This is a genomic window from Nonomuraea zeae, assembly GCF_005889725.1.
Taxonomy (GTDB): Bacteria; Actinomycetota; Actinomycetes; order Streptosporangiales; family Streptosporangiaceae; genus Nonomuraea; species Nonomuraea zeae.
Window position 1 is genome coordinate 114737 of the sequence record NZ_VCKX01000001.1, and the last position, 44266, is coordinate 159002.

General features: G+C 70.0%; 40 protein-coding genes and 1 pseudogene (1 of these 41 only partly in view). 18 read left to right on the forward strand and 23 right to left on the reverse strand.

Annotated elements, in window-relative coordinates:
* Together ETD85_RS00420 and ETD85_RS00425 are read left to right on the forward strand one after the other, a co-directional pair.
* Positions 1-61: the end of a serine/threonine dehydratase gene (locus ETD85_RS00420; protein WP_138687534.1), read on the forward strand. It extends 887 nt beyond the left edge of the window; 61 of the gene's 948 nt are visible here — the last part of the coding sequence; its start codon lies beyond the left edge, outside the window; it ends in the stop codon at positions 59-61.
* 42 nt (positions 62-103) lie between these two features.
* A complete protein-coding gene (locus ETD85_RS00425; protein ID WP_240778700.1) occupies positions 104-1372 on the forward strand; it encodes an MFS transporter in 1269 nt (422 codons plus the stop codon).
* Positions 1373-1558: 186 nt separating this feature from the next.
* On the opposite strand, the gene ETD85_RS00430 is transcribed toward ETD85_RS00425, so the two are convergent.
* A complete protein-coding gene (locus ETD85_RS00430; RefSeq protein WP_138687536.1) occupies positions 1559-2500 on the reverse strand; it encodes a quinone oxidoreductase family protein in 942 nt (313 codons plus the stop codon).
* Between the two features lie 141 nt (positions 2501-2641).
* Between ETD85_RS00430 and ETD85_RS00435 the strand changes: the two genes are divergently transcribed.
* Complete coding sequence (locus ETD85_RS00435) at positions 2642-3094, forward strand: MarR family winged helix-turn-helix transcriptional regulator (protein ID WP_138687537.1); 453 nt, start codon at positions 2642-2644, stop codon at positions 3092-3094.
* A gap of 111 nt (positions 3095-3205) precedes the next feature.
* On the opposite strand, the gene ETD85_RS00440 is transcribed toward ETD85_RS00435, so the two are convergent.
* The gene (locus ETD85_RS00440; protein ID WP_138687538.1) at positions 3206-4177 is read right to left on the reverse strand and encodes an acyltransferase domain-containing protein; all 972 of its coding nucleotides are present in this window, start codon (positions 4175-4177) and stop codon (positions 3206-3208) included.
* A gap of 59 nt (positions 4178-4236) precedes the next feature.
* On the opposite strand from ETD85_RS00440, the gene ETD85_RS65395 reads away from it, so the two are divergent.
* Both ETD85_RS65395 and ETD85_RS00450 read left to right on the forward strand, forming a co-directional pair.
* Entirely contained in the window at positions 4237-4617 is a 381-nt protein-coding gene (locus tag ETD85_RS65395) for a hypothetical protein (protein ID WP_240778702.1), read from the forward strand.
* A gap of 61 nt (positions 4618-4678) precedes the next feature.
* A complete protein-coding gene (locus ETD85_RS00450; protein WP_138687539.1) occupies positions 4679-5077 on the forward strand; it encodes a VOC family protein in 399 nt (132 codons plus the stop codon).
* Positions 5078-5101: 24 nt separating this feature from the next.
* On the opposite strand, the gene ETD85_RS00455 is transcribed toward ETD85_RS00450, so the two are convergent.
* The 7 genes from ETD85_RS00455 to ETD85_RS00485 form a co-directional block, all read right to left on the reverse strand.
* A complete protein-coding gene (locus ETD85_RS00455; protein ID WP_138687540.1) occupies positions 5102-5701 on the reverse strand; it encodes a DUF6461 domain-containing protein in 600 nt (199 codons plus the stop codon).
* Between the two features lie 153 nt (positions 5702-5854).
* On the reverse strand, positions 5855-6478 hold the full coding sequence (locus ETD85_RS00460; RefSeq protein ID WP_138687541.1) for a DAK2 domain-containing protein: 624 nt from the start codon (positions 6476-6478) through the stop codon (positions 5855-5857).
* Positions 6479-6481: 3 nt separating this feature from the next.
* Positions 6482-7483 carry a dihydroxyacetone kinase subunit DhaK gene (locus ETD85_RS00465; RefSeq protein ID WP_138687542.1) on the reverse strand — a complete coding sequence of 334 codons (1002 nt, stop codon included), beginning with the start codon at positions 7481-7483 and terminating at the stop codon, positions 6482-6484.
* A gap of 37 nt (positions 7484-7520) precedes the next feature.
* A complete protein-coding gene (locus ETD85_RS00470; protein WP_206057996.1) occupies positions 7521-8600 on the reverse strand; it encodes an ABC transporter permease in 1080 nt (359 codons plus the stop codon).
* On the reverse strand, positions 8597-9646 hold the full coding sequence (locus tag ETD85_RS00475; protein WP_138687543.1) for an ABC transporter permease: 1050 nt from the start codon (positions 9644-9646) through the stop codon (positions 8597-8599). Before ETD85_RS00475 ends, ETD85_RS00470 begins: the two co-directional genes overlap by 4 nt.
* The gene (locus ETD85_RS00480) at positions 9643-11145 is read right to left on the reverse strand and encodes a sugar ABC transporter ATP-binding protein (protein ID WP_138687544.1); all 1503 of its coding nucleotides are present in this window, start codon (positions 11143-11145) and stop codon (positions 9643-9645) included. The genes ETD85_RS00475 and ETD85_RS00480 overlap by 4 nt, the downstream gene beginning before the upstream one ends.
* Positions 11146-11200: 55 nt before the next feature.
* A complete protein-coding gene (locus ETD85_RS00485; protein ID WP_240778704.1) occupies positions 11201-12241 on the reverse strand; it encodes a substrate-binding domain-containing protein in 1041 nt (346 codons plus the stop codon).
* A gap of 188 nt (positions 12242-12429) precedes the next feature.
* On the opposite strand from ETD85_RS00485, the gene ETD85_RS00490 reads away from it, so the two are divergent.
* The 4 genes from ETD85_RS00490 (at position 12430) to ETD85_RS00505 (ending at position 16690) form a co-directional block, all read left to right on the forward strand.
* Entirely contained in the window at positions 12430-13176 is a 747-nt protein-coding gene (locus tag ETD85_RS00490) for a DeoR/GlpR family DNA-binding transcription regulator (RefSeq protein WP_138687545.1), read from the forward strand.
* Positions 13177-13301: 125 nt separating this feature from the next.
* Entirely contained in the window at positions 13302-13493 is a 192-nt protein-coding gene (locus ETD85_RS00495; protein WP_138687546.1) for a hypothetical protein, read from the forward strand.
* 99 nt (positions 13494-13592) lie between these two features.
* The gene (locus ETD85_RS66640; protein ID WP_276617146.1) at positions 13593-15608 is read left to right on the forward strand and encodes a class I SAM-dependent methyltransferase; all 2016 of its coding nucleotides are present in this window, start codon (positions 13593-13595) and stop codon (positions 15606-15608) included.
* A gap of 101 nt (positions 15609-15709) precedes the next feature.
* Positions 15710-16690, forward strand: a complete 981-nt coding sequence (locus ETD85_RS00505; RefSeq protein ID WP_138687547.1) for an SPFH domain-containing protein — start codon at positions 15710-15712, stop codon at positions 16688-16690.
* 61 nt (positions 16691-16751) lie between these two features.
* Here the strand turns inward: ETD85_RS00505 and ETD85_RS00510 are convergent, their stop codons facing one another.
* Complete coding sequence (locus tag ETD85_RS00510; RefSeq protein ID WP_138687548.1) at positions 16752-17723, reverse strand: helix-turn-helix transcriptional regulator; 972 nt, start codon at positions 17721-17723, stop codon at positions 16752-16754.
* Positions 17724-17815: 92 nt separating this feature from the next.
* Here ETD85_RS00510 and ETD85_RS00515 point away from each other — a divergent pair, with 92 nt between their 5' ends.
* Both ETD85_RS00515 and ETD85_RS00520 read left to right on the forward strand, forming a co-directional pair.
* Positions 17816-18799 (forward strand): MDR family NADP-dependent oxidoreductase, encoded by a 984-nt coding sequence (locus ETD85_RS00515; RefSeq protein ID WP_138687549.1) that lies wholly within the window; start codon positions 17816-17818, stop codon positions 18797-18799.
* A complete protein-coding gene (locus ETD85_RS00520; protein WP_138687550.1) occupies positions 18796-19908 on the forward strand; it encodes a winged helix DNA-binding domain-containing protein in 1113 nt (370 codons plus the stop codon). The genes ETD85_RS00515 and ETD85_RS00520 overlap by 4 nt, the downstream gene beginning before the upstream one ends.
* Before the next feature lie 62 nt (positions 19909-19970).
* On the opposite strand, the gene ETD85_RS00525 is transcribed toward ETD85_RS00520, so the two are convergent.
* The 5 genes from ETD85_RS00525 to ETD85_RS00545 form a co-directional block, all read right to left on the reverse strand.
* A complete protein-coding gene (locus ETD85_RS00525) occupies positions 19971-21962 on the reverse strand; it encodes a protein kinase domain-containing protein (RefSeq protein WP_138687551.1) in 1992 nt (663 codons plus the stop codon).
* A 351-nt stretch (positions 21963-22313) separates the two neighbouring features.
* On the reverse strand, positions 22314-23054 hold the full coding sequence (locus ETD85_RS00530) for an amino acid ABC transporter ATP-binding protein (RefSeq protein WP_138687574.1): 741 nt from the start codon (positions 23052-23054) through the stop codon (positions 22314-22316).
* A 29-nt stretch (positions 23055-23083) separates the two neighbouring features.
* Positions 23084-23992, reverse strand: coding sequence for an amino acid ABC transporter permease (locus ETD85_RS00535; RefSeq protein ID WP_138687552.1), 909 nt, complete (start codon positions 23990-23992; stop codon positions 23084-23086).
* Position 23993: 1 nt separating this feature from the next.
* Positions 23994-24947 carry an ABC transporter substrate-binding protein gene (locus ETD85_RS00540; RefSeq protein ID WP_138687553.1) on the reverse strand — a complete coding sequence of 318 codons (954 nt, stop codon included), beginning with the start codon at positions 24945-24947 and terminating at the stop codon, positions 23994-23996.
* 12 nt (positions 24948-24959) lie between these two features.
* Positions 24960-26528, reverse strand: coding sequence for an amidohydrolase (locus ETD85_RS00545; RefSeq protein WP_240778706.1), 1569 nt, complete (start codon positions 26526-26528; stop codon positions 24960-24962).
* 112 nt (positions 26529-26640) lie between these two features.
* On the opposite strand from ETD85_RS00545, the gene ETD85_RS00550 reads away from it, so the two are divergent.
* Both ETD85_RS00550 and ETD85_RS00555 read left to right on the forward strand, forming a co-directional pair.
* On the forward strand, positions 26641-27516 hold the full coding sequence (locus ETD85_RS00550) for a LysR family transcriptional regulator (RefSeq protein ID WP_138687555.1): 876 nt from the start codon (positions 26641-26643) through the stop codon (positions 27514-27516).
* Between the two features lie 40 nt (positions 27517-27556).
* On the forward strand, positions 27557-28726 hold the full coding sequence (locus ETD85_RS00555; protein ID WP_138687556.1) for an amidase: 1170 nt from the start codon (positions 27557-27559) through the stop codon (positions 28724-28726).
* A 2-nt stretch (positions 28727-28728) separates the two neighbouring features.
* Here ETD85_RS00555 and ETD85_RS00560 read toward each other — a convergent pair whose 3' ends face one another.
* Complete coding sequence (locus ETD85_RS00560; protein ID WP_138687557.1) at positions 28729-29754, reverse strand: Lrp/AsnC family transcriptional regulator; 1026 nt, start codon at positions 29752-29754, stop codon at positions 28729-28731.
* A 108-nt stretch (positions 29755-29862) separates the two neighbouring features.
* Here ETD85_RS00560 and cuyB point away from each other — a divergent pair, with 108 nt between their 5' ends.
* A complete protein-coding gene (cuyB, locus tag ETD85_RS00565; protein WP_206057997.1) occupies positions 29863-30615 on the forward strand; it encodes a cysteate racemase in 753 nt (250 codons plus the stop codon).
* Positions 30616-30677: 62 nt separating this feature from the next.
* On the opposite strand, the gene ETD85_RS00570 is transcribed toward cuyB, so the two are convergent.
* The 5 genes and pseudogenes from ETD85_RS00570 to ETD85_RS00585 all read right to left on the reverse strand — a co-directional run bounded on the left by ETD85_RS00570 (position 30678) and on the right by ETD85_RS00585 (position 36080).
* Positions 30678-31838 carry an NAD(P)/FAD-dependent oxidoreductase gene (locus ETD85_RS00570; RefSeq protein ID WP_138687558.1) on the reverse strand — a complete coding sequence of 387 codons (1161 nt, stop codon included), beginning with the start codon at positions 31836-31838 and terminating at the stop codon, positions 30678-30680.
* Between the two features lie 67 nt (positions 31839-31905).
* The gene (locus tag ETD85_RS64370) at positions 31906-32661 is read right to left on the reverse strand and encodes an amino acid ABC transporter ATP-binding protein (RefSeq protein WP_206058002.1); all 756 of its coding nucleotides are present in this window, start codon (positions 32659-32661) and stop codon (positions 31906-31908) included.
* Between the two features lie 153 nt (positions 32662-32814).
* Positions 32815-33657 (reverse strand): annotated as a pseudogene (locus ETD85_RS65405) (amino acid ABC transporter permease); the annotation flags it as partial.
* A gap of 30 nt (positions 33658-33687) precedes the next feature.
* The gene (locus ETD85_RS00580; RefSeq protein ID WP_170246434.1) at positions 33688-34644 is read right to left on the reverse strand and encodes an ABC transporter substrate-binding protein; all 957 of its coding nucleotides are present in this window, start codon (positions 34642-34644) and stop codon (positions 33688-33690) included.
* Positions 34644-36080, reverse strand: a complete 1437-nt coding sequence (locus tag ETD85_RS00585; protein WP_138687561.1) for an MmgE/PrpD family protein — start codon at positions 36078-36080, stop codon at positions 34644-34646. Before ETD85_RS00585 ends, ETD85_RS00580 begins: the two co-directional genes overlap by 1 nt.
* 110 nt (positions 36081-36190) lie before the next feature.
* Between ETD85_RS00585 and ETD85_RS00590 the strand changes: the two genes are divergently transcribed.
* On the forward strand, positions 36191-37267 hold the full coding sequence (locus ETD85_RS00590; RefSeq protein ID WP_138687562.1) for a TetR/AcrR family transcriptional regulator: 1077 nt from the start codon (positions 36191-36193) through the stop codon (positions 37265-37267).
* A 137-nt stretch (positions 37268-37404) separates the two neighbouring features.
* Positions 37405-39027, forward strand: coding sequence for an N-acyl-D-amino-acid deacylase family protein (locus tag ETD85_RS66645; protein ID WP_138687563.1), 1623 nt, complete (start codon positions 37405-37407; stop codon positions 39025-39027).
* Between the two features lie 91 nt (positions 39028-39118).
* Here ETD85_RS66645 and ETD85_RS00600 read toward each other — a convergent pair whose 3' ends face one another.
* Positions 39119-39481: an ArsR/SmtB family transcription factor gene (locus ETD85_RS00600; RefSeq protein ID WP_240778708.1), complete on the reverse strand. Its 363-nt coding sequence runs from the start codon at positions 39479-39481 to the stop codon at positions 39119-39121.
* Between the two features lie 71 nt (positions 39482-39552).
* Between ETD85_RS00600 and ETD85_RS00605 the strand changes: the two genes are divergently transcribed.
* Positions 39553-40806, forward strand: coding sequence for an MFS transporter (locus tag ETD85_RS00605; RefSeq protein WP_138687564.1), 1254 nt, complete (start codon positions 39553-39555; stop codon positions 40804-40806).
* Between the two features lie 364 nt (positions 40807-41170).
* Here ETD85_RS00605 and ETD85_RS00610 read toward each other — a convergent pair whose 3' ends face one another.
* Complete coding sequence (locus ETD85_RS00610; protein ID WP_138687565.1) at positions 41171-42814, reverse strand: protein kinase domain-containing protein; 1644 nt, start codon at positions 42812-42814, stop codon at positions 41171-41173.
* 454 nt (positions 42815-43268) lie between these two features.
* Here ETD85_RS00610 and ETD85_RS00615 point away from each other — a divergent pair.
* A partial coding sequence (locus ETD85_RS00615; protein WP_240778710.1) for an outer membrane protein assembly factor BamB family protein occupies positions 43269-44266 on the forward strand: 998 nt, incomplete at its 3' end.

The following is a 44266-nucleotide window of genomic DNA, read 5'->3' on the forward strand; positions in this document are numbered from 1 at the left end:
TGAGCGTGTCGGCGTGCTGGTGTGCGGCGGGAACGTCGATCCTCGTCTGCTGAACCCTTGAGAGGCCCCCATGCCCCCTGCCTCGGTTTCTCCGTCTCCCCTGGTGACCGGCGCGCTCTTCCGCAAGGTGTCGTTGCGGATCGTCCCGCTGATCTTCCTCGGCTATCTGCTCGCCTTCCTGGACCGCATCAACCTCGGCTTCGCCAAGTTGAAGATGCTCGACGCGCTGGGATTCAGCGAACTCGTCTACGGCCTCGGGGCCGGCCTCTTCTTCGTGGCCTACATCGTGTTCGAGGTGCCCAGCAACGTCATCATGCAGAAGACCAGCGCGCGCTGGTGGCTGGCCAGAATCATGATCACCTGGGGGGTTCTGTCCGGCCTGACGGCGTTCGTCACCGATGTCTGGCAGTTCTACGCCCTCAGGTTCCTGCTCGGCGCGGCGGAGGCGGGCTTCGTTCCCGGCGTGCTGCTCTATCTCACCCAGTGGTATCCCTCTCAGCGACGCGCTCGCGTCATCGGATTCTTCCTCATCGGTCTGCCCGCCGCTTCGCTGGTGGGAGGACCCTTGTCCGGGTGGATCATGTCGCGGTTCGAGGGAGTCAACGGCTGGATGGGATGGCAGTGGCTGTTCCTCCTGGAGGCCGCTCCGGCCGTTGTGCTGGGCCTGCTGTTCCCGTTCGTGCTCGCGTCGAGCGTGCAGACGGCCCGGTGGCTCACCGATGACGAGAAGGGACAGCTGGCGGCGGTCCTGCGGGCCGATCGGGACGCGCTTCCAGCGCAGGGGCACGACCTCGGAGCCGCGTTCAGGTCGGGGCGCGTGTGGCGGCTGGGGCTGGTCGCCTTCAGTTTCCTGACCGCCACGTACACCATCAGCTTCTGGCTGCCGTCCATCCTGCAGGAGGCGGGGGCGGGCGGGGCCACGGCCATCGGCTGGCTCACCACGATTCCGAGCGCCTGCGGCATCGTGGCGCTTCTGCTCAACGGGTTCCTGTCGGACCGGGCGCGAGAGCGCCGCCGCCACATCATCGTGCCCTTCGCCCTGGCGATCGCCGGGCTGGCGGGCGCCATCGCGACGGATGGCTCTGTCCTCCTTGTCACGTTGACGATCACGCTGGCCAATATCGGGATCGTCGCCAGTTACCCCGTCTTCTGGTGCCTGCCCGGGATCTTCCTTCAGGGAGCCGCCGCCGCGGCGGGGATGGCGCTCATCTCGTCGATCGGCAACCTCGGCGGATTCGTCGCCACGTACGCGCTCGCCTGGATGAAGGACCTGACCGGAAGCGCGACGAGCGGGTTCGTCACCGCGATCGTCCTTCTGGCCATCAGCATCGTCATCATCCACCGGCTCCCGGCCGCGGAAGTGAACCGGTGAACGGCACGTGCCGCCCGCATGGCTGAACTTGTGCTCGATCTTGGTTGCGGGTCATGCGGCGGCCCGGCGCTCTCTCCACGATCACCGGGTCCCAGCCGATGCGCCGCGGGCCGATCGCCGTCGCGATGCCGCTGACGCCGAGGCCGACGGCCAGGGCCCGGGGTCATGGCTTCCTTCTCCATCCGGCTACGGGACGAAGACGATGCGCTCCTCGGTCTCGGCGGCCCACGCCTGCGTGACCTGGGCGAGGGGTACGGCACGGGCCCGTACGTCGATCGCGCCCGCGGTCACCGATGAGGCCAGCTCCGGCAGCTCGGCGATGAAGTCGCGGGCGGGGACCGAGCCGATGCCGCTGCCGACGATCTGCAGGCGGGCGGAGCGCAGTGCCGCTGAGGGGATCGGCGCGCTCTGACCGGCGACGGATCCGATCTGGATCCAGGTCAGCGGGGTGGTGCGGTCGGCGCGGGCGGTGAGCATCGGGATCATGGCGCCGGCGGCGGGTTCACCCCACACGTAGTCGATGACCACGTCGACGTCGGCCGCGTGGCCGATCTCCCCGTGGCCGATCTGGTCGAAGGTGATCGTCTCGTCGGCGCCGAGCGCGGCCAGCGCCTTCAGGCGGGTGGCGTCGCGGCCGGCCGCGATGACCTGGGCGGCGCCGAACAGCTTGGCGATCTGGACCGCCATCCGTCCGGCGTTGCCGGTGGCGCCGAGGACGAGGACGCGCTGACCGGCGTGGAAGTCGACGCGGCGGCGCAGCGCGACCCAGGACGACATGGCCGGGTTCATCGCGGCGGCGATCTGCACGGGGTCGATGCCGCCGGGCAGGATCACGCTGCGGCGAGGGTCGATGAGGGTGCGGTCGGCGAACGTCCCCAGCGCCGTGTCGTCCAGGACCACGTAGCGGAGGTTGCCCTCCTGGTCGCGTACGACGCCGTCGACGCCGGGGACGAGCGGGTACCTCCCGCTGCTGGTGTAGTGCGAGCCGTTCGCCTTGGACCTGGTCAGGTGATGCAGGCCCGCCGCGAGCACCTCGACGACCAGCTCGTCGCCGTTGTGTGGCGCGGGGTCGGGGTGGTCGCGATAGACCGGAGGGGCGTCGGCGGCCCGGATGACGGCAGCGTGCATGGTGACCTCCAGAAGACAGATGGTTTGCATTTCCAACCATCGCCATAATGGTTGGAAATGCAAACCATGTCAACCGCGCCGGCCTTTCCACGCGTTTCGGCATGGTTGGTCATTCCAACCATGTCGAACTAGCATGGCGGCATGACCAGCGCCGACGATGTCATGGACGCCCTCGTCCGGACCACCTTCGAGGTGGCAGGCGTGCTGACCCGCATCGGTGGCGAGCACGACCTGTCGCTCACCCAGCTACGCGTGCTCGGCATCCTCCGTGACCGCCGCGCCCGCGTCACCGAACTGGCCGCCTATCTCGGCCTGGACAAATCCACGATGTCCACCCTCATCGCCCGCGCCGAGCGCCGGGGGCTGCTGACCCGCGGCAAGAATCCCCATGACGGCCGGGTCGTCGAGGTGTACATGACTCCAGCCGGGCTCGAGCTCGCCAAGCGCGTGGAGGACGACATCCGGCGCGCCCTGGGGCCCGCGACCGGACGTCTGGACTCTGAGCAGGTCGATCGGCTGGTCAACCTGCTCGACGTCGTCTCGGCCCGCTCGTCGGGTACGCCCGCCGTACCGGGGCCGACGGCCGCGCTCTGACCGAACAGGGCCACGGACGGTTCCTGAGGTCTGCGGCGTTCACCCCGTCGAGGCGGTGCGCCTCAGGCCACCAGGCCCCTGCGGTGGGCGTAGACCGCTGCCCGCACGCGGTCAGGCAGGTCGAGCTCGGTGAGGAGGCTGAATCGGGAAGCGGCCGCGGCGCCAGCGCCAGTGGCGGCCGGCCTTCAGGTGGTCGACGATCGCGCGCTGGAGCGTGGTGCGGCGCGGCAGCTGGTCGAGCGGCGTGGTCAGGGTGCGGAACACGAACCGCGCCGCCTCGACGTCGGCGTCCAGCCCTTCCGGCTCCTCGTAGGGCTCCAGCTCGAACCTCCGCTGGAACTGGACGATGTTGGAGTCGCCGGGCAGGTACTCCAGTAACTGCGGGTCGAGCAGCCACGAGCCGCAGGCGAACTCCGTGTAGCGCTCGTCGGGAAAGTGGCGCGGGAAGAACGCGCGGGCCTCGTCGAGCGACGCCGCGACCGCCTCCGGGGTCATCGGTCCCGACTCGGGGATGTGCAGGTCGATGGTGGTGCCGCCGCGATGGTGCTGCAGCCGGCCCAGCTCGTAGATGCCGCCGCGCGCGTGCAGCGTCAGCCAGCTCTGCATGACCGGCCAGCCCTCGCGGTTCATCCGCCGGTCGATCGCGAGGTTCCGGCCCAGGTCGGCGAGGGTCACCCAGGACACGGCATCGGCGATGCCGTGGTCGCGGTGGTATCCCCTGACGACGTCGACCAGGGCCAGGTACGCGTACACGTAGAGGTGCCGCCAGGCGGGGCCCCGGTCGCGCGGCAGCTCCGGACCGGGCGACAGCCAGCCGTGGCCTCCGAGATCGGCGCGGACCAGGGCGATCGAGCGGTCGAGCAGCCAGCGCAGCTCCGGAGTCCACAGTGGCGAGCCCGGGTCGGGCCAGCCCGCCATGATCTCGGCGGCGTCGTCCGGCCGCACCGCGAGCCGGTCGAGGATCGCGGGCGCGTCGGCCTTTGCGGGCAGCGGAGCCGACGGCCGGTCGCCGGCGAGCCGGTGCACACGGTCGACGTCCTCGACGGGTACCCCGAGCCGGGCGGCGGTGTCGTCCAGATCCATGCGGACGATCCTATGATCACCGGCAACGCCACGGAGAAGGGTCAAGGAACCTCTCCTCGGTGCGAGAGGACCGGGAGCAGGTCACCAACTGCCTCACCCCCTGGCGAGACTGCCTCTGGGGTTCCCCGCGCAGCGCGCTGCCTGCGCGCCCGGCGACCAGCTCACCCCGGCCGCGCAGGCGGCCCTCAAGCCGGGTGACCGCATGGTCTCCTCGAACGGCCAGAAGATCGGCCGTCTGGCACGCGGCCTTCTCCGGCGAGGAGCGCGACCCCGAGGGCCCGGTGGGCATGGTCGGCGCGGGCCGCTTGGACGGCGAGATCCTGAGCTCCGGCTGCCGCTCGACGGCGGGCACATCGCGGGCGGCGGCGCTGGCGATGATGATCATGGCAGGCCTGCTCGTCCACGCCGACCTGGTCAACCCGCTCACACTGACGAGCTGACTTCGACCGTATTTTGGGGGGACGGCTGTTCTCCTGGCGGGCCGGCAGAGAGAATGTCGCCATGATCGGTCACATCGGGATCAACGTTCCTGATCTGCAGACCGCCAAGAGCTACTACGACGTTTTTATGCCGTTGCTGGGCTTCGAGGAGTTCTTCAGCACCGAGGACGAGTTCTCCTACCGTCCGGCCGGCGGGAAGCCAGGCGCCTACCTGTTCATCTACCCCGCGAGCGAGCCGGGTGACTACTCCCGGCACCGTGCCGGGCTACAGCACGTCGCCTTCATGGTGAGCAGCCGGTCGGTGGTCGAGAAGGTGCATGAACGGGTCACTGAGCTTGGGGCCACCGTGCTGCACGAGCCCCGCGTGTTTCCGGAGTACCCGCAGCCCTACTACGCGACCTTCTGGCTCGACCCGTTCGGCATCATGCTGGAGGCCGTCTGCCACCACGATCGGGATTGATGTCGACGGAGGACGAATCCGCGCTCAACGGCGGTTCACCTTCGCCTGCAGTTGAGGACGGGCAAACCAGCCGGCATCGAGTCGCTGGCCGGTCAGCGACTCCAGGGTGGCCATCGCGGTCTCCCAGTCAGGGCCCGGGCCGGAGCGATCGTGGAGGTCGCGCAACGCATCGAGATGGCCGGTCAACGCCTCCGGGTCGGTCCCCCGCCGCTCCAGCGGGCGCAGCGTCTCCACCTCGGTGACCACCACGCCGTCCACGAGGTAGTAGAGCCTGCTGAAGTTGTTGATCAGCCAGAACACCGAATGAACTGTGGCGCCCTGGCTGAGCCGCCGCAACACGTCCTCCTCGGCGGTGGCGGTGCCGTACCCCACGACGATGACCGTGTCACCGCGCTGTTCGAGGAAGACCGTGTCATCGTCGTCATCGGCTTCAGCCGGCTGGTGCGGCGTCACGGTGTCCGGGTCACCGTGCAACCGGCGTACCGCCTCTTGCACCGTCAACCCCGCGTGGTGAGGCCGCACCACCGTCCAGCTCAGGTTTTCCCCGGGGCATGGCTGGAGATCGCTCAACTGCTCGAGCGTCCGCACGTAGTGCTCGATCTGCTCCGGTGTCGGGCCTGCCATGATCGTCTCCTTCGGAATCGCAGTCGCACGACCGTACTGCGCGAAGGGACCGGCGGCACAGGGCTCGCGACGCGCACTCCCGGGGTGGGCAAGCTCGAACGCACCACCGGCGAAGCACCCGAAGGCCCGCACCCGTCTGGTTTGCCCGCCCCCTTACCGCGTCGGCGAGGTGGCCTGCTGCCAGGATTGCAGGAATCGCCACATGGCGGTCGCGCCGGGATCCTGCAAACCGATGCTGCGTTCCTGCAGCCACGCCGCGCGCCCGCGCCGGGACTGGAGCGCGCGGGTGTCGACGACGGCCTTCTCCGCGACCGCGGTGGCCGCGTCCAGGCCGGCGGCGCCGTTCGTGGCGGCGCTCAGAGCGTCGGCGGCGGGCAGGATTACATCGACGATCGTCTTGTCCCCGAGCTGGGTCTTGCCGCGCTGGGCGATGTTGTCCCCGGCTGCGCGGACGAACCGGGCGGCGGCCGATACGTCGACGTCCTCGACGTCCACCCACGTCTTCGATCCGGCGAGCAGGCCCCCCGCGACGAGGGCGGCGAGCGTCGAGGGGTTGGCGTTGGCGAACGCCTTCGCGCACGCGCGGGCGATCTCCGGCGGCGTGACGTCCTCGGGCAGCGTGTCGAGCACCTCGATGACCGCGGCGGCTCCCAGCGAGACGGTGATGCCGAGGTCACCGTCACCCAGTGCCTGGTCGAGATCACGCAGCTCGTCGGCCACCTCGATGAGCTGCGAAAGGCTGCGCTTGATCGTTTCGATCAGCTCTGGCGAGCGCATGGTTCAGACCTCCAGGAAGAACGGCGAGGACGCCGGCGCGTTGAGCAGCTCGAGGCGGGCGTCGTCGAGCTTGAGCAGGGAAATCGAGGCTCCGGCCATCTCCAGGCTGGTCGCGTATTCGCCCACGTACTTCTTCTCGATCGACAGACCGTGCTCCGACAGCACCTGGTGCGCCCGGCGGTACATGACGTAGAGCTCTTCCAGGGGCGTGGCGCCGAGGCCGTTGACCAGTACGGCCACGCGATCGCCCGGGACCAGCTCCAGGTCCTTGACGAGCGCGTCGATGATCCGGTCGGTGATCGCGTCCGCCGTTTCGAGCGGACCCCGGTGGATGCCGGGCTCGCCGTGGATGCCGATGCCGACCTCCATCTCGCCTTCCGCCAGGGAGAAGCTCGGCTCTCCGGTGGTGGGCAGGACGGTCGGTGACAGGCCGATGCCCATGGTGGCAGTGTGCTCGACGACGTCCTCCGCGACCGCCGCGACCTGCTCAAGGCTGTCGCCCCGCTCGGCCGCGGCGCCGGCGGCCTTGTAGGCGAACATGATGCCGGCCACGCCGCGGCGCTCGTGCTTACGCTCCTTCGGCTGGCTGGCGACGTCGTCGCGGCCCAGCACCGTACGGGTCTCGATGTCGTCGAGCTCGGCCAGATCGGCGGCGAGGTCGAAGTTGAAGACGTCGCCACCGTAGTTGCCGTACAGATACAGCACGCCGGCTCCGCCGTTGACCGCCTTCGTGGCTTCGAAGCACTGCTGGGAGCTGGGCGAGCTGAAGACGTTCCCGATCGCCACACCCGAGCAGAGCCCCTTCCCGACATAGCCCTTGAACAGGGGCAGGTGACCCGAGCCGCCGCCCGTGACGATGCCCACCTTGCCGGTGACCGGCGCGTCGGCCCGGACCAGGATCCGCCGGTCGTCGCCGGGGATCTTCACCTGGTCGGGATGAGCCAGGACGATGCCCTCGATCATCTCGTCGACGAAATCACCGGGCTTGTTTATGATCTTCTTCACCGTTTTTCCTTTCCAGGTGAATAGGAGAATGCCGACGTCACGAGCTTGCGCGCCGGGCCGGTCGCCAGCGCACGGGCTTGGTCCACCGTCTGCGCACCTCGTCGTAGGTCATGACGGCGAGGAGGATGAGACCCTGCGCGATCGCGTACTCGTAGGCGGACAGCCGCATCGCCGTGAATCCGCTCGAAACGATCTGCAGCGTCAGAGTGGCCAGCACCACGCCGAAGACGGAGGCGAAGCCGCCCTTGGGATTGGTCCCGCCGAGCACGGCGATCACGATGACGAGCAGCACGTACGACGAGCCGTAGTCGGCGGATGCCGTCGGATTGCGGGCGATGAACAAGATGCCGGCGATGCCACCGAGCAAGCCGGTGAGCACGTAGGTGCTGAGCAGGATCCGGCGGTTGGCGATGCCCGAGTAGCGGGCGGCGGTCGGGTTGGCGCCCAGCAGCTGAATCCGCAGGCCGAGAGGCGTGCGAGAGATGAGCACGCCGAACGCGATCGCGACGACCGCGAAGAGGCCGAACAGGATCGGGATGCCGCCGACGGTCGACAGCCCGAGATTGGTCAGGGCCGACGGTGATCCGGACAGCGTCTTGCCTCCGGTCCAGGCGACCGCGATGCCGTTGTAGATCTGCATCGTGCCGAGCGTGGCCAGGATCGGGGTGATGCCGAGACCCGAGACGAGCAGGCCGTTGACCAGGCCGCCGGCCAGCCCGACGGCGAGGCCGGCGAGCACGATGAGCGGCGCCATCTGCTCGGCCTGGCCCGGATCTCCCGCGGCCAGCGTCGTGAACAGCGTCGACATGGTGATCGCCGACAGGTTCGCGATCGACACGAGCGACAGGTCGATGCCGCCGGTGAGCATCGCCAGCATCATCGCCAGCGAGATCACGCCGATCTCCGGTGCGGCGAGCGCGATGTTCTGCAGGTTCGTCGTGCTCAGGAACACGGCCGGGTTGAGCACCGAGAACAGCGCGAAGGCGATGATCAGCAGGATGAGCATGCGCCGCGCCCCGCCCTGCGGCGAGATCCGGTCGAGCAGGCGGACCCAGCCGGTGTCCAAGGTGGAGTTGAGTTTGCCCAGCGGGCCTTGCTCCAGCCGGGTGGTCTTCATGCCGTCACCTCTTGCCCGCTGTTGATCCTGATCCGGCCCCGGGCTCTCCAGGTGCCTCTGGCGGCGGCGAGCGCCTGCACCCCGACGCCGACGACCAGCAGGACGCCGACCGCGGTCCGCTGCCAGGCGCTGGGCACGCCGGCGAGGGTCAGGCTGTTGTTGATCACCTGGATCAGCAGCACGCCGAGGACCGTCCCGAGCACCGAGCCGCGGCCTCCGAAGATCGACGCGCCGCCGAGGACCACGGCCGCGATGATGTCGAGCTCGGTGCCGACGAGCTCATGGGGGTTCGCGCTGCGGCCCATGATCATGTAGATCATGCCGCCGGCCGCGGCCATCATGCCGACGATCACGTAGACCACGAGCTGGGTGCGGTTCACCCGGATGCCGGAGCGGCGTGCCGCGTCGAGGTCTCCGCCGATCGCGTAGATGCTCCGGCCGAACATGGTGCGCCGGAGCACCAAGCTGAGCGCGAGCGCCAGCGCCACGGCGGGGATCACCAGGAGGTGCAGGTACGCGCGTCCACCCGAGGTGGTGACTTCGATGAGGTTCGTCGTCGAGATCGCCGCCATCGGATCGGGCAGGTTGGCGATGTAACGCGAGCCGATGTAGGCGAGCAGGATGCCGTTGAAGATGCCCTGGGTGCCCAGGGTGACGATCAGCGTGGGCAGCCGGAACCTGGCGATCAGGAAGCCGTTGACCGACCCCAGCACCGCCCCGATGATCAGCGCGGTCACGAACGCCCCGGCGAGCCCGAGACCGAACGTGTCGCCGTCGAACACGGTCACCGTTGTATAGGCCGCGAAGACCGCGATCGCCGCGAACGACACGTCGATGCCACCCGAGATGATCACCATGAGCACGCCGAGTGCCAGGATCAGCGGCACGATCGAGCTGCGCAGGATGCCGAAGGCGGTCGGGAGCGAGAGGAACGCGGGATTCGCGATCGACATGCCCACGACCAGCACCACCAGGACGATCGCGAGGATGCCCTCGTTGTTGGATCCCCGCAGCCGGCGCAGGCTCAGGCCCCGGGAGCCGCTCATGCGGCCACCTTCTCCCGGATCGCCTCTACGGTGACCTCTCCTTCCTGGAGGACCTCGACGATGCGCCCGTGGCGCACGACGAGGACGCGGTGGCAGCACGCCACGAGCTCCGGAGCGTCGTCGGAGATGATCAAGATGCCCCTTCCTTCGGCGGCCTCGGACCGGAGGATGCCGAGGATCTCCGCCTTGGACCCGACGTCCACCCCGACGGTGGGGCCGTTGAGTATGAGGACACGGGGACGGCGCGCCAGCCATTTGGCGAGCACCACACGCTGCGCGTTGCCGCCGGACAGCGACCGCACCGGAGCGCGGGTGTCCGGCGCCTTGACGCGTAGCCGCTCGAAGAGGCCGTCGATCGTCTTGCGCACGGCGCGCCGATCGAGCAGCCGGCCCCGGTTCCTGTGCTGGTCCGGCGAGCCGGCGATGATGTTGTCGGAGATCGACTTGTCCAGGAACAGCCCTTCGGTGAGCCGGTCCTCGGGCACGTAGCCGATCCCCGCGCCGATCGCATCGCGAATCGATCGCAACCGGACCGGCCTGCCCTCGACCTTGACGGTGCCGGTGTCGTGCGGCAGGGCGCCGAAGAGCGACTCGGCGATCTCCGTACGCCCGGACCCGAGCAGCCCGGTGACGCCGAGGATCTCCCCGCGCCGCAGGGAGAAGGAGACGTCCTGGTACGCGCCGCGCAGCCCGAGCCGCTCGACTTCGAGCACGACGCCGGCATCCGGCCCCAGAGCCGTCACCTGCCGGGACTCGTCGAGTTCCCGGCCTGTCATGTGCCGGGCGATGGCCCTCGGGTCGAGGTCGTGCGCAGCGCCGGTGATGACGTGCTCGCCGGAGCGGAGCACGGTGACCCGCTGCGAGATCCGCAGGACTTCGTCCAGCTTGTGCGAGACGAAGATGAGGGCGACACCGCGGGAGCGCAGCCGCTCGACGACGGCGAAGAGCCGGTTCACCTCGGTGTGGGTGAGCGCCGTCGTAGGCTCGTCCATGATCAGCACGCGGGCGTCGTTGACGAGCGCGCGGCAGATCGCGGTCAGCTGCTTGTCGGCGACGGACAGCTGCTCGACGTCGGCGTCCAGATCGATGTCGAAACCGAGGTCGTCGACGATCGCCCGCGCGGCGGCCTGGGCGGCGCGCCCGCTGTAGAGGTGCCGCCGATCGGCGACGGCCGAGGTGAGCACGATGTTCTCGGCGACAGTGAGGTTCGGGAACAGCGAGAAGTCCTGATAGATCACCTGGATTCCGCGTTTGATAGCGTCCGTCGGATCCATCGACCGATAGCCGGTCCCGTCGATGACGATCTCGCCGGAGTCAGGCCGCTCCACTCCGGATATGATCTTGATGAGGGTTGACTTGCCGCTGCCGTTCTCGCCGGCCAGGCAGAGCACTTCGCCGGGCAGCACGTCGAGCGAGACACCGTTGAGTGCGGTGACACCGCCGTAGGTCTTGACGATGTCGCGCACCGCGAGGACGGGCGGGGGACTTGCAGGAGGCATGGTGAGCGCCTTTCCACTGAGGTCCGGCGGGCACCCCCCGGACCCCCTTCTGTGATCAGAAGTCGTACTTCTTGGCGGCTTCGGCGTCCGCCTCGATCGAGGCGTCACCGAGGAAGACGTTGTCGTAACCGTCGAGCTTCTTGAGGCTGTGGTAGCCCTCGATGCCGAGGTCCGTGCCGGGCTCGATCTTCCCGCCGGTCGAGAGGATGCGCGCGATCTCGAGCTGGGCCTTGCCTGCCAGCGCGGGGTCCCAGAAGAAGATCTTGTCGATCGAGCCGGTGGCGAGATACTTCGACGCGGCCGAGGGGATCGACGTGCCCATGACGCACACGTCCTTCTCCTTGCCCGCCTCTTCGATGGCCCGGGCGATGCCGGGAACGTCGTTGCCGGCCGAGCCCTGGAAGCCCTTGATGTTCGGGTACTTCGCGAGGATCTCCTTGGCCTTCTGGTAAGCGGCGGTCTCGTTGTCGGTGCTCTCGATCGGGTCCTCGACGCGCTTCATACCGGGGAAGTTCGCCTGCTGGAACTCGTGCGCGGCGCCGACCCATTCCATGTGGGTCTTGGCGGTCAGGCCACCGACGAACTGCACGTACTCGCCCTGGCCACTCATGCAGTCGCCCAGGCTCTTCATGATCTTCTGTCCGTAGACGGCGTTGTCGAAGGCCTCGATGTCCACGTCCACGTTCTTGATGCCGGTCGCCTCGTGCGAGACCGTGATGATGCCCTTGGCCTTGGCCTGCGTCAGCACGCTGCTGAGAGCTTCGGGGGAGTTGGGGACGACGGTTATCGCCGCGGGCTGCTGAGCGATGAGGTTCTGGATGATCTGGATCTGCTTCTCGGGGCTGACGTCGTCGCCGCCCTCGGTGCGGGTGTCAATGCCCTTCTCCTGCCCGTAGGCCTTGACGCCCTCATCCATCCGGTCGAACCACGCGATGCCCTTCACCTTGACAACGGTGACCATCGTGGTTCCCGACGTGGCGGTACGACTCGCGGCGCTCGGGGCGCCGGCGGCTCCGTCGTTCACGCTGCCGCAGCCTGTCAGCAGCAGGGCCAAGAGCCCGCCCGCCATGACCTGTTGTTTGCGCTTCCGCATCATTGCCGTCTCCTGTGCACGCGGGATCCTGAATGTGTGCATCGATGCCTCGATGTGGGCACACACTAGGCGTTAAGGAAGTGTATGTCGAGAGTTTCCAATGAATTTCCACCCGATTACGTGTAGAGTCTGCACGAAATCGCGCATCACGTGGACTGGCGTATGCTCGCGAACCGAGGAAGGGGGGGCGGATGGGACGTCGGGAGCGCATTGTCGAGCTCCTTGAGGAGCACGGGTTCCAGAGTGTTGCCTCGCTGGCCCGGCAGTTCGGTGTCGATCCCTCCACGATCCGGCGAGATCTCGAACATCTGGCCACCACCGGTACGATCACCCGCACCCATGGTGGCGCCGTTCCCGCAAGCGTTCCCCCACCGAGCCAGGGCGCGGTGCCGCAACAGCAGCACGAGAAACGGGCGATCGGCCAGGCCATGGCCGAGCGGGTGCTGGAGAACCAGACGATTCTCATCGATGGCGGCACGACGTGCCTGGAGGTGGCACGTCACCTGACTCGTTCGCGCCTCACGGTGGTGACCCACGACCTGCTCATCGCTCTCGAGATCGCCCGGAAGCCTCAGTACAACCTGGTGTTCATCGGCGGCGAGCTCCTGCCGACGACCACGTCCATGTGGGGCCCCACGTCTTTACAGCAGCTCGAGAACATGCGGGTCAACGTCGCCGTGTTCGGCGGCGAGGCGGTGCTCGAAGACGGGATCTACGCCAGCTCCAGCTACGCCACCGAGGTCAAGCGCAAAATGTGCTCGATCGCGACCGAAGCGTTCTTCGTCGCCGACAGCACGAAGTTCGGGCGCGAGGCGCTGTTCAAAGTCTTCGGGTTCGAACGCTTCACCGCCGGCATCACAGACACCATGCTGGACCCCATCCGGGCCGCTCACTGGGAGATCCCGCTGATCAGGGTCACCCCCTCCGCCCCTGAGTAGGTCCCGTTGAGCTCGGTCACGGCGCGGGCGGCCGACGCCTGCCTTTCGAGCAAGCTTTCGGCGTCGAAGAGGACGCCGGGCGGGGAGAGGTTGCCGCCCCGGTGTGGCCCGCGGGCAGCGCTCCGGTGATCGAGCGGGGCAGGCATGGCGTCGGCTCGATCCTCGAAGGCGACAAGGTGTACGGCGACGCGTACGCCCCCCGGGCCACAGGATCCTTCGCCCACCTGGATCTGCCGGTCGGCTGCGCGCCGTCGAATAGTGCGTTCGTCTTCGTCAGCCTGGATCAGGCGCCCGATGGTGGAAGCCCTGCCAAATGACGGCGAACGACCGATGCGCCGCGCGGCTGCGCCAGGATGGCCGAGGACCCCTTCCGCGCGTGACACCTGCGTGATCTGCCTGCCCTAATGTGGGCGGGCGTGCTGACCAGGCGGATGGTGTTACGCATCCTGCTGACGAAAAACTTGTCGTGCCTCATGCCCGAGTGGCTGAAGACGGTCATCGGGACAGCGGCGATCTGCGGCGTGGGGGCCGCTCTGCTGTGGGTCACCTCGGGCCTGGACACCCTGCCCACGCTGTTCCTGCTGGCCCTGCTCGGGGTCGCTCTGTGCGCGTTCCTGGCGAGCCACTGGTTCCGGCGATTCGGCTGGCGATGTCCGCCGCTTCCGCTGGACGACCATCCACGGCTCAGAGCCGTGATCGAGGAGGCCGCGCGGCTGGCCGGGACCGAGCCCCTGCCCTTCGCGCGCCTGACGGCGCAGACGTCGGTGTCGGCGGTACGCGGGCGAGGCGGCCGGGTCGAGCTGCTGCTCGGCCCGCACATCCTCATGGGGCTCGGGGAGCATGACCTCCGGGTGCTCATCACCCGTGAGCTGCTGAAGGTCAGGCTGTGGGCCTGGCACGAGCAGTGGGGCGTGCACCTGCTCCGGCACCATCCCGACTGGGACTGGCTCCGCTCCGCCGTCGTGCCGGTGCGCCACAAGCTCATGACCGAGCTGCGGTCCCTGGTGGGACGGGTCGCCGTGGTCGACGCCCACCGCGTCGAATTGCTCCTGGCGGGCGCCTTCGACTGGCATGTGGCCAGATACATGGCAGCGTTCGCCCACAAGGGAGGCGCCGGCGACCTCTTCGAGAGCTTCTCCTGGAAGATCTGCCACGACGGCCTGCCGATCCGCGTCCGGCCACGGGTCATCGCTCTCGCCGCAAAGAGCGCTGACGTCGATCTCGCGATGATCGACGACCGGAACTGGGACCCTGGAGAGCCCGTCACCGACGAGGTGCGGCTCGTTGCCGTGCCCGGAGGTGTCGTGAGCAGCGTGGGGCGACGACTCGAGCACAGGCTCAGCCGCGTGGTCGCCAACGAGCTGTTCCGGCGGGTCGGAGTCCCGCTGTTCGGCAGGTCCTACCGGTTGCGTGATCTGTCGGCCGCGGACTGGCGCAGGCCGCTCGAGATCCAGCGCGAGGCCGTGATCGACGCCGCGACCAGGCTGCTCGGCAGGCCCGCCACCGGCCTGGACGTCGTCGAGCTGGTGACCGCGGGCCGGGCGGGCGAGCTGGAGTGGTGGCACCGGGAAATGGCCTGCCCCCACCCGACGCCCGGCGTGTGCGCGCTGCTCCCGCTGTTCGACGTCGCCCTGCGTCGCAGGGGCTACACGCACGAGCGCGTGTTCGCTCAGCGTGTGCTCACCGGCCCGCTCGGTGACCGGGTCGACCTGGTGGAACTGGCCGGGAAAGCGGAACGGGGCGAGCCTCACGGGCTGCTGCTGGAAGGGCCGGTGGACGGGAAGGATCCGGACGAGGACGCCATCCGGCTGGCCGGGGAGTCGCTGGCGGCGGGCGACCCGACCGGCTGGTTCGAGCGGCTCTACGCCGAGTCGGCGACCGGTGGGGCCATCGTGCCCTGGGATTCCCGATCCCCGCACTCGCTGCTGGTCGAGTGGACCTCGCAGCAGGTGTCCCCCGGGCGCGGGCGGGCGCTGGTGGTGGGGGCCGGGCTGGGCGACGACGCCGAATTCGTGGCCGGGCTCGGCTACGAGACGGTCGCGTTCGACGTGAGCGAGTCGGCCGTGCGGCTGGCCCGGGAGCGGTTCCGCTTCAGCGGCGTGCACTACCGGGTCGCCGACCTGCTTGGCCCGCCCGCCGAGTGGCGGCACGCGTTCGACCTGGTCGTCGAGATCATGACCGTGCAGGCGCTGCCCGAGGGGCTGCACGAGCGGGCCACCGCCGCGATCGCGAAGTTCGTCAGGCCGGGCGGCACCCTGCTGGTGATCGCGGCGGGGCGCGCGGAGGGCGGGCCGGTGTTCGCGCCGGCGTGGCCGCTGACCCCCTCGGAGATCGCGGCCTTCGCGGTGGGCGGGCTGAAGGTGGGGAGGGTCGAGGACCTGCGCGATGGCGGGCGCCACCGCTGGCGGGCCACTTTCCACCGCCCGATCTGACCTTCCGCAGCCCATCGGCACGCGCGCTGACCAGGACTTGACGATTTCCTTGCCGACGCTGGCCGGTCCTCGGATCTAGCCTTGAAGGGAGGGGAAGAGCCATGGTTATCGCTGTCGTGCTTGGATTGATCATCCTGATCGCGGTCTGCCTGGCGGTCGGTGGCATCAGGATCGTGGGTCAGATCGAGCGTGGTGTGGTCTTCCGCTTCGGCCGGGCCCAGCGGGAGGTACGCCAGCCAGGACTCACCTTGCTCATCCCGGTCGTGGACCGGATGAAGAAGGTGAACGTACAGATCGTCACGATGCCGGTGCCCACGCAGGAGTGCATCACCCGCGACAATGTCTCCGTCGAGGTCGACGCCGTCGCCTACTTCCGGGTCGAAGATCCACTGCGGGCGGCCATCGCGGTACAGAACTACCTGTTCGCGATCGAGCAGGTGGCGCAGACTTCACTGCGCTCGATCATCGGCAAGAGCGATCTGGACGACCTGCTCTCCAATCGCGAGGAGCTGAACAGGGGCCTGGCACTGATGATCGACAGCCCTGCGCTCGGCTGGGGCGTGCACATCGATCGCGTGGAGATCAAGGACGTCCATCTTCCCGAGGGCATGAAGCGATCCATTGCCCGCCAGGCCGAGGCCGAGCGGGAGCGCAGGGCCCGGGTGATCACCGCGGACGGGGAGTTCCAGGCCGCGCGGAAGCTCTCCGATGCCTCGGCCATCATGACCGAGACCCCCGGCGCGCTTCAGTTGCGCCTGCTGCAGACCGTGGTGGAGGTGGCGGCCGAGAAGACCTCCACGCTCGTCATGCCGCTGCCCGTGGAGCTGCTGCGCTTCTTCGAGCGCTCCGCGAGGAGTGCCCCGGCCGCGGAGGCCGCCGCCCAGAATACCGACGGGCCCTCGGAGCGGCGTGGCGCGGAGCAGCCGGCCGTGACGGACTCCCCCACGCCCGAGCTGGCCCCGCCAGGGCCGTCCCTCGAACATTTCGCCGCGGGACTGGCGCGACTTGCCCGGCAGCAGGCTGACGCCCCCGAGACCCAGGCCGCCGACCCGCTCCAGCCCCTGAGAGACCGGCGAACCTGACGACGCGACGCGGGACGAGCGTCCGCCTCGACCGGAGACCGCGTCGTCGTCGCGATCCGGGCTACGGCAGGGGCGGTCTCTCGGGCGCGCTGGTGGCCCGGAGGAAGCGGGCGCCCCACTCCTGGACATGCGCGGCGAACTCCGGAGGCCCCAGCACCTCGAACTCGGCGCCTACGTTGCCCAGTGCCTGGGTCGGCCAGTCGAGTGAGGTCGAGGTCATGGTGAGGCGGCAGGTGTCGTGGTCGAGCGGTTCGATGGTGCCCCACTGACCGACCGCCTGCCGTACCCGGGTCGCGGGGGCGTGCACGAGCGCCTCGACCTTGTACGGGGCCGGGGTGTCGCTCGCTGCCTGGACGAACGCCGCGGCGTCCTCGGCCGGGAGCGGACGCGGCCGGAAGCGCGTGCCGGTCGCGGCCGGCTCCGTCAGCCTGTCGAGGCGGAAGCTGCGCCAGTCGTGCCGGGTCAGGTCGTAGGCAACCAGATACCAGTGCCCGCCGAGTGCGACCACGCGGTGCGGCTCGACCTCGCGCTCCGTGCGCGCGGAGCCTCTGGCGGTGTAGCCGAAGCGCAGCCGCTCCTGATCCCGGCAGGCCTGGGCGACCGTGGTGAGCACGCCCGCCGCGACGACCGGCCCGGACGCGGCGACGGAGAGGGTCATCTCCCGTAGGGCGTCCACCCTGGCCCGCAGCCGGGGCGGCAGCACCCGCACCACCTTGGTCAGGGCGCGCAACGACGCCTCCTGCATCCCCGCGATCCCGCTCTGTGCCGCGTCGCCGATGCCCACCGCGAGGGCCACGGCCTCCTCCTCGTCCAGCAGCAGCGGTGGCAGGACGGCACCGGGCGCGAGCTGGTAGCCGCCGTCGGTGCCCCGGGCCGCGCTGACCGGGTAGCCGAGCTCGCGCAGCCGGTCCACGTCGCGGCGCAGGGTCCGCTCGGAGACCCCGAGCCGGTCGGCCAACTCCATGCCGGGCCAGTGACGGTGGGTCTGCAGCAGCGAGAGCAGTTTGAGGGTCCGTGAGCTGGTGTTGGCCATACCGCCATCCTCGCGCGGCTTCCGGTCAAGAAGTGACCGGAAGCCTCTCTAGTGTCGATCGGGACGGCACCACCGACGTAAGGACCAAGAAAATGATCACGCGTGAGATCCGGCTGGCGGCGCAGATCGCGGGCGTACCGGCACTCGACCACTTCGCCGTCGCCACGACCGAGGTGGACGGCCAGGTACTGGTGCGGACCGACCAGATTGGGCTGGCCGCGACCTACCTGGAGTTGATGCGCGCGGACTGCACCATCCCGGTACCGGCCTGGCAGCCGGGCCAGCGGGTGGGCGTGGCCGCCATCGGCACCGTCGTCCGGTCCGACAGCCCCGAGCTCGCGGTCGGCGACCTGGTCCAGTCGATGACCGGCTGGAGCGAGTACTCGGCGGGCCCGGCCGCCCAGTACATCAAGCTTGACCCCATCACCGATCCCGGTCACTACCTCGGGCAGGGGCCGACCGCCTTCTACGGGATGGCCGACGTGGCGGGCGTCGGCGAGGGCGACGTGGTGTTCGTCTCCGGCGCGGCAGGCGGGGTCGGCTCGCTGGCCGGGCAGATCGCCAAGTGCCTGGGCGCGGCGCGGGTGATCGGCAGCGCCGGCAGCCCGGCCAAGGTCGACTATCTGGTGAACGAGCTCGGCTACGATGCCGCGTTCGACTATCACGACGGCTCGGCGGTGGACCGGCTCCGAGAGCTCGCGCCCGAGGGCATTTCGGTGTTCTTCGACGTCGTGGGCGGCGAGCAGTATCAGGCCGCGCTGCGGACGGCCAGGCCCGGCGCCCGCTTCGCGCTGTGCGGCTCCCTGTCCAGCCAGCTCGGCGACGCGGCGGAGCGCTTCCCCAAGCCCGATCACGCCGCGGCCCAGGCCAGGGGCATCCGGCTGCTGCCGTTCTCCTGCCACCACACCCCCGACCAGATCGCCGCCTGGCGGGAACACTTCGGCACCTGGCTGGACGAGGGCCGCTTCGTCTACCCGCAGACGGTCATCAAGGGCGGGATCGAAGACGTGCCGCAGGCGTTCCTGTCCCTGCTCCAGGGGTCCTACCGGGGCAATGTCTCGGTGCGGCTGTCGTGACGCCCCTCTCGGCCAGGGCACTGAACCGGGCCCTGCTGGGCCGCCAGTTCCTGCTGGCCCGCACCGATCACACCCCGCTGGAGGTGATCGAGCGCCTCGTCGCGCTGCAGGCGCAAGAGCCCAACTGGCCCTACGTCGGGCTGTGGAGCAGGATCTGCGGCTTCACCCACGCCCAGCTCACCACACTGCTGCAGGATCGGAAGGTGGTCCGCTCCGGCCTGCTCCGCAGCACCCAGCACCTCACCGCGGCCGACGACTTCCGCCGGCTGCGGCCGCTGCTGCAGCCCGTGCTCGACCGCACCGCCCGCTCGGCCTACTTCGCTCGCAACAGCGCGGGCCTGGACACCGCCTCGCTGGTCGCCACCGGGCTTGAGCTGCTGGCGGGCGGAACGACCCCGCGAAAGGAGCTGGCCCGACGGCTGGCCGAACGCCACCCAGGCCGCGACGGGCGGATCCTTGCCGGGGAGGTCGAGCTCAGAACCCCCCTCATCCACAGCCCGGCCACCGGCACATGGGGCTCCTGGGGCACCCGGTCGGCCGTCTCCGTCACGCCCGCCGGGACCTGGCTCGGCCTGCCCATGGTCCCGGCGACCGCCAAGGACCTGATCCGCCGCTATCTGGCAGCGTTCGGCCCAGCCGGGACCATGGACGTACAGGCCTGGTCCGGGCTGACCCGGCTCGGCGAGATCGTCTCCGGCATGCGCGCCGAGCTGCGCCACTACCGGGGCCCCGATGGGCGGGAGCTGATCGACCTGGCCGACGCGGAGCTGCCCGATCCCGACATGCCCGCCCCCGTACGGCTGCTGCCCGCCTTCGACAACGCCCTGCTCGGCCACGCCGACCGGACCCGCATCATCAGCGACGAGGACCGAAAGCGCGTGATGCCCGGCCAGGCACAGGTACGGCCCACCTTCCTCGTGGACGGCCACGTACGCGGAAGCTGGTCCCTCGAAGGCGACACCGTGCGCCTCACTCCGTTCCGCCCGCTGTCCGCGACCGATCGGGCGGCGTTGGAGCAGGAGACTGAGCGCCTGCTGCCGTTCGTTGGAGGCAAGGATGTGTTCTACAGCCCCTGGCATCGACCGCTGGATCCAAGCCTGGCCAGGTAAGCACGGGTCAACAGAGCACAGGCGGGAGGATCGGCACAGGTTGCGACGCGATCGGCATCACTTCACAGTTGCCACAACCGCACTGTGTCGTCCCTGCCGCCGGTGGCCAGGAGCTTGCCGTCGGGGCTGAACGCCACCGACAAGACCCAGTCGGTGTGTCCGGTGAGGGGCGGGCCGACGGGGGTGCGAGTGACCACGTCCCACAACCGCACGGTCTCGTCACTGCTGCCGGTGGCCAGGAGCTTGCCGTCCGGGCTGAACACCACAGAATCGACGCCCTCGGTGTGGCCGGTGAGGGGGCGGCCTATGGGGGTGCGGGTGGCCACGTCCCACAACCGCACAGTGTGGTCACTGCTGCCGGTGGCCAGGATCTTCCCGTTCGGGCTGAACGCCACTGCGGCGATCCAGCTGTTGTGGCCGGCGAGGGGGCGGCCGACAGGGGCGCGGGTGACCACGTCCCACAACCGCACGGCGTCGTCATCGTCGGCGGCCAGGAGCTTGCCGTCCGGGCTGAACGCCACGGCGGAGACGGAGCCCGTCAGGTTGTTGCGGCCGGCGAGAGGACGGCCGTGGGGGGTGCGAGTGGCCACGTCCCACAACCGCACGGCGTCGTCATCGTCGGCGGCCAGGAGCTTGCCGTCCGGGCTGAACGCCACCACGGAGACGGAGGCCACCGAGTCGCGGTCGTCGGCGAGGACGATGAGGGGGCGGCCGATCGAGGTGTTGGTGGCCACGTCCCACAGCCGCACGGTGTCGTCATAGCTGCCGGTGGCCAGGGTCTTGCCGTCCGGGCTGAACGCCACCGCGTGGACGCCGTCCGTGTGGCCGGTGAGGGGCGGGCCGAGGAGTGCGCGGGTGGCCACGTCCCACAACCGCACGGTCTTGTCTCCGCTGCCGATGGCCAGGAGCTTGCCGTCCGGGCTGAACGCCACCGCGTGGGCGATGCCCTCGTGGCCGGTGAGCCGCCGGCCGAGGAGGGTGGCGGGGTCTTCCCGGGTGAAGGTGTAGTAGGCGGCCGGCAGGGCGGCGGCCAGGCCTGCGATGCCCAGCCCGGTGAGCAGGCGGCGGCGGGACAGGACCCGGTACGGCGCGCCCGCGACGTGATCTCGCGTTGCGGATGCGGCCGCGGGCCGATCCCCGAGACCGGGAGAGCCGGGCGCGTGGAGGGCCGACACGGAGGGGGCCAGTTCGGTGGGCGCCGGTCCGGTGGGTGCCCGTTCGGTGGGGGCGGACAAGCCGGTTTCGATGGCCTGTCGCATCGCCGCGGCATCCCGGTAACGCTGCTGGGGGTCTTTGGCCAGCGCGGTCGCCAGCACCTGATCCCAGAAGGGGGCCAGGGCCGGGATCAGTTGTGAGGGCGGCCGCGGGGTCTTGCGCAGGTGCCCGAAGAGCACGACGGCGGGCGAGTCCCCGGTGAAGGGCGGCCGACCGGTGAGCATCTCGTACAGCACGCATCCGGTGGAGTACAGATCCGAGCGGGCGTCGGCGGGCTTGCCGTCGGCCTGTTCGGGCGACATGTAGGACGGGGTACCGATCCGCGTTCCGGTGGCGGTCAACCGGGTGGCCGTCTCCGACATGAGCTTGGCGATCCCGAAGTCCATCACCTTCACCCGCACCCGGCCGCCTACGCGGTGGACCATGATGTTGGCGGGCTTGATGTCACGGTGCACCACCTCCCGCCCGTGGCTGTGCTCCAACGCCTCCAGGACCGCCGCCACGATCCGCCCGGCCTCGTCCGGGGTCGGCGGCGCCTGGCGCAGCAGATCGGCCAGCGTCCCGCCCTCCACCAGCTCCATCACCAGATACGGAACCGGCTCCCCCTCACCGGGGTCCTCACCGAGGTCGTAGACGACCGCGATGTCGGGATGCGACAGGCCCGCCGCCGCCCGCGCCTCCCGCCGGAACCGGGCCCGGAAGTCCTCATCGCGCAGCATCTGCGCGGGCAGCACCTTGATCGCCACGATCCGCTCCAGCTCCCGGTCACGCGCCCGGTACACCACCCCCATGCCGCCCCGCCCCAGCAGCTCGAGCAGCTCATACCGCCCAGACAGCACCCTCACCACCGCGCCCCGTTCCCTCCGGCCTCCACGTGATCAACACCAAACTACGGACAAGACCACCTTCTTGCCGGACGAACCGAACGAGCCGGTCTGCGCGTGGGACCCGGCATACGGCAGCGGACACCGTGCCCGTGCTCCAGCCGTAACTGTGGGTGAGCTTCTCGGCCGGCAGACCAGCTCCGACCACCAGACTCGATCACATCTTGGCTGTGGGCCGGTGCAACAACCCCACGCCCGTTGCCTGCCCTGTCGAGCCCAGGTGCCCGTGAGACGTCAGGATGACCACCCGCGTCGGCGTGCCGAGCCCCGGCGGGCGGCCCGGCCGGCCGGGCCGCCCGTGGCCGGTCAGGCGCCGGGGCCGCGCACGCTGGACAGGAACGCCTTGGTCCGCTCGTGGGCGGGGTTGGCCAGGAGTTCGGCGGGGCGGCCCTGCTCGACGACCACGCCGTCGGCGAAGAAGGTCAGCCGATCGCCGACCTCGCGCGCGAAGGCGATCTCGTGGGTCACCACGACCATGGTCATCCCGTCGGCGGCCAGGCCCCGCATGACCTCCAGCACCTCGTCGACCAGCTCGGGGTCGAGCGCCGAGGTGGGCTCGTCGAAGAGCATCAGGGCCGGGTTCATCGCCAGCGCCCTGGCGATGGCCACCCGCTGCTGCTGTCCGCCGGAGAGCTGGTGCGGCCGCTTGTGCGCGTGGTCGGCCAGGCCGACCCGGTCCAGCAGCTCCATCGCCAGCGCGTTCGCCTTTTCCGCCCGGGTGCCCAGGACGTGGACGGGGCCGCAGGCGACGTTGTCCATCGCGCTGTGGTGAGCGAAGAGGTTGAAGCGCTGGAACACCATGCCGATGTTCTTGCGGAAGGCCGCGTACTCCTTGGGCGACCAGGGGTGATACCGGCCGTCCCGCAGCGAGTGGCCCACCTCCTCGCCCAGCACCCGCAGGCTGCCGCCGAGCACCGGCTCCAGCCCGTTGACGCAGCGCAGGAACGTCGACTTGCCCGACCCCGAGGGGCCGATGACGCAGCTCACCTCACCGGCCGCGACCTCGAAGTCCACGCCGTTGAGCACCTGGACGTCCCCGAAGCCCATCCGCACGCCCGTGGCGTGCACGACCGGGCTCACGCGGGAACCTTGGGCAGGATCTTGGCGGCCGCCCCACCGCGGCGGACCAGCCGGACGGCGTCGGACCCGAAACGGCGCTCCAGTCTGCCCTGCAGGAACGTGGCCACCGTGGTCAGGAGCAGGTACCAGAGGCTCGCCACGATGAGCAGCTCCATGATCATGTTGTTGGACTTGTAGATCTGGCTCGCGTTGGTCATCAGGTCGTGCCCGGCGACGACGTAGACGAGCGAGGTGGTCTTGAGCATGGAGATGAACTCGTTGCCCGTCGGCGGGATGATGATGCGCAGCGCCTGAGGCAGCACGATCACCCGCATGCGCTTGGCCGGGGTCATGCCCAGCGCGTAGGCCGCCTCGGTCTGCCCCTGATCGACGGCCTGGATGCCGGCGCGTACGGTCTCGGCGAAATAGGCGGCCAGGTTCAGCCCGAGGCCCAGCATGGCGGCGGTGAAGCCGGTCATCAACGCGTTGGTGTCCCACATCAGGCCGATCGAGGTGAACGGGATCTTGATCACCAGAGCCGGGAACAGGAACGCCAGGTTGTACCAGAAGATGAGCTGGACCAGCACCGGAGTGCCGCGGAAGAACCAGATGTAGAGCGTCGCCAGCCACGTCAGCACCGGGTTGTGCGCCAGCCGCATCACCGCGATCAGCACGCCGAGCACCAGTCCGAGGACCGTGGCCAGCACCGACAGCTCGATGGTGACCCAGACGCCGGCCAGGATCCGCTCATTGAACACGTAGGTCGTGACCGCGCCCCAGTCCAGGCGCGGGTTGACGACGATGAGGAACAGCAGCCAGCCGAAGATCGCCAGCGCGGCCACGGCGGAGAGCGTACGGCCCCAATGATGGGTGCGGGCGACGGGGACCAGTGCCCCCGACGGGCCGGCGATCGGTTCGGTGCGCACGCTACTTCCCGCCGTTGACCACGGCCGACTGGACCGCGAGCTTGTCCAGGTTCCAGGCCGCGAGGAGCTTGCCGTACTCACCGCTCTTGATCAGGGAGTCGAGCGCGCCCTTGACCGAGTCGATGAGCGCGGTGTTGTCAGGCTTCATGCCGATCCCCCACGGGCTCTCGGTGCCTTCGAGCGCGATGGCCTCGACCTCGACCTTGGGGTCGGCGGCCTTGTAGGCGGCCACGACGTAGTCGGTGACGGTGGCCTGGGCGCGGCCGTTGATGACCTGGAGCATCGCCTCGGTGTCGCCGGGGAACTTCAGGATGTTCAGCGCCTGCTTTCCACCGGACGCGCACTCGGCGTCGTACTTCTCGGCGAGCTCCAGCGACGAGCCGTTGTCCACGACGGAGACGGTCTTGCCGCACAGGTCGGCGGGGCCCGCGATGCCGGCCGCGTTGCCCTTCTTGACCAGCATGCCGGAGCCCGCCTTCACGTAGTCGACGAAAGTGATCTTCGCCTGGCGCTCGGCGTTGTCGGTCATGGAAGAGATCACGAAGTCGTAGCGGCCGGTGAGCACGCCGGGGATCTGGGAGTTGAACTCCTCGTCGGTGAGCGTGTACTTCACGCCGAGCTTCCTGGCGATGGCCCTGGCCAGCGCGGGATCGAACCCGATCGCCGTCTTGCCGTCACTGGCCCACAGCTCCATGGGCGGGTAGCCGATCGAGGAGACGACCTTCAGGCCGCCGGACTTCACGCTCGCGGGCACCTTGGCCGCGAGCTCCTTGTCCGGGGTGATGGCGTTGATGACGCCGGCCGCCTTCTCCTCGGCGGGGGCCTCGTCGAGGACGACCTCGGCGGCAGGCTGCTCGGCATCGTTCCCGGCGGCGTCGAGTGACTGGGCGCCGCAGGCGGTGGTGGCGGCCAGCAGGGCGCCGGTGATGAGGAGGGCAGGGGTACGGGTGTTCAAGGGGGTGCTCCTTCAGGATCGCTGCCAGCGGACTTCGCCGCCGACAACGGTGGTGATGACCTTGGTGCGCAGCACCGCGTCGGGCGACTCCAGGTAGGGGTCGGTGTCCACCGCGATGAAGTCGGCGAGCATGCCAGGGGCGAGGACGCCCTTGCGGTCCTGCTCCCCTGCCGCGTACGCCGCGCCGAGAGTGTGCGCGGTGATCGCTTCGGCCATGCTCAGCCGCTGCTCCGGCTGCCAGCCGCCGGCTGGAGTGCCGTCCTGGCGGGTACGGGTCACCGCGGCGTACAGCGCGGCGAACGGATCAGGGTGCTCGACGGGCGCGTCCGAGCCGAAGGCCAGCGCGACGCCGGCGTTCAGCATCCCGCGCCAGGCGTACGAGGCCAGGTCCTGCCCGGCGAGCAGCGAGTCGACCAGGTCGATGTCGCTGGTGCAGTGGACGGGCTGCATGGAGGCGACGACGCCGAGCCTGGCCATCCTGGTCAGGTCGGCCCGGCGCAGGTGCTGGGCGTGCTCGATGCGGTGGCGCAGCCCGGGGGTGCGGCCGATGGCCTCGAAGGCGTCCAGCACCAGGTGGTTGGCCTGGTCGCCGATGGCGTGCGTGGCGATCGCGACACCACCGTCCACCGCGGTCCTGAACAGCCTGACCAGATCGTCGTACGGGGTGACCGCGATGCCGAGGTTGCCGGCGTCGCCCTGGAACGCCTCGCTCATGTGACAGGTGTGCGAGCCGAGCGCGCCGTCGCTGAAGATCTTCACCGGCCCGGTGCGGATCCAGTCGTCGCCCTGCCCGGTACGGCGCCCCTCGGCGATGGCGGCCTCCAAGTGGACGGCCGGGATCGCCTTGTGCACGCGGATCTTCAGCTCCCCCGCGTCGCGCAGCCGCAGGTAGGCGTCCCGGCAGTCCTCGCCGTCGATGTCGTGCACGCTGGTGAGCCCGAGGGCGAGCAGCTCGTCCTGGGCCAGGCGGAGTTTGTCGCTCAGGTCGCCCGAGACCATGAGGGCGCGCAGCGGGTAGGAGGCCGACTCGCGCAGGATGCCGGTGGGCTCACCGTCGGCGTCCCTGACGATCTCGCCGCCGACCGGGTCGGGGGTCGAGGCGTCGATGCCGGCCAGGCGCAGGGCCGCCGAGTTGGCCCACACCGTGTGGCCGTCGATGTTCGGCAGGGCGATCGGCAAGCCGGCGCTGACCGAGTCGAGCGCGTACCTGTCCGGCTGGGCCGGGGGGTCCCAGGTGTTGCTGTTCCATCGGCCGCCGAACAGCCAGCCGCCGGGGCGCAGCCTGGCGACGTGCTCGCCGATCATGGTCAGCGCCTCTGCCAGCGAGCGCACCTCGCGCAGGTCGATCGCGCCGAGGCTGTGGGCGTACTGCGCGGTGTGGATGTGCGCGTCGTAGAGACCGGGCAGGACGGCGGCGCCCTCCAGGTCGACGAGTGCGGCACCGTGGCCCGCGACCTCGCGGACCTCGGCCTCGGAGCCGACGGCCACGAGGTGCTCGCCGTCCACGGCCATGGCCTGGGCCGGCGTACGGCCTTCCGCTCCGGTGCGGATGGTGGCGTTGCGGTACACACGGATGCTCAAAGTAACTCTCAAGGATGCTGGAGTGACGGTGGGCATCACTGTAGGAGTAGCTAAAAGAACACGGAAGCGCTATAAACACGACATTTAGCAACTCTGAGGATAAGGAACGCTAATGCTGAAGCCGGAACACCTGCGTACTCTGCGTGAGGTCGTCCAGCTGGGTTCCTTCGCCGCCGCGGCCAATCGGCTCGGATACACCTCCTCCGCCGTCTCCCAGCAGATCGCCGCGTTGGAGAAGCAGATCGGCGTGCGGCTGTTCGAGCGCTCGGCGCGCAGCGTGCTGCCGACCAGCGCGGCGGAGGTGCTGGCCAGGCATGCCGGGATCGTCCTGGTCGACATCGAGCGCATGATCGCTTCGGTGCAGGCCGTGCACCGGGGCAGCGAGCGCCAGATCAGGCTGGGGGTGTTCCCCAGCTTCGCCGACCGGCTGGCCGAAGTGCTGCGGCGGATGGAGCCGGCCGACCTCGCCGGGGTGCGCATCTCGGTCGCCGAACCCTCCCAGCTCATCCCGCACCTGGGCACGGGCGGTGAGATGGACGCCGCGATCGTCTACCAGGTGGGCAACTCGGGGCTGTCCTGGCCGTCGGCGCTGAGCAGGCGGTGGATCGCCGAGGACCGCTACCGGCTGGTGCTGCCCGCGAGCTGGCCGGATCTGTCGCCGTACCGGGCCGAGCAGCTCGTCGACCTGCCGTGGATCATGCACCACCCGGGCAGCAGCGACGCTTCCTTCTTCGAGGGCGTTTTCTCCCGCTGGGGCCTGCACCCCCGGGTGGCCTGCCACTCCGACGACTTCAAGATCACGATGACGCTGATCGAGACCGGGGTGGGCGCGGCCTTCGTCGCCGATCTGGCCCTGGCCGGGCACGGCCCCGGCGTAGTGGTCGCCGACGTACCCTGGCTCAACGCCAGCCGCAGCATCTTCGCCCTGGTCAGGCCCGACCGCGAGACCTCCCGGCTGCAGGCGCTCCTGGACGCCCTGGAGGTCTGACCGCTATCAATGCCGCACCAGCACCTTCGACAGGAGACCCATGGAACGCGCGGCGGCGATCGCCAACTCGGCCGAGGCAATCAGGCGGCACCGGGACGACAACATCCTCATCGAGGCCGGCCGGACCCCGGTCATCGACAGGCTCGCCGGGCGGCAGCCGCGCGGCGGACCGCTCGACGGCTGGACGTTCGTGGCCAAGGACATGATCGACGTCGCCGGCCTGCCCACGACCAGGGGCTCGGCCCTGTACGGCACGCAGGAGGCGCTGACTACCGCGCCATGCGTCGAGGTGCTGGAGCGAGCCGGGGCGCTGCTGGTCGGCAAGGCCAACATGCACGAGTTCGCCTGGGGCATCACCAGCGAGAACCCGCACTGGGGCGACGTACGCAACCCGCGTCACCCTCACCTCGCCCCTGGCGGCTCCAGCGGCGGCACCGCGGCCGCGCTGGCCGCCGGCATCGCCAGGTTCGGCCTCGGCACCGACACTGGCGGCTCGATACGCATCCCGGCGTCCTGCTGCGGCGTGGTCGGGCTACGCCCGAGCGCGGGCGCCGTGCCCAGCGCGGGCGTCGCGCCGCTGGCGCCGATGTTCGACCGGGTCGGCCCGATGGCCACCTCGGTCGCCGACCTGACCCGGGTGTGGGAGGTGCTCTCCGGCACTCCCGTCGACCCCGCCGACTCCCTGGCCGGGTGGGCGATCGGCGTCGCCCACGGCTTCGCGCCGGCGGCCTCCTTCGCCGACCTGGGCGCCGAACTGCACGAGATCGCGCTGCCGTACGACATCCTCGCCCCCTACTGGACGATCGTCGGCGCCCAGGCACGGCGCACCCACGAGGCGACCTACCCGAGGAACGCCGCGCACTACAGCGAGGGCGTACGCCGCAAGCTTGACGACGCCGGGCAGATCGGCCACGCCGAATACGCGGCGGCCGCCGCGGAACTGGCCGCCGCCCGAACGCGGTTCGCGGCCCTGACGTCCGGGCTCGATCTGCTGATCATGCCCACGCTCGGCGGACCCGCGCCCAGGGTGGGCTGCGACGAGGCCGCCGTCCGCGGCGAGGTCGGCAGGATCACTTCGGTGGTCTCCGCGCTCGGCCTGCCCGCGCTGGCGATCGGCGACCTGCAACTGGTCGGGAGCGACGAGCCGGCGGTGCTGCGCGCGGGCCTGGCGTGGGAGGCACGCGGCGAGGCCATCCCCCAGCCGCGCTGACCTCAGCGGCGCGGCCCCAGGCTCCACGGATCGACGGGCACGACGCCGGTGCAGCGCCCGGCGGGGTCGAGCAGCCTGCCGTACAGCTTGGTCTGGCGCAGGACGATCTGCCGGTCCACGACGGTGACGTGCGGGAACCTCTTCTCCAGCCGCATCACCAGCGGGTGCAGATCGGTGACGGTGTGCAGGCCGACGGTGAGCAGCATGTTGCTGCTACCCGCCAGGGCCGCGCAGGTACGGGTCTCCGGCCAGCCGAGCAGCGCCGTACCCGTCTCTTCCAGCAGGCGGTCGGGCATGCGCAGCCACAGCACGGCCGAGGAGTGCCAGCCGGCCTGCGAGCGGGCCAGGTCGCAGCGGAAGTCGATGTCCTCGGTCGCGACGAGCCTGGAGAGCCTGCGCTGCACGGTCCGCTCGGAGGTGCCGACGATCGCGGCGAGCTCGGCGTACCCGGCTCTGCCGTCGGCCAGCAGGGCGTGGAAGAGTCGCCGGTCGATCCCGTCCATCCGCCTGGTGGACTCGGGCGGCCCGCTCCGCCTGGCCAGCCCGGCCGCCGCCCCCTGCGGGAGCACCCGCAGCCGCCAGTGACGCGACGCCTCGAAGACGCGCGTCGTGAGGTGGGTGCGTACCTTCGCGACGCCGGGCACCCTCGGTAGGTCGGTGAGCAGGTAGTCGGCCAGGGGCGGCATCGAGGCGGCCGCGGCGATCACGAACAGGTCGTGCTCCGCGGCGACGTGCTGCACGGTGATCAAGTGCCTGGCCTCAGCCAGCGTCGCCGCGACCTCGACGGCGGCGCCCGCCACGCAGTCGATCTCCAGGAACGCCATGCTCATCTCGTGCATCTGCCGCCTGCCGAGGGCGACGGTGGTCCACGCGTCGCCCGAGCTGGTCAGCCGCTGCCAGCGCCGCGCCGCCGTCGCCGGGTCCGAGCCGGTGGCCAGTCCGAGGTCCACCCAACTCGCCCGCGGGTTGATCTGCAGGGCGTCGATGAGCTCCAGCTCGGCCTCCGACAGTGTGCCGGATTCCCGCATTTATCCTCCACCAATGCCGGATACAGGCATTTTTCAGGCGAAGTCACCTTATCCGGCGATCCTATTGCCTGCGGCTGTCCACCGGCCGCGGAGGAGAGGACGCATCCCGTGACCCGGATCCACGACGGGCAAGACCGTCCGCCGCGCCTGGTCGGCGTCCTGGGCGGCATGGGCCCCGCCGCCACCGCCGACTTCTACGGCAAGCTCGTCGAGGAGACGCCCGCCACAGGCGACCAGAGCCACGTGCCGGTCGTCATCTGGGCCGACCCTCGCGTACCCGACCGATCGCTCAGCCTGCTCGGCCTCGGCGAGGACCCCACCCCGCAGCTGCAGCGCGGCGTCCGGGCGCTCAAGCGCGCCGGATGCGAGGTGCTGGTGGTGCCGTGCAACACCGCGCACGCCTTCGTCCCACGCCTGGCCGATGAGGCAGGCCTCGAACTGGTGAGCATCGTGGAGGTCACCGCGGACGCGCTCGCCTCGGCGGGCGTCACCACCGCCGGTCTGCTCGCCACCTCCGGCACCCTGCATTCAGGGCTGTACGCCGACGCGCTCCGCGAACGGGACATCGCGGCGGTCAAACCGTCCGACGGCGAGCAGCGGCAGGTGTCGGCGGCCATCGCGGCGGTCAAGTCCGGCACCGTCACCGCCGGGCACCGCACCGCCCTGGCCGAGGTCGCGCGGTCCCTCGCCGAACGCGGCGCCGAGCGGGTGGTGGCGGCCTGCACCGAGATCGTCCTGGCGCTGGACAGCCGCCGTGTGCCTGTGCCCGTGCTCGACCCGGCCCGCCTCCTGGCCCGCAAGGTCGCCGCCGTCTCCCTGGCTGGTGGTTCGACTCGCATCGCCGGCGCGACTCGACCCTGAGGTGGACCACCCCCGTGGCAGGTCCGCGGAGCACGAAAGGCCGTCTGCACCGCGGTGGCGGGTCAATCGTCGGTGTAGCCGTACGGGGGCGTGATCGGGTGGCCCTCGGCGAAGCGGTCCGGAGCGAAGACGGAGATGTCCACGGTCTGCGGCTCGCCCAGTGCCGACTCGGCGAGCGCGCGGCCGACCGCCGGGCAGATCTTGAAGCCCATCCCGGAGAAGCCCGCCGCGACGATCAGCCCTTCGATCCCGGCCACCGGGCCGAGCATCGGCCGGGCGTCGGGCGACATGTCGTAGATTCCGGTCACGCCGCGGGAGATGCCGGCCTCCGCGAGTGCGGGGACACGGCGTGCGGCTCGCCCGACCATCTCTACCACGTTCGCGTCGCCGGGCACCTGGGGGAAGTCATCGGGGTCGATCCCGGCGCGCGGGCCGACGAAGTCGCCGAGCAGCAGGCCGCCGCCGGACTCAGGGCGGAAGTAGGTGCGGGTGTTCGAGTCGATGCACGCGATCCGGGCGGCCGGCCCGCCGGGCCCGTCCCGCAGGACCGCCACCTCGTGATATTCGGCCTCGATGGGCAGGTCCGCGCCCACCGACCTGAGCAGCGGCCGGGTCCAGACGCCGGTGGCGAGGATGACGAGGTCGGCGGTGAGGTCCCCCTCGTCGGTGCGTACCCCCCGGACCCGGCCGCCGTCGCTGAAGAGGAGCGAGCGCACGGGGGTGTTGGGCCGGTACGTGACGCCCTGCTCCCGCGCCCGGGACAGGAAGTCGCCCGCCACGACAGCGCCGTCGCCGTAGCCGGCGCGAGGTTCGTACGCGGCGGCGACCACGTCGTCGGCCCGCCACCCCGGTTCGAGTTCGAGCAGGTCGCCGGCCGTGATCACCTCGGCCTCGGCGCCGCACGCCTGCTGCATCTCGACGTTCTTGCGCAGCAGGTCCGCCTCGCCGGGCGGCACGATGCGGACGAACCCGCACTCGCGGAAGACCGGGGGCCGCCCCACCCGTTCGGGCCACTCGCGGAAGTACGCGAGACTGTCGACCGCCAGGCGGACCTCCGGCTCGAACGTGTAGTGCATCCGGACGAGGGCCGACGAGCGGCTGCTCATGCCCTCGCCGGCGTGTCGCGCGTCGACGACGGTGACGGAACGCGCACCCCGTTCGGCAAGGTGGAACGCCGTCGACGCTCCCATGACGCCGGCGCCGACGACGATGACCTCGGGCACTGTTCAAATCCTCCATCAGACGTGGTGAGAAGACGGCGGCGGGCGGTTGGCCGGCGGCCGGGACGGGCTAGGCGAGGACCTTGGACAGGAATGCCCTGGTCCGCTCCTCCTTCGGGGCCACCAGGCATTCCCCGGGCGGGCCCGACTCGATGATGACGCCCCCGTCGAGCATGGCGACGGTGTCGGCGACCTCCTTGGCGAATCCGATCTCGTGAGTTGCGACGATCATGGTCATGCCCTGCCGGGCGAGATCCTTCATGACGTCGAGCACCTCGCCGACCAGCTCGGGATCGAGGGCCGAGGTCGGCTCGTCGAAGAGCATGACGTGCGGCTTCATCGCCAGGGCACGCGCGATGGCCACCCGCTGCTGCTGCCCGCCCGACAGCTGCGCCGGGTAGGAGTCGAGCTTGTCACGCAGGCCGACCCGGGTCAGCAGCCGTTCGGCCTCCGCCTCGGCCTGCTCGCGGGAGAGGCCGAGCACGCGCCGCGGCCCGAGCGTCACGTTCTCCAGCGCGGTCATGTGCGGGAACAGGTTGAAGCGCTGGAACACCATGCCGATGCGGGCCCGCTGCCGGCACAGCTCGCCCTCCGTCAGCTGGTACAGCCGGCCGCCGCCGCTGCGCAGCCCGACTCGCTGACCGTCCACCTCCAGCAGCCCGGAATCCGGCCGTTCCAGGGCGTTGATGCAGCGCAGCAGGGTGGACTTGCCGCTTCCGGAGGGGCCGAGCAGGACCAGCGTCTGCCGCGGGTGGACCGCGAGGTCGACGCCCCGCAGGACGTCGGTGGAGCCGAACCACTTCCACACCTGCTCGGTCCGCACCATCGGCTCGCCGTCCGCGTGAACGGGTCCGGCCCCGGCCTCCGGCGAGGCGGCCGGCTGGGCTTTCGCCCGGACGGCCGCGCGGCGGCGCGCCCGCCGTTCGGCGGCGGCGGCGTGCTTCGTCCCGAATCCGCGGCCGAAGTAGCGCTCCACGTAGTGCTGGCCGATGCTCAGGATCGACGTCAGGAGCAGGTACCACAGCGACGCCACGACCAGCAGCGGCATGATCTTGAAGTTCTGCTGGTAGATCTGCTGGACGCTGGTCATCAGGTCCCGTCCGGAGATGACCGATACCAGCGCGGTCATCTTGAGCATCGAGATGGCCTCGTTGCCGAGCGTCGGGATCAGCACCCGCATGGCCTGCGGCAGGATGACGAATCTCATCCTGCGCGCCGAGGACATGCCGAGCGACATGGCCGCCTCGCGCTGCCCGCCGTCGACCGAGATGATCGCCGCTCGTACGAGCTCGGCGCAGTAGGCGGCCTCGTTCGTGGCCAGCGCCAGCACCGCCGCGGTCGCCGCGCCGATGACCGAGCTCGTGGGCACCGACCCGAAGACCACGCCGGTCAGCGGGATCCCGAGGAAGAGGTTGGGGTAGAGCGCGCCCAGGAATCCCCAGAAGATGATCTGGACCAGCAGCGGAGTGCCCCGGAAGAACCAGATGTAGCCCCAGGCGACGCCGGACAGCACGCGGTTGTCCGACAGCCGCATCACCGCCAGCAGCACGCCGCCGGCGATGCCGATGACCATGGCCACCAGGGTCAGCTCGACGGTGACGGCGAGCCCGTGCAGGATCGAGGGCGCGAACAGGTACTGCCGGATCGAGGCGACGTCGAGGTTGGGGTTGTGCCACAACGACCAGCCGAGGGCGAACAGGACGTACGCGACGAGGGCCGCCGCGGCCCATCGGCCGTACCGGCGGACCGGCACCACGGCGACGGGAGGGGGCCGCTGCCCGGTGGGGGCGGAGATGGTGTCAGCGGGTGCCAAGGGGGTCACAGCACATTCTCTTTCTCGCGGACGGGTGCCCTAGTCGGTTCCCTGGTTGATCTCCGCCTTGGTCAGCGCGATGTTCTGCACGCCGTACTTGGTGAGGATCTTCAGATAGGTCCCGTCGTCCATCAGCGCCTGCAGCGCCTTCTGCAGCGCCGTCAGGAGCTCGGTGTCCGGCTTGGGGACACCGATGCCTTCGCTGCCACCGCCGAACTCCGCGGTGATCGATGGTGCGTCGACCAGCTCGAACGCGTTCCCGTTCTCGAAGGTCTTGACGGCGTACGCGGCGGCGGAGGTGGCCTGCACGCGGGCCACCGCCTTGCCGCTCTTGATGGCCAGGAACGCCTCGCTGTCGCCAGGGAACGACAGGACCGTGACGCCGGGCTTGCCCTGCGTCTCGAAGCGCTTGCTCAGCTTGCCGATCGCGGCCTCCTCCGAGGTGGAGCTCTGCACCGCGACGGTTTTGCCGGACAGGTCGGTGACGTCCTTCATGCCTTCGGGGTTGCCCTTGGAGACCAGCAGGGAGTAGCCGTCCTTGGCGTAGTCGACGAAGCTCAGCGACTCGCGCCGCTTGGGGGTGTCGAAGATGCCCGCCATGACGATGTCGGCCTTGCCGGCCAGGACAGCCGGGATCATGCTGTCGAAGGCCGTCTGGTCGAACGAGGCCCGCACGCCGAGCTTGGCCGCCAGTGCCTGGGACAGGTCGTAGTCGATGCCGGTCGGCTGCCGGCCGCCGGCCGTCGTGTACATCTCCCAGGGCGGATAGGGGATGTTGCTGGCCACGCGGATGACGCCGGCCGACTTGATCCGCTCGGGCAGCAGGTCGTGGAGGGCGGAGTCGGCCGCCGGGGTCGCGGCCGCAGGAGCGGTGCTGCCCTGAGTGCCCACCTCGGGGGCGGGTGGGTCGGAGGCCAGCGCGCATCCGCCGAGCGTGAGGACCATCGCCACCATGCCCAGGAACGTCGACCGGCCGCGCTTCGGTAGTGCTCTCATCAGTTGGCTCCAACCGGTATCAGGGATGACGCCAGGTCCCGCATGAGGACGGAGCTGTCGTCGGCGGACTCCAGGTCTGCCAGGGCCGCCAGCAAACGGGGCACCGACGCGGGCTCGAGCCGGCCGGAGGCCAGCCAGGAGAACTTGTCCCGCATCTCGTCCTGAGTCCATCCGGGCTCAGGGTAGAGGACGTGATCGACCCGGCCCGACGACAGCTCGGTGCCGTCGGTCAGCGTGACGGTGACGACGGCGGAGTCGCTGCCCTCCGGGTCGTTGACCTCCGAGAGGTAGTAGCGGCGGGTCAGCTCGTCCGTCACCACCACGTCGATGCGCCGGCACAGCGCGGTGATCTCGGGCGAGGTCAGGCGTGACTCCGCCACCTGGTCCGGCCCGACCCGGCCGTCCACCAGCAGGGCCGCCACCGGCCACGCCAGGTTGAACTGGGCTTCCTCGGTGGTCTCGGGCAGCCGCGTGCCCAGCCGCGCGGCGTCGGGATAGGTCTCGATGACGACGCGGTCGATGACCTCGGGCGGCAGCGGGTGCGCAGACCGTAACTTCTCGACGGCGAGCAGCGCGGGGTGGGTCCAGGCGCAGCTGGAGAACCGCTTCCAGGTGATGCCGCGGGGCAGGTAGTAGTCGCCGCCCAGGTCGTCCACGTATGGGCGGAACCGCGCCAGGTCGAGGCTGGGCTCGATGCCGGTGAACCCGCGGCGCGCGAGGTCCGCCGAGAGCAGACCGGTGAGGGCTCCGAAGCCGACGCCGTGCTTGACCATGCCGGGTGTGTCGATGGCGCGCATCATCGGCAGGTCGGGCGAGTCGTACTCGGCGATGCCCAGCGCGTGGCGCGTGGTGGCCTCGTCGAGCCCGAGGACATGGCAGGCGATCGCGGCGCACGCCACCGCTCCCCACGATCCGCAGGCCCGGTAGGTGCGCTCCGCCGAATGGACCGCGCTCTGCTCGTGATTGACGCAGCGGCCGGCCCGGAAGGCGATCTCGTACCCGACGACGATCGCGGTGAGCAGTTCGCGCCCGCTGAGGCGCAACTCCTCGGCCAGGGCGAGCGCGGTGGGGACGACCTGGGCGCCTGGATGGCCCCAGGTGTAGATGCCGCAGTCGTCGATGTCCACGGCGTTGGCCGCGATCGCGTTGGCGAAGGCGGCGCCACCGGTGGAGAGGGGCCTCCCGCTGACGATCGACGTCGCCGCGCCGGCGGGCCACCAGGCGTGCGCAAGGTCGTCCGCGGCGCGCGCCGACCTGGACGCCCGGCCGGCGAGCATGGCCGCGAGCGTGTCGGTCAGGCACATCACGGCCCGGTCGATCACCTCGCGGGGCAGCTGCTCCCACGTGAGCCGGGTGACGAAGCCCGCAGCCGGGGATTCGCCGCCCGTCCAGGTCGCGGGCGCGCTCCGGAGATCATCGCGAAACGGCGCCGGCATTTGTTTCTCCAATGTTTCTGAAGGTATATCTTTGATGCCGGAAACAATTTCATTCGCCAAGATGGCTTGTCAAGGAACGTAATACCTTGTATTTACCGAGAGCCAGAAGCGTGAACATACCTGTAGAAACAAGTACCGCTCGGCCGGCCCCGGATGCCGCGAAGGAAGGGGCCGCCCTGGCTCTGCTCTGGAGCGTCGTCCACGCCCCCGACGGCCGGGCGCCGTTCTGCCGGCGATGCGCGGCGCACCGCTCGTTCCATCGGGTCTCGCGACGGCGGGCGTACGCGTGCGACAGCTGCGGCGCGCACGTCTACCCGGCGTCGACCACGCCGTTCGCCGGCTCGCCCGTGCCGCTCGCGGCCTGGCTGGACGCCGTGGTCATCGTGCTGGACGCCCCCGGCAAGGTCCGGCCGAACCAGATCGCGGGGGCGCTGGGCGTCGACTACCGGCGGGCCTGGCGGATGACGCGGCGTATCGACGAGGTCCTCCAGGCCGGTGGCGACGACGCGGACCTGCTGCGCCGGCTCGCCGGTCTCTGGAAGGAGCAGGGCCACAACCGGCCCGGCCGGGCCCCCGATCCGGGCAGCCCGGAGGACCGCATCCGGATCGCCGCGTGCCGGATCATGGCCCAGCGCGGCATCGAGGCGACCCGCATAGCCGACATCGCCCGCGAGGCGGGGGTGTCGAACGCCAGCATCCACTATTACTTCCGGAGCAAGGACGAGGCGCTGCTGGCGGCCTTTCGCTGGGCGGGCGACCAGTTGCACGTGACCCTGCAGCGCCTGCTCGACGAGAACGTGAGCACCATCGGGCACCTTCGCCACCTGCTCGAACTCAGCATTCCCGGCGACCAGGGCACCTTCGAGGAATATCTGCTCTGGCTGGAGGTGTGGGCGCGGGTCAGGCGTCATCCGGCCTTCCTCGACGAGTGCGTCCGCATGTCGAGGAGATGGGCGGACGCGGTGCTGGGGGTGTTCGCCGCGGGCGTGCGGGACGGGACGTTCGCGCCGGTCGCGCCGCTCACCGAGGTGTGCGAACGCTATGTCGCCATCTCCGAGAGTTTGGCCGTGCGCAACACCCTCGGCTACAGCGACATGTCCGCGGAGTCGGCGCGGCACATGCTCGCCCGTTTCACGGCCGAGCAACTCGGCCTGCCGGCCGGCCTGCTCGCCCCCGACCGGCGCTGAATTGGCGTACTTGGCTCAACCTGCATTTTGCCGCCGGTGAATACGACTTGCGCGCACGGCGCATTAGTGTCCTTGACATCGCTTCGCGGCCGTGACGACAATCCTGCAATTGCCGGACGAGACGAAACGGAACTCGCATGCCCGATTCAGGCCGTGGAGCGGCGGACGCCGTCGTGCTCGACGCCTCGGTCCTCACGATGGACCCGGCACTGCCGTACGCGGAGGCCCTGGCGATCACCGGCGGCAGGATCAGCCACGTCGGCGGCCGGAACGAGGTCGCCGAGCTCATCGGCCCGGCCACGGACGTCATCGAGGCGGGCGGCCGGGTCGCGTGTCCCGGATTCGTCGACATTCACACCCACACCGATCTCGACCTTTTCCGGGATCCGGAGCACCTGCTCTTCAAGAATTACCTCATGCAGGGGATAACAACGGTCCTCGCCGGCAACTGCGGAATGTCAGAAATGGCGCCCGGCGAGCTCCTGGCCCGCTTGGATCTCCACCCGCCGGCGGTCAATTTCGGCACCCTCGCCGGGCATGGATACGTACGCGGCGCCTGCGGGATCCCGGCCGGGCTCGAAGACCTCTCCGGCGAGCAGATCGAGGCCATGAAAGGCGTATTCGAGAAGGCGATGGCGGACGGCGCGTTCGGCATGTCGACCGGGCTCGAATACATCCCCGGGCTCTCCTCCCGTACCGCTGAGCTGATCGCGTGCGCCACGGTCGTGGCGGAGCACGGCGGCTTCTACGCCAGCCACATGCGCAGTGAGGGCGACCACCTGCTCGCCGCGGTCGAGGAGGCGATCCGGATCGGCCGCGACTCGGGCGCGCGCGTCCAGCTCTCCCACCTCAAGACGGACGGCGCGTGCAACTGGTGGAAGACCGACGCGGTGATCGGCGCCATCGAAGCGGCCCGGGCCGACGGCATCGACGTGGCCGGCGACCAGTATCCGTACCGCTTCTTCGGCTGGAACCCGTCCATCTTCATCCCCGGCGAGCACCTGGCGGCGGGCAAGCCGACCCTGAAGAGCACCTACCTGCGCGACCCCGGCCACCGCCGCCGGATCAAGGCCGGCATCGTCGACCGGATCGCCCGCTACCACGGCGGAGACGGGGATCTGGTCGTGGTGTTCGACTGGACCGACGGCCGGGGCCAGAGGTGGCAGGGGACCTCGCTGTCGCGGATCCTGACCGAGCGGGGTGTCACGCCGACCCCGGAGGAGGTCGCCGAGCTGATCCTGGAGATGCTGCCCGACGAGCGCGACGACGCCGTCATGGGGACGGACCTCAGCACGAACGACGACGCCGTCCGCCGCTACCTCTCTCTGCCCTACCTCGCCGTCTGCACCGACGGGTTCAACCAGCCCTGGCTGGCCCCCTGCCACCCGCGTAGCTACGGAGCCTTCCCGAAGGTGCTGGGCGAGTACGTACGCGAGAAGCGGACGCTGCCGCTGGAGACCGCACTGCAGAAGATGACCTCCCTGCCCGCCTCGCTGATGGGCCTGGAGGACCGCGGCATCCTGCGGGCCGGCATGCGAGCCGACGTCGTCGTCTTCGACGAGGCGACCGTCGGGGAGCGGGCGACCTTCGAGGCGCCCGCCGCACCCGCCGGCATCGACTTCGTGCTCGTCAACGGGGTGGTCACGGTCGACCGCCGGACGGCGGCCGCCGACGTGTTCCGCCTCGGCACCGGCTCTGGGCAGGGCGGCCCCGGCATGGTGCTCCGACGGCCGAACCGAAGTGCGAGTGCCGCCCTGTAGCCGGCCCCGAAGACGATCACAGCCGCACTTTCGTGCCGGCCAACCTTGCGCCTGTCGAGGTTGGCCGACGTGCTGCGCGACAGCAGCCTGCTCACCCGCGCCAGGTCCCGAGACCGTCAGCCTCGCGCGCGATAGCCGCCATCAGCACGTCCAGCAGGCCCGGTACCGCCTCTTGGAGGGCGGCGCGGCGGAGGCGGTGTCCGCGGGAGGGGCCGACCATGACCGGGTGCAGGATGCCCGCCTCGACCAGGATCTTGAAGTGGTGGGTCGCGGTGGATTTGTTCAGGCCCTCGTAAAGGTCCGAGCAGGGGGCTTCGCCGGCGGGGTGTGCTGCCAGGCGGCGGACCATTTCCAGGCGTACGGGGTCTGCGAGTGCACGCAGCAGTTTCTGCACGGCGGCGACGGGCGGCAACTGGTCGGGTGGGGTCTCCCAGGACGGCATCAGAAACTCCAAGTTTGACGAGCATCGTACTTCTCCCTAACATCCACGAAGTACGATGCACATCATACTTGCCAGGAGTCCTCGTGAAGGTGCTCTCCCCAGGCCGTCGTCGTCCCCAGTCCTGGAGCTACGCGGCCCTCCTCGTCCTCCTCATGCTCGGGCAGGCGACCTCCGCCATCCCCTCACCGCTCTACTCCCTGTACGCCGAGAAGTGGAGCTATCCCCCCTTTCTCACCACTGTCATCTTCGCCGCTTACGGGGCCGTGGCGGTCGTCGCGATCATCGTCTCCGGGGCCCTGTCCGACCGGTACGGCCGGCGGCCCGTGCTCCTCGTCGCTGTCCTGCTGCTGCTCGCCGGGCTCGTCGTCTTCATCTTCGCCTCGGGACCCGGATATCTCGTCGTGGCGCGGATGCTCAACGGCCTGGGCATCGGCGCGATCGTTGTCGTCGGCGGGGCCGCCCTGCTGGACGTGAGTCCCGAGCGGGCGGCCCGGAGCGGGACGCTCACTGCCATCGCGTTCAACGTCGGCATCGCCGTCGCCGCGCTCGGCACCGCAGCCCTCGCCCAGACCGGCTTTCACCCCCTGTTCCTGCCCTACCTCGCCGACGCGCTCATCGCCCTCGTCCTGCTTGTCCTCCTCGTGGTGATGCGTGAGCCGCACCCCTCGGCCGGTGCCGCGCCCCTGGGGATCCCCCGCCCGCAGGTGCCCAAGGAAATCCGCGGGCGCTTCGTCTTCGCCGTGATCGGCGCAGGCGCCGCCTGGGCCGTGCTCGGGGTCTGCTTCTCGCTGGAACCCTCGATCGCCGCCCACGCCGCGCACGTCGACGGAGCGTTCTTCGGCGGTGTCGTCATCGCGGCAGTGACCCTCGCCGCCGCCTCCACGCAGGTCATCAGCGCCCGTTACCCGGCCCGCACGGTCGCACTCGCCGGCGACACGGCGCTCGCCGTGCTCATGCTGGCCGGAGTGGCCGGCTTCGCGACCGGCAACGCCGTCATCATCATCGTCACCGTCGCGCTCCAAGGCGGCGCCTACGGACTCGCCTTCGGCGGCTCCCTGCGCCACTTGACCGCACACATCCCCGCCGAGCGGCGCGGGGCCGTCATGTCCATGTTCTATCTGCTCGCGTACGGCGCGCTCATCACGCCCACGCTCCTTGTGGGCATCGGCGCGACCGTCTGGGGCGACACCGCGATCTTCCCCGTCTTCTCCGTGCTCGCGGCCCTCCTCTGCCTCTCCGCCGTCGTCGTCGAGCGGGTGCTGGGGCGTCAAGGGGGTCACTTCGCGGTGACGCGGGCGTCGACGGCTGAGGTGCCCCGGATGAGCGAGGTCGACTGACCGGCGGCCCCGCAGCGGGCCGGCGCGCGGCGTCGGGCAGCCTCGCGAAGCGGGTCGCGCTCGCTTGGTCATGCCGTTCCTCGTGCGGGGCGTTCTACAGTGACGATCTTGGGACGCGAGGCAGGGCCTGCGCCTGTCGGTCGTGCCTCCCAGACCGTGGACGGCGCGGCCGGCTGCACGAGCGGCCCGGCGATCAGGATCGTCCGAGGTCAGAACCGGTCCGGGAGCGCCCCGCCGATCAGCAGGATGGCCAGGCAGGCGATGCCGGTGCCGGCGCCGGGCTCGGAGGCCGCGTCGCCGATTCACCAGCCCGTGATTTTGCCGATGAGGAGGTCGGGGCGCGCAGAGGCGCCGTGCCCAGCAGTCAGCCGTCGAGCTTCGCCGCCTGTATGGCGGACAGGCGGCGGACATAGGCGGCGGTGACGACCACCGTTGGTGCTACCAGCACGTGCAGGGCCAGGCTGATGAAGAAACCCAGCCCGAAGTAGGAGCTGTTCCGCCAGCCCATGAAGGTCAACTGCCACCATGGAGTCCAGAAGACGGGCCAGGTCACGAGAGTAACCAGCCAGAAGGCCCACCACGTGTGCAGTACACCGACGGGAGCCATTGTCCGTTCCTGACCAGGCAGGCTGGAGGCGTGCCAGACATCGTCGGCGACCTGCTTGGGCAAGAAGAGATTCCCCACCGGTATGAACCAGCCGATCACCGCCATGGATGGGCGATATCGCAGCCGCCCGGGCGTGAACTTCTCGGCGACCTGGCGTACGCGAAAAAACCAGAGCAGCCAAGCCACCACCAGCCCCGCCCCGGAGACCACCTGGGCACACCACAGCAACAGTGCGATCGGCTCCCATGGTCTCTCCTTGACATTGGTGGTGAAGGCTGCGTATCCCCACTTGGACGCGGCGAGCTGGTGGACGGCCGTGAGCACGGATATCAGGGTGAAGAGGGCGAGCATCCAGTAGACGGCGTTCCGATGGGGGTCGAGCGGGCCGCCGCCGTTCCTGCGGCGGCGTTCGTCGACCAGCAAGGGCTGCGGTGAAAGCGGCCGGCTCGCGTGGCCGGGCGGTGGTGGTGCCGTCGTTCGGGGACCGTCACCACCGGTCCCGGTGGCCGGGTCGTGAGGGGCGGTCAGCGGCAGGGTTCGGTGTTCGGCGATGACCTGGGTGAGCTCCTCAGGCAGCCACCGCCCCTGGCCAGGCGGACCGAGCGCGGTGAGCTGGGTCAGCACCTGCTCCAGGCTGGGCCGGGCGGCGGGGTCCTTGGCCAGGCAGGCCGCCACCAGAGCGGCCAGTGGGGCGGGCACTCCGTGCAGGTCGGGGTCGGCGTGCACCACCCGAAAGAGAACCGCGTGAACGGGGCCCCTTCCGAAAGGGCTGCGGCCGGTCGCGGCGAAGGCCAGCACGCAGCCGAGCGAGAACACGTCCGAGGCAGGGCCGACCTTCTGGGCCGTGGCCTGTTCCGGGGACATGAACGCGGCGGTACCCAGGACGGTGGAGGTCTGGGTGTGGCTGGTGGCGTCCAGGGCGCGGGCGATGCCGAAGTCGATCAGACGGGGCCCGTCCTCGGCGAGAATGACGTTGCCGGGTTTGAGGTCGCGGTGCACCACCTCGCAGGCGTGTACGGCCGCAAGCCCTTCGGCCAGACCGGCTCCCAACACCGCGACCGACTCCAGAGGGAGCGGCCCATGCTCTTCGACGGCCTGGTGCAGGGAGGGGCCGGGGATGTAGGCGGTGGCCAGCCACGGCCGGGCGGCGCCGGTGTCGGCATCCACGACCTGGGCGGTGTAGAACCCGCCGACCTTGCGGGCGGCCTCCACCTCGGAAGCGAAGCGCCGCCGGAAGTCCGCGTTGTCGGCCAGTTCGGGCCGCACCACCTTCACGGCCACCAGGCGCCCGCCCGGGGAACGGCCCAGGAACACCTGTCCCATCCCGCCCCCGCCGAGCCGCGCGTGCAGCCGATAGGGGCCCATGTGGGTCGGATCGCCGTCGCGCAGGGGGTCGGCCATGGCACCGCTTCCGCGTAGAGATCTTTGCCGCTTGGTGTTGATGATCCCAAAAAGGTGCGCTTCCTGGAGCGAATCTCTCGACCTGCACTAACGCAAGCGCCTGTGGCGGGTGACAGCAGTCTCGGCACCCAGCTGGGCCCGGTGTTCTTCCTCGACGCGATGAGGACGGCCAGGCGCTTTGCGCTCCACACAGCCGAGCTCGTCGATACGAAGGAGATCGACTCGGCCGTAGCGGGCGATGGTCTTGGTCGGCGCCTTCGGGTAACTCCGGTCCGAGAGTGGTGGTGCTTTCACAGCCCTCAGAACGGACTGGAGTCGCGCTCCACGGCGCTGCTCACTCTTCGAGCGGTACACGCGCCGCGCCCCATAGCACAACCTTGATTGATTCTCGGCCTTCGTGATACGAATTGCGCAAATATCGGTCCAGTCCGTAAATGGAAGGCAGTACCCCCCAATGCCGTTCAACGCAGTCGTCGCGGTCGCTCTGGCCGTCGGTCTGGTGACCGGAGCGCCCGCGCCGGTCGTCGATGATCTGGGCCCCGCCTCTTCGGTGACCTCGATCAGCGGGTCGGAGTTCGTCGGCGACAAGCTCTATGTGGCCACCGGCGGCATCAAGCCGACCAAGATCGGCGCCTACGACCCCGCCCAGCGCAAGGTCACCTCGATCACCGAGCTGCCCTCGGGCGACGGCGCGTGGGCGACCGCCGCCGTCGGCACCGACCTGTACGTGGGCACGTACACGCCCGGCGATCTCCACAAGGTCGACACCACGACCGGCACCGCGGTGAAGGTGGCCGACGTCAAGCCCGACAACTTCATCTGGTGCCTGGACGCCGCGAGCGACGGCAAGCTGTACGCGGGCACGTATCCGGGCGGCCGGGTGGTCGAGTACGACCCGGCCACCGGCAAGACGCGTGACTTCGGCCAGGCCGTCGCCGGAGAGCAGTACGTCCGGAGCATCGCGGTCGACGACACCACGATCTACGCGGGCGTCGGCGCCAAGGCGCACCTGATCGCCATCGACCGGGCCACCGGCGCCAAGCGCGAGATCCTCCCGCCCGAACTGGCCGACCGCACCTTCGTCGGCACGCTCGCCCTGGAGCAGGGACTGCTGGCCGCGGGACTGTCGGCGACCGGTGACATGATGCTCATGGAGACTGCGGACCCCTCCACATACACGCTGGTCGACGCGCCCGGCGACTCCTACGTGACCGCCATCGGCATCGACGCGGCCAACAACGACGTCTACTTCGGCACCCGGCCCTCGGGCACGCTCTACCGCTACGACCGCGACACCGCCACGACGGAGAAGCTGGCCGTGCCGTACGACGGAGCGTCCTTCGGCCGGATCTTCCTGCGCGGCGGCAAGGTCGTCGGCGTGCTCACCAGCTCGGTCGTCGAATACGACCCGGCCACCAAGGAACTGACCGGTGTCGACCTCACCCAGGCCGG

Coding starts and splice junctions, on each gene's coding strand:
- ETD85_RS00450 (WP_138687539.1), top strand. CDS start 4,679: ATGATCGGTCACATCGGGATCAACGTTCCTGATCTGCAGACCGCCAAG.
- ETD85_RS00490 (WP_138687545.1), top strand. CDS start 12,430: ATGGGACGTCGGGAGCGCATTGTCGAGCTCCTTGAGGAGCACGGGTTC.
- ETD85_RS00460 (WP_138687541.1), bottom strand. CDS start 6,478: ATGCGCTCGCCAGAGCTGATCGAAACGATCAAGCGCAGCCTTTCGCAG.
- ETD85_RS00485 (WP_240778704.1), bottom strand. CDS start 12,241: ATGATGCGGAAGCGCAAACAACAGGTCATGGCGGGCGGGCTCTTGGCC.
- ETD85_RS00530 (WP_138687574.1), bottom strand. CDS start 23,054: ATGGGCTTCGGGGACGTCCAGGTGCTCAACGGCGTGGACTTCGAGGTC.
- ETD85_RS00435 (WP_138687537.1), top strand. CDS start 2,642: ATGACCAGCGCCGACGATGTCATGGACGCCCTCGTCCGGACCACCTTC.
- ETD85_RS00510 (WP_138687548.1), bottom strand. CDS start 17,723: ATGGCCAACACCAGCTCACGGACCCTCAAACTGCTCTCGCTGCTGCAG.
- ETD85_RS00580 (WP_170246434.1), bottom strand. CDS start 34,644: ATGAGAGCACTACCGAAGCGCGGCCGGTCGACGTTCCTGGGCATGGTG.
- ETD85_RS00470 (WP_206057996.1), bottom strand. CDS start 8,600: ATGAAGACCACCCGGCTGGAGCAAGGCCCGCTGGGCAAACTCAACTCC.
- ETD85_RS00610 (WP_138687565.1), bottom strand. CDS start 42,814: ATGGCCGACCCCCTGCGCGACGGCGATCCGACCCACATGGGCCCCTAT.
- ETD85_RS00480 (WP_138687544.1), bottom strand. CDS start 11,145: ATGCCTCCTGCAAGTCCCCCGCCCGTCCTCGCGGTGCGCGACATCGTC.
- ETD85_RS66645 (WP_138687563.1), top strand. CDS start 37,405: ATGCCCGATTCAGGCCGTGGAGCGGCGGACGCCGTCGTGCTCGACGCC.
- ETD85_RS00430 (WP_138687536.1), bottom strand. CDS start 2,500: ATGCACGCTGCCGTCATCCGGGCCGCCGACGCCCCTCCGGTCTATCGC.
- ETD85_RS00550 (WP_138687555.1), top strand. CDS start 26,641: ATGCTGAAGCCGGAACACCTGCGTACTCTGCGTGAGGTCGTCCAGCTG.
- ETD85_RS00505 (WP_138687547.1), top strand. CDS start 15,710: ATGGTTATCGCTGTCGTGCTTGGATTGATCATCCTGATCGCGGTCTGC.
- ETD85_RS00585 (WP_138687561.1), bottom strand. CDS start 36,080: ATGCCGGCGCCGTTTCGCGATGATCTCCGGAGCGCGCCCGCGACCTGG.
- ETD85_RS64370 (WP_206058002.1), bottom strand. CDS start 32,661: ATGGTGCGGACCGAGCAGGTGTGGAAGTGGTTCGGCTCCACCGACGTC.
- ETD85_RS00555 (WP_138687556.1), top strand. CDS start 27,557: ATGGAACGCGCGGCGGCGATCGCCAACTCGGCCGAGGCAATCAGGCGG.
- ETD85_RS00455 (WP_138687540.1), bottom strand. CDS start 5,701: ATGGCAGGCCCGACACCGGAGCAGATCGAGCACTACGTGCGGACGCTC.
- ETD85_RS00515 (WP_138687549.1), top strand. CDS start 17,816: ATGATCACGCGTGAGATCCGGCTGGCGGCGCAGATCGCGGGCGTACCG.
- ETD85_RS00440 (WP_138687538.1), bottom strand. CDS start 4,177: ATGGATCTGGACGACACCGCCGCCCGGCTCGGGGTACCCGTCGAGGAC.
- ETD85_RS00475 (WP_138687543.1), bottom strand. CDS start 9,646: ATGAGCGGCTCCCGGGGCCTGAGCCTGCGCCGGCTGCGGGGATCCAAC.
- ETD85_RS00560 (WP_138687557.1), bottom strand. CDS start 29,754: ATGCGGGAATCCGGCACACTGTCGGAGGCCGAGCTGGAGCTCATCGAC.